Annotated in this window: 55 protein-coding genes, 1 tRNA gene and 1 pseudogene (2 of these 57 only partly in view); 34 read left to right on the plus strand and 23 right to left on the minus strand. The window is 67.3% G+C overall.

Annotation, left to right across the window (positions count from 1 at the left end):
• Together NS1_RS14650 and NS1_RS14655 are read left to right on the plus strand one after the other, a co-directional pair.
• Window positions 1-263, plus strand: the 3' end of a protein-coding gene (locus NS1_RS14650) for an Rv3169 family protein (RefSeq protein ID WP_062985070.1). It extends 853 nt beyond the left edge of the window; 263 of the gene's 1,116 nt are visible here — the last part of the coding sequence; the start codon falls outside the window, past its left edge; its stop codon occupies window positions 261-263.
• Window positions 263-1,291 carry a phosphotransferase family protein gene (locus tag NS1_RS14655; protein WP_062985072.1) on the plus strand — a complete coding sequence of 343 codons (1,029 nt, stop codon included), beginning with the start codon at window positions 263-265 and terminating at the stop codon, window positions 1,289-1,291. The genes NS1_RS14650 and NS1_RS14655 overlap by 1 nt, the downstream gene beginning before the upstream one ends.
• A 19-nt stretch (window positions 1,292-1,310) precedes the next feature.
• Here the strand turns inward: NS1_RS14655 and NS1_RS14660 are convergent, their stop codons facing one another.
• Window positions 1,311-2,369 carry an oxidoreductase gene (locus NS1_RS14660; RefSeq protein ID WP_373864339.1) on the minus strand — a complete coding sequence of 353 codons (1,059 nt, stop codon included), beginning with the start codon at window positions 2,367-2,369 and terminating at the stop codon, window positions 1,311-1,313.
• A gap of 161 nt (window positions 2,370-2,530) precedes the next feature.
• On the opposite strand from NS1_RS14660, the gene NS1_RS14665 reads away from it, so the two are divergent.
• From NS1_RS14665 to NS1_RS14680, 4 genes are all read left to right on the plus strand, one after another.
• The gene (locus NS1_RS14665) at window positions 2,531-3,118 is read left to right on the plus strand and encodes a TetR/AcrR family transcriptional regulator (RefSeq protein WP_062985329.1); all 588 of its coding nucleotides are present in this window, start codon (window positions 2,531-2,533) and stop codon (window positions 3,116-3,118) included.
• A gap of 89 nt (window positions 3,119-3,207) precedes the next feature.
• Window positions 3,208-4,221, plus strand: a complete 1,014-nt coding sequence (locus NS1_RS14670; protein WP_062985077.1) for a TIGR03617 family F420-dependent LLM class oxidoreductase — start codon at window positions 3,208-3,210, stop codon at window positions 4,219-4,221.
• Entirely contained in the window at window positions 4,218-5,027 is an 810-nt protein-coding gene (locus tag NS1_RS14675; protein ID WP_062985079.1) for an enoyl-CoA hydratase/isomerase family protein, read from the plus strand. Before NS1_RS14670 ends, NS1_RS14675 begins: the two co-directional genes overlap by 4 nt.
• Window positions 5,028-5,070: 43 nt before the next feature.
• A complete protein-coding gene (locus tag NS1_RS14680; protein WP_062985081.1) occupies window positions 5,071-7,320 on the plus strand; it encodes an acyl-CoA dehydrogenase family protein in 2,250 nt (749 codons plus the stop codon).
• Between the two features lie 16 nt (window positions 7,321-7,336).
• On the opposite strand, the gene NS1_RS14685 is transcribed toward NS1_RS14680, so the two are convergent.
• The gene (locus NS1_RS14685) at window positions 7,337-8,341 is read right to left on the minus strand and encodes an AraC family transcriptional regulator (RefSeq protein WP_062985083.1); all 1,005 of its coding nucleotides are present in this window, start codon (window positions 8,339-8,341) and stop codon (window positions 7,337-7,339) included.
• 106 nt (window positions 8,342-8,447) lie between these two features.
• On the opposite strand from NS1_RS14685, the gene NS1_RS14690 reads away from it, so the two are divergent.
• From NS1_RS14690 to NS1_RS14715, 7 genes are all read left to right on the plus strand, one after another.
• Window positions 8,448-9,419, plus strand: a complete 972-nt coding sequence (locus NS1_RS14690) for a quinone oxidoreductase family protein (RefSeq protein WP_062985085.1) — start codon at window positions 8,448-8,450, stop codon at window positions 9,417-9,419.
• 26 nt (window positions 9,420-9,445) lie between these two features.
• Window positions 9,446-10,312, plus strand: a complete 867-nt coding sequence (locus tag NS1_RS14695; protein ID WP_062985087.1) for a TauD/TfdA dioxygenase family protein — start codon at window positions 9,446-9,448, stop codon at window positions 10,310-10,312.
• 45 nt (window positions 10,313-10,357) lie between these two features.
• Window positions 10,358-11,410, plus strand: a complete 1,053-nt coding sequence (locus NS1_RS14700) for a beta-keto acid cleavage family enzyme (RefSeq protein WP_062985089.1) — start codon at window positions 10,358-10,360, stop codon at window positions 11,408-11,410.
• An 81-nt stretch (window positions 11,411-11,491) separates the two neighbouring features.
• The gene (locus NS1_RS14705; protein ID WP_062985331.1) at window positions 11,492-12,787 is read left to right on the plus strand and encodes an MFS transporter; all 1,296 of its coding nucleotides are present in this window, start codon (window positions 11,492-11,494) and stop codon (window positions 12,785-12,787) included.
• 27 nt (window positions 12,788-12,814) lie between these two features.
• A complete protein-coding gene (locus NS1_RS14710; RefSeq protein WP_084503735.1) occupies window positions 12,815-13,459 on the plus strand; it encodes an RBBP9/YdeN family alpha/beta hydrolase in 645 nt (214 codons plus the stop codon).
• Window positions 13,456-13,620: a hypothetical protein gene (locus tag NS1_RS40040; RefSeq protein WP_157125217.1), complete on the plus strand. Its 165-nt coding sequence runs from the start codon at window positions 13,456-13,458 to the stop codon at window positions 13,618-13,620. The genes NS1_RS14710 and NS1_RS40040 overlap by 4 nt, the downstream gene beginning before the upstream one ends.
• Before the next feature lie 218 nt (window positions 13,621-13,838).
• Window positions 13,839-14,780 (plus strand): SDR family oxidoreductase, encoded by a 942-nt coding sequence (locus NS1_RS14715; RefSeq protein ID WP_062985091.1) that lies wholly within the window; start codon window positions 13,839-13,841, stop codon window positions 14,778-14,780.
• A gap of 38 nt (window positions 14,781-14,818) precedes the next feature.
• On the opposite strand, the gene NS1_RS14720 is transcribed toward NS1_RS14715, so the two are convergent.
• From NS1_RS14720 to NS1_RS42630, 4 genes are all read right to left on the minus strand, one after another.
• The gene (locus NS1_RS14720; protein WP_062985092.1) at window positions 14,819-15,583 is read right to left on the minus strand and encodes a sulfotransferase family protein; all 765 of its coding nucleotides are present in this window, start codon (window positions 15,581-15,583) and stop codon (window positions 14,819-14,821) included.
• The gene (gene cysC, locus NS1_RS14725; RefSeq protein ID WP_062985093.1) at window positions 15,580-16,158 is read right to left on the minus strand and encodes an adenylyl-sulfate kinase; all 579 of its coding nucleotides are present in this window, start codon (window positions 16,156-16,158) and stop codon (window positions 15,580-15,582) included. The genes NS1_RS14720 and cysC overlap by 4 nt, the downstream gene beginning before the upstream one ends.
• Before the next feature lie 138 nt (window positions 16,159-16,296).
• Complete coding sequence (locus NS1_RS42625; protein WP_444980727.1) at window positions 16,297-16,461, minus strand: hypothetical protein; 165 nt, start codon at window positions 16,459-16,461, stop codon at window positions 16,297-16,299.
• A 12-nt stretch (window positions 16,462-16,473) separates the two neighbouring features.
• Entirely contained in the window at window positions 16,474-16,791 is a 318-nt protein-coding gene (locus tag NS1_RS42630; protein WP_444980728.1) for a GtrA domain-containing protein, read from the minus strand.
• Between the two features lie 164 nt (window positions 16,792-16,955).
• On the opposite strand from NS1_RS42630, the gene NS1_RS14735 reads away from it, so the two are divergent.
• Window positions 16,956-17,135 carry a hypothetical protein gene (locus NS1_RS14735; RefSeq protein ID WP_056821658.1) on the plus strand — a complete coding sequence of 60 codons (180 nt, stop codon included), beginning with the start codon at window positions 16,956-16,958 and terminating at the stop codon, window positions 17,133-17,135.
• A gap of 95 nt (window positions 17,136-17,230) precedes the next feature.
• Entirely contained in the window at window positions 17,231-17,692 is a 462-nt protein-coding gene (locus NS1_RS14740) for a DUF8821 family protein (RefSeq protein ID WP_062985094.1), read from the plus strand.
• A 115-nt stretch (window positions 17,693-17,807) separates the two neighbouring features.
• Here NS1_RS14740 and NS1_RS14745 read toward each other — a convergent pair whose 3' ends face one another.
• A complete protein-coding gene (locus NS1_RS14745) occupies window positions 17,808-18,293 on the minus strand; it encodes an NUDIX hydrolase (RefSeq protein WP_062985095.1) in 486 nt (161 codons plus the stop codon).
• A gap of 203 nt (window positions 18,294-18,496) precedes the next feature.
• On the opposite strand from NS1_RS14745, the gene NS1_RS14750 reads away from it, so the two are divergent.
• Window positions 18,497-19,114 carry a TetR/AcrR family transcriptional regulator gene (locus NS1_RS14750; RefSeq protein WP_169812779.1) on the plus strand — a complete coding sequence of 206 codons (618 nt, stop codon included), beginning with the start codon at window positions 18,497-18,499 and terminating at the stop codon, window positions 19,112-19,114.
• Between the two features lie 169 nt (window positions 19,115-19,283).
• Complete coding sequence (locus NS1_RS14755) at window positions 19,284-20,807, plus strand: cellulase family glycosylhydrolase (RefSeq protein WP_084503754.1); 1,524 nt, start codon at window positions 19,284-19,286, stop codon at window positions 20,805-20,807.
• Between the two features lie 50 nt (window positions 20,808-20,857).
• Here NS1_RS14755 and NS1_RS14760 read toward each other — a convergent pair whose 3' ends face one another.
• Window positions 20,858-21,484, minus strand: coding sequence for a TetR/AcrR family transcriptional regulator (locus NS1_RS14760; RefSeq protein ID WP_062985102.1), 627 nt, complete (start codon window positions 21,482-21,484; stop codon window positions 20,858-20,860).
• Window positions 21,485-21,519: 35 nt separating this feature from the next.
• On the opposite strand from NS1_RS14760, the gene NS1_RS14765 reads away from it, so the two are divergent.
• From NS1_RS14765 to NS1_RS14775, 3 genes are all read left to right on the plus strand, one after another.
• Window positions 21,520-22,965 carry a serine hydrolase domain-containing protein gene (locus NS1_RS14765; protein ID WP_084503737.1) on the plus strand — a complete coding sequence of 482 codons (1,446 nt, stop codon included), beginning with the start codon at window positions 21,520-21,522 and terminating at the stop codon, window positions 22,963-22,965.
• A gap of 415 nt (window positions 22,966-23,380) precedes the next feature.
• Window positions 23,381-23,917: a hypothetical protein gene (locus NS1_RS14770; protein ID WP_235569840.1), complete on the plus strand. Its 537-nt coding sequence runs from the start codon at window positions 23,381-23,383 to the stop codon at window positions 23,915-23,917.
• A gap of 145 nt (window positions 23,918-24,062) precedes the next feature.
• The gene (locus NS1_RS14775; protein WP_373864337.1) at window positions 24,063-25,628 is read left to right on the plus strand and encodes an MFS transporter; all 1,566 of its coding nucleotides are present in this window, start codon (window positions 24,063-24,065) and stop codon (window positions 25,626-25,628) included.
• 21 nt (window positions 25,629-25,649) lie between these two features.
• Here the strand turns inward: NS1_RS14775 and NS1_RS14780 are convergent, their stop codons facing one another.
• Window positions 25,650-26,096 carry a DUF7144 family membrane protein gene (locus NS1_RS14780; protein WP_056821646.1) on the minus strand — a complete coding sequence of 149 codons (447 nt, stop codon included), beginning with the start codon at window positions 26,094-26,096 and terminating at the stop codon, window positions 25,650-25,652.
• Between the two features lie 197 nt (window positions 26,097-26,293).
• On the minus strand, window positions 26,294-26,704 hold the full coding sequence (locus NS1_RS14785) for a DUF7144 family membrane protein (RefSeq protein WP_157125218.1): 411 nt from the start codon (window positions 26,702-26,704) through the stop codon (window positions 26,294-26,296).
• A gap of 208 nt (window positions 26,705-26,912) precedes the next feature.
• On the opposite strand from NS1_RS14785, the gene NS1_RS14790 reads away from it, so the two are divergent.
• The 4 genes and pseudogenes from NS1_RS14790 to NS1_RS14805 all read left to right on the plus strand — a co-directional run bounded on the left by NS1_RS14790 (window position 26,913) and on the right by NS1_RS14805 (window position 30,481).
• Window positions 26,913-27,422 (plus strand): DUF1269 domain-containing protein, encoded by a 510-nt coding sequence (locus tag NS1_RS14790; protein WP_062985111.1) that lies wholly within the window; start codon window positions 26,913-26,915, stop codon window positions 27,420-27,422.
• Window positions 27,423-27,630: 208 nt separating this feature from the next.
• Window positions 27,631-27,909: pseudogene (locus tag NS1_RS14795) on the plus strand (bile acid:sodium symporter family protein); the annotation flags it as partial.
• Window positions 27,910-28,057: 148 nt separating this feature from the next.
• Window positions 28,058-28,927 (plus strand): SGNH/GDSL hydrolase family protein, encoded by an 870-nt coding sequence (locus NS1_RS14800; RefSeq protein ID WP_062985117.1) that lies wholly within the window; start codon window positions 28,058-28,060, stop codon window positions 28,925-28,927.
• 141 nt (window positions 28,928-29,068) lie between these two features.
• On the plus strand, window positions 29,069-30,481 hold the full coding sequence (locus NS1_RS14805) for a PucR family transcriptional regulator (protein WP_157125219.1): 1,413 nt from the start codon (window positions 29,069-29,071) through the stop codon (window positions 30,479-30,481).
• Window positions 30,482-30,584: 103 nt separating this feature from the next.
• On the opposite strand, the gene NS1_RS14810 is transcribed toward NS1_RS14805, so the two are convergent.
• Window positions 30,585-30,666, minus strand: a tRNA-Leu gene (locus NS1_RS14810).
• Between the two features lie 373 nt (window positions 30,667-31,039).
• Here NS1_RS14810 and NS1_RS14815 point away from each other — a divergent pair.
• Window positions 31,040-40,366, plus strand: coding sequence for a type I polyketide synthase (locus NS1_RS14815; RefSeq protein ID WP_062985122.1), 9,327 nt, complete (start codon window positions 31,040-31,042; stop codon window positions 40,364-40,366).
• 11 nt (window positions 40,367-40,377) lie between these two features.
• Entirely contained in the window at window positions 40,378-40,806 is a 429-nt protein-coding gene (gene acpS, locus NS1_RS14820; protein WP_062985124.1) for a holo-ACP synthase AcpS, read from the plus strand.
• Window positions 40,807-40,819: 13 nt separating this feature from the next.
• Here acpS and NS1_RS14825 read toward each other — a convergent pair whose 3' ends face one another.
• Entirely contained in the window at window positions 40,820-41,440 is a 621-nt protein-coding gene (locus NS1_RS14825; RefSeq protein WP_082844012.1) for a TetR/AcrR family transcriptional regulator, read from the minus strand.
• 319 nt (window positions 41,441-41,759) lie between these two features.
• Between NS1_RS14825 and NS1_RS14830 the strand changes: the two genes are divergently transcribed.
• Window positions 41,760-42,941, plus strand: a complete 1,182-nt coding sequence (locus tag NS1_RS14830; protein ID WP_131817155.1) for a hypothetical protein — start codon at window positions 41,760-41,762, stop codon at window positions 42,939-42,941.
• A 48-nt stretch (window positions 42,942-42,989) separates the two neighbouring features.
• On the opposite strand, the gene NS1_RS14835 is transcribed toward NS1_RS14830, so the two are convergent.
• Together NS1_RS14835 and NS1_RS14840 are read right to left on the minus strand one after the other, a co-directional pair.
• Window positions 42,990-43,757 (minus strand): ABC transporter permease, encoded by a 768-nt coding sequence (locus NS1_RS14835; RefSeq protein WP_056821631.1) that lies wholly within the window; start codon window positions 43,755-43,757, stop codon window positions 42,990-42,992.
• Complete coding sequence (locus NS1_RS14840) at window positions 43,754-44,707, minus strand: ABC transporter ATP-binding protein (RefSeq protein ID WP_056821629.1); 954 nt, start codon at window positions 44,705-44,707, stop codon at window positions 43,754-43,756. Before NS1_RS14840 ends, NS1_RS14835 begins: the two co-directional genes overlap by 4 nt.
• A gap of 109 nt (window positions 44,708-44,816) precedes the next feature.
• On the opposite strand from NS1_RS14840, the gene NS1_RS14845 reads away from it, so the two are divergent.
• A complete protein-coding gene (locus tag NS1_RS14845) occupies window positions 44,817-45,542 on the plus strand; it encodes a TetR/AcrR family transcriptional regulator (RefSeq protein WP_062985126.1) in 726 nt (241 codons plus the stop codon).
• Here the strand turns inward: NS1_RS14845 and bcp are convergent, their stop codons facing one another.
• The gene (gene bcp / locus NS1_RS14850) at window positions 45,543-46,016 is read right to left on the minus strand and encodes a thioredoxin-dependent thiol peroxidase (protein WP_062985333.1); all 474 of its coding nucleotides are present in this window, start codon (window positions 46,014-46,016) and stop codon (window positions 45,543-45,545) included.
• 75 nt (window positions 46,017-46,091) lie between these two features.
• Here bcp and NS1_RS14855 point away from each other — a divergent pair, with 75 nt between their 5' ends.
• The gene (locus tag NS1_RS14855) at window positions 46,092-46,325 is read left to right on the plus strand and encodes a DUF3618 domain-containing protein (RefSeq protein ID WP_082844000.1); all 234 of its coding nucleotides are present in this window, start codon (window positions 46,092-46,094) and stop codon (window positions 46,323-46,325) included.
• 66 nt (window positions 46,326-46,391) lie between these two features.
• On the opposite strand, the gene NS1_RS14860 is transcribed toward NS1_RS14855, so the two are convergent.
• On the minus strand, window positions 46,392-46,688 hold the full coding sequence (locus tag NS1_RS14860; RefSeq protein ID WP_056821625.1) for an excalibur calcium-binding domain-containing protein: 297 nt from the start codon (window positions 46,686-46,688) through the stop codon (window positions 46,392-46,394).
• 134 nt (window positions 46,689-46,822) lie between these two features.
• Window positions 46,823-47,800 carry a pirin family protein gene (locus NS1_RS14865; RefSeq protein ID WP_062985128.1) on the minus strand — a complete coding sequence of 326 codons (978 nt, stop codon included), beginning with the start codon at window positions 47,798-47,800 and terminating at the stop codon, window positions 46,823-46,825.
• A gap of 71 nt (window positions 47,801-47,871) precedes the next feature.
• Between NS1_RS14865 and NS1_RS14870 the strand changes: the two genes are divergently transcribed.
• A complete protein-coding gene (locus NS1_RS14870; protein ID WP_056821620.1) occupies window positions 47,872-48,336 on the plus strand; it encodes a MarR family winged helix-turn-helix transcriptional regulator in 465 nt (154 codons plus the stop codon).
• A 64-nt stretch (window positions 48,337-48,400) separates the two neighbouring features.
• The gene (locus NS1_RS14875; RefSeq protein WP_062985130.1) at window positions 48,401-49,249 is read left to right on the plus strand and encodes a hypothetical protein; all 849 of its coding nucleotides are present in this window, start codon (window positions 48,401-48,403) and stop codon (window positions 49,247-49,249) included.
• 38 nt (window positions 49,250-49,287) lie between these two features.
• Here the strand turns inward: NS1_RS14875 and NS1_RS14880 are convergent, their stop codons facing one another.
• The 3 genes from NS1_RS14880 to NS1_RS14890 all read right to left on the minus strand — a co-directional run bounded on the left by NS1_RS14880 (window position 49,288) and on the right by NS1_RS14890 (window position 53,138).
• Window positions 49,288-50,928 (minus strand): SulP family inorganic anion transporter, encoded by a 1,641-nt coding sequence (locus NS1_RS14880; RefSeq protein ID WP_062985132.1) that lies wholly within the window; start codon window positions 50,926-50,928, stop codon window positions 49,288-49,290.
• Between the two features lie 2 nt (window positions 50,929-50,930).
• Window positions 50,931-52,754, minus strand: a complete 1,824-nt coding sequence (locus NS1_RS14885; protein WP_062985134.1) for a phosphoenolpyruvate carboxykinase (GTP) — start codon at window positions 52,752-52,754, stop codon at window positions 50,931-50,933.
• A gap of 87 nt (window positions 52,755-52,841) precedes the next feature.
• On the minus strand, window positions 52,842-53,138 hold the full coding sequence (locus NS1_RS14890) for an ArsR/SmtB family transcription factor (protein ID WP_056821611.1): 297 nt from the start codon (window positions 53,136-53,138) through the stop codon (window positions 52,842-52,844).
• 100 nt (window positions 53,139-53,238) lie between these two features.
• Between NS1_RS14890 and NS1_RS14895 the strand changes: the two genes are divergently transcribed.
• Both NS1_RS14895 and NS1_RS14900 read left to right on the plus strand, forming a co-directional pair.
• Complete coding sequence (locus tag NS1_RS14895; RefSeq protein ID WP_062985136.1) at window positions 53,239-54,042, plus strand: alpha/beta fold hydrolase; 804 nt, start codon at window positions 53,239-53,241, stop codon at window positions 54,040-54,042.
• A gap of 19 nt (window positions 54,043-54,061) precedes the next feature.
• Window positions 54,062-54,406, plus strand: coding sequence for a zinc ribbon domain-containing protein YjdM (locus NS1_RS14900; RefSeq protein ID WP_062985138.1), 345 nt, complete (start codon window positions 54,062-54,064; stop codon window positions 54,404-54,406).
• On the opposite strand, the gene NS1_RS14905 is transcribed toward NS1_RS14900, so the two are convergent.
• On the minus strand, window positions 54,403-55,290 hold the full coding sequence (locus NS1_RS14905) for a LysR family transcriptional regulator ArgP (RefSeq protein WP_062985139.1): 888 nt from the start codon (window positions 55,288-55,290) through the stop codon (window positions 54,403-54,405). The genes NS1_RS14900 and NS1_RS14905 overlap by 4 nt on opposite strands.
• Before the next feature lie 72 nt (window positions 55,291-55,362).
• Between NS1_RS14905 and NS1_RS14910 the strand changes: the two genes are divergently transcribed.
• The gene (locus NS1_RS14910; protein ID WP_255284535.1) at window positions 55,363-55,983 is read left to right on the plus strand and encodes a LysE/ArgO family amino acid transporter; all 621 of its coding nucleotides are present in this window, start codon (window positions 55,363-55,365) and stop codon (window positions 55,981-55,983) included.
• Between the two features lie 10 nt (window positions 55,984-55,993).
• On the opposite strand, the gene NS1_RS14915 is transcribed toward NS1_RS14910, so the two are convergent.
• Together NS1_RS14915 and NS1_RS14920 are read right to left on the minus strand one after the other, a co-directional pair.
• Entirely contained in the window at window positions 55,994-56,332 is a 339-nt protein-coding gene (locus tag NS1_RS14915) for a hypothetical protein (RefSeq protein ID WP_062985142.1), read from the minus strand.
• A gap of 117 nt (window positions 56,333-56,449) precedes the next feature.
• Window positions 56,450-56,592: the 3' end of a transglycosylase SLT domain-containing protein gene (locus NS1_RS14920; protein WP_062985144.1), read on the minus strand. Its footprint extends 490 nt past the window's final position; the window shows 143 of its 633 coding nt (coding positions 491-633); its start codon lies beyond the right edge, outside the window; its stop codon occupies window positions 56,450-56,452.

Below are 56,592 nucleotides of genomic sequence, written 5' to 3' on the forward strand. Positions count from 1 at the left end.
ACTCGGTCACCGCACTGCACGATTTCTGGCCGGGCCTGGCCGGATACGACATGTATCGCGGCTACGCGTCGGGGATCTGGAAGGGCGAGTCCTACAGCGACGGCTTCACCGTCGATCTCTCCGACACCGCCGAACTGCGCCCGGTCAGCATGCTCACCGAGACCTTCGTCAAGGTCGAGTCCAGTGACGGCAAGGTCGGCTACGGCCTGGTCGAGATGGTGTTCATGGGCCGCAATGCCCGGTACGGGTACGAGGGGTACTGATGACGACTCGCCCTACCGCAGAAGATCTACCGAACGCTGTCGTCCCCGTGCTGCGCAGTGGTTTTCCCGACGCCGAGTCCGCGCGGGTGACGAACTGGTCGGCCAGCCCGCGCGGTCTCGCCACCGAGACCTTCCTGTTCGACCTCGAACGCGCCGACGCCGAGCCGGTCTCGCTGGTGCTGCGTCGTCCGCCCGAGGTGGCGCTGTTTCCCGACTACGACCTGCTGCGTCAGGTCCTGGTCATGCGCCGTCTGGCCGAGACCTCGATCGCCGTTCCGGCGGTGCGCTGGCTCGACCGCGACGACGCGAAGCTCGGTAGTCCGTATTTCGTGATGGACCGCATCGACGGCTCGGCACCCGGTGACCTGCCCTCCTATCACTCGGCCGGTCTGTACTTCGACGCCGATCCCGCCGATCGCGCCAAGATGTGGTGGGGCTGCGTCGACACGATCGCCGAGATCCACCAACTCGACTGGCGCAACCTGAACTTGGACTTCCTGTCCTTCCCGAAGTTCGGCGCGGCACCGCTGGAGCAGATGATCGGTTACGTCGATTCGGCCTTGGCCTGGGCCACCACCACGCAGCCGCCCGCGCTGCGCCGGGCCGTCGAATGGTTGCGCGCCAACCTCTACGAACCCGAACACGTCACCCTCTGCTGGGGCGACGCCCGGATGTCGAACATCCTCTACGACACAGAGTTCCGCGTATCAGGCGTGCTCGACTGGGAGATCGCCTACATCGGCGACCACGAGGCGGACCTCGCCTGGATGTTGTTCCTGGACTGGGCGTGCTCGGAATTCCAGGGAACCGAACGACTCGCGGGTACTCCCACCCGCGAGGAGTCGATCGCCCGGTACGAGGAACGCAGCGGCATGAAGATCCGCAACCTGCGCTATAACGAGGTCCTGGCCGCGGTGCTGCTCAGTATTCCGTTGCTACGCATGGCCCATCGTCTGAACCTGCCGTCGGAGATCGACATCACCGCATTCTGCACACAGCGGGTCGAGCAGTTGCTCGGCGACGAATAGGACAGGTGCCGACGGCTGGTCAGGTGAGCTCGCGCTGGTGACGATCTGGGTCGAAGGTGGGCAGGGGAGCGCCGGTGCGCAGTATGCGGGCGATCGCGGGCTCGGCGAGATGCAGACGACCGATCGCGACCAGGTCGAATTCGGCGTCGGCCAGCCGTCGGTAGAGACCGTCGAGTGCGGCCGGTTCGGGAATGTCTCGCTCGTGCAAGGACGTGCTCAGTCCGACGCTGCCGACGGCCATGCTGTACGCGCCGGTCAGCTTCTTTGCCCAGCCCGCCAGGGTCAGTTCGCTCCCGGCGAAGGCCGGTCGGCCGAAATACCTGCTGCTGGCGTCGAATACATCGACGCCGGCGGCCCGCAGCGCGGTGAGGATCACGCCGAGTTCGTCGGGGTTCTCGGCGATCCGTGCGCCGTAGTCCTGCTGTTTGTGTTGGGAGAAGCGGTAGAAGATCGGCAGTCGCGGGCCTATTTCCCGGCGGATCGCGCGCACGACCTCGACCGGGAAGTTGACGCGTCTGCCCAGGTCGCCGCCCCAGTGGTCGGTGCGTTGATTGGTGGCCTCCCAGACGAACGCGTCGAGCAGATAGCCGTGGCCCGCGTGGATGGCGATGCCGTCGAAACCGACCGCGACCGCGTTGCGGGCCGAGCGCACGTAGGCGGCGATCACGTCCTCGATGTCGTGTTCGGTCATGGGGGCGGTCGGTGTGGTCACCGTCGACAGGTAGCGCTGCGAGTACGTCGTGCGCCCGACCGGACCCCACAGACCCGACGGGCGCAGGGGTGTGAGCGCCGGGTCCACGCGGGCCATCGCGCCCCACAGCGGACCGACGTGCCACAGCTGCGGCACGATCCTGCCGCCCGCTTCGTGCACGCCGTCGACCACGCGGCGCCACCCGGACAGGGCTGATTCGCCGTGTAGCCGAGGCACTTTCGTGCTGTCGACCGCCATCGGATGATCTATCGCGACGCCTTCGGTGATGATCAGGCCCGTGCCGCCTTCGGCACGCCTGCGGTAGTACGCGGCGACCTCCTCACCCGGTGTGCCGCCGGGGGAGTGCTGCCGGGTCATCGGCGACATGACGATGCGGTTCGGCAATGCCAACGGCCCGATGCGCAAGGGATCGAACAGGGCGTCGGCGGTGGTCATGCGCCCACGCTCCCAGCGTTGTCGGCCACGGGCAACCGGCAGGCCCGTTGAGCGGCATCTCGGTGAATTATGTAACAGGTTATTATGTAATGATGCCCTCGGAAACTTCGCCCCGCCCCGGCAGGCCCCGCGACGCCGACAAGGACCTCGCGGTACTCGTCGCCGCCAGGCAGTTGCTCGCCGAAGTCGGTTACCCGGCGGCGACGGTCGTCGCGATCGCCAAGCGTGCCGGGGTCAACACCCCCGCCATCTATCGCCGGTGGCCGACGCGTCAAGCGCTGCTCGAAGAGGCCATTCACGGCCCCGGTGGGCACGCGCTGCCCGAGCCGACCGGCGACCTCAGGGCCGATCTGGCGATCTGGGTGCGCATCTTCCTCGCGCGCGCCGAAAGCCCGGCTGCCCGCGCGGGAGTGCCCGGCCTGCTCGCCGATTCGCAGACCGAGGAAGCACGCGGCAGGTTGCTCGCGATCGGCGCTCCCGTGCGCAAGGCCTTCGCCGAGTTGCTCGATAGTGCGGTCGATGACGGTCGGATCGCACCCGGCGCCGATGCGGACCTGATCTTCGAGATCCTCTCGGGCGCCACGACATTCCACGCCCTGCTCCGTGGCGGCGAGGAGGGTGACGCCTTCGTCGCCCGACTGGCCGACGCGCTGTACGTCTTGGCGTCCACCGGGCGCTGAGACGGCCGATCGTCGTGACTCAGACCACATCTCAATAACGTTACATGCTAGTATGTAATTGTGAGTCGAGAGTCCCATGGAGCGTGCGAATGAAGGTCGACCTGCAATTGGGCGCGCGCCCGGAACGGGTGATCGCGCGATCCGCCGAGCTGATCGCCTGCGGGGTGGACGGCCTGTTCACCTTCGAAGGCGCCCATGACGTCTTTCTCCCGTTGACCCTGGCCGCCGCCGGTCCTGAACCGGTCGACCTGATGACCAACGTCGCCATCGCCCTCCCGCGCAGCCCGGTCCACCTGGCGCACACCGCCTACGACCTGCACCTGCTCAGCGGCGGCCGGTTCCGTCTCGGGCTCGGCTCGCAGACCCGCGCGCACATCGAAAAGCGTTACGGCGGTGAGTGGTCGCGCCCGGCCGCGCGCATGCGGGACATGGTGCTCGCGATCAAAGCCGTGCTCGGCTCCTGGCAGGAGGGCACCCCGCTGCGCTTCGAAGGCGAGTTCACCCGGCACACCCTGATGCCGCCGACGTTCGATCCGGGCCCGAATCCCTATGGGCTGCCGCAGATCTGCCTCGGCGCACTGGGCCCGATCATGACCAGGACGGCGGCCGAAGTGGCCGACGGGCTGCTGGTCATGCCGTTCAACAGCGCCCGGCATTTCACCGAACACACCCTGCCCGCCATCGAGGAGGGTCTCGACCGCGCCGGGCGCGAGGCCGCCGACCTGGATATCTATCCACAGGTGATCGTCGCGATGGGCCGCACGCCGAGCGAGCTGGCGGCCGCGGCCGTCGGCGCGCGCCGACTGCTCGGCTTCTACGGGTCGACGCCCGCGTACCGCCCGGTCCTCGACGCCGAGGGCTGGGGTGGGCTGCAACCTGAACTGAACGCGCTGTCCAAGCGCGGTGCCGTCGCGGCGATGACCGACCTCATCGATCAGACGATGCTCGACACCTTGGCTGTGCACGGGACGCCGGAGCAGTGCGCGGCGGCGATCATCGAGCGCTTCGGCGCCTACGCCGATCGGATCTGCTGCTATTTCCCGGGTTACGACGTGTCCGATGAGTACATCAAAGACTTGGTCACCGCATTGCAGGCGCCATGAGCGTGCGCGTCGAAATCGCCGACGGCGTCGCGGTGGTGACATTGGATCGGCCCGATCGCCGAAATGCCTTCACGGGCGCGATGGGTCGGGCGATCGGCACGGCGTACCGCGAATTGGATGCCGACGACGCGGTACGGGTCCTTGTCCTCACCGGCGCGCCCCCGGCCTTCTGCGCGGGCGCGGACATCGGTGGCGGCGACAGCACCTTCGACAAGCCCGACAGCGCAACGTTTTCCGCGTCCCCCGTCGACCCACCCGCCTTCGCTCTGCGCAAACCGGTGATCGCCGCGGTGAACGGGCACGCGATCGGCATCGGCCTGACCATCGCCATGCAGGCCGACATCCGCATCGTCGCCGAGGACGCGCGCTACGCCATTCCGCAAGTGCGGCTGGGTGTTCTGCCCGACGCGATGGCGCATTGGACAGTGGCCAAGGTCGCCGGAATGTCGGTCGCGGCCGACATCCTGCTGTCGGGTCGTACTTTCGACGGCAACGAAGCGGTTCGTCTCGGGCTCGCCTGCCGCTGTCTCCCCGCCACCGAAGTGCTGCCAGCGGCCCTCGCGATGGCGCGCGACATGGCGGCCGACGTCGCGCCGATGTCGGCGGCTCTCAGCAAAAGACTGTTGTGGGACACCGCGATCCACGGCTACGAACCCGCCCGGGTGGCCGAGTTGGAAACCGAACTGCACCTGCGGCTCATGGGCGGACCCGATGCTCGCGAAGGCATGCGGGCTCGCGTCGACCGGCGCGCTCCGGTCTGGTCGGCGCGGTTGTCGCGCGATTGGCACGACCTGCCGGAGTTCTGAGAACCCGGCCCCACATGTCGATTCACCATTCAGGAGTACACAGATGTCTCTAGCCGTAGACGCCGACCAGCACGCGCTGGCGCAATCGGTTGCCGCGTTCGCCCGCAAGATCGCTCCACTATCGCAGACGCGCGAACACCTGTCCGACTACGCCGCCGGGGTCATGCCGACCGGAGTATGGACTGCGTTGTGCGAGCCGGGGTTACACGCACTGCACCTCCCCGCCGCGTACGGCGGTGACGACTGCGGGCTCGACACCCTCGCGGTGGTGGTCGAGCAGTTGAGTGCTGCCCTGTTTCCCGGCCCCTACCTGTCGACAGTGACGGCGAGCGCGCTCGTGATGGCCGCTACCGACGCCGGTGCGCTGCTCGCGGACTTCGGGGCCGGCGTGACGGGCGCGGTCGTCACCGGGCCCGACCTGCGGGCGACCCGCGATGGCGAGGGCTGGGTCGTGTCGGGCGTGTCCGATCCGGCGCTCGGGCTGACCGGTGCCGAACGAGTTGTGGTGCGCGCCGCCGTCGACGGGGATCCCGAAGCGAGCCTGTGGTTCTGGCTCGGCCCCGCCGATCCGGCTACCCCGTCGTGTTCGGTGTCTTCGATCCGAATCACGCCCGGGGAGGCTGTCGACCTGACTCGATCACTGGCTCGCGCCGAATTCGATGCCTACCCGGTCGATGCGGGGCGGGTGCTCGATGGCATCGACCCCGCCGTCGCGGAGCTGTGGACGACCACCCTGGCGGCGGCGGAGGCGACCGGGATCTGTCGCTGGTGCCTGGACACCACCGTCGAATACATCCGGGTCCGACACCAATTCGGCCGCCCGATCGGCAGTTTCCAGGCCGTGCAGCATAAAGCGGCGCTCATGCTGGTCCGCGCCGAAGTGGCGAGCGCGGTGACCTGGGACGCCGCCCGCGCCGAGACCCAGCCGACCGAGCAGCGACTGCTCGCCGCCGCGAATGCGGCGCTGACCGTGCTGCCCGCCGCGATCGATCAGGCGGTGGACTGTGTCGGCCTGCTCGGCGGCATCGGATTCACCTGGGAGCACGACGCCCACCTGTACTGGCGTCGCGCGATCGCGCTGGCCGCTGTCGTCGGCGGCGAGGACGCGGCGGCCAGGGCGCTGGGGGAGCGTGCGCTGCTCGCCGAACGCGACTTCTCGTTCGTCGACGCCGACACACTGCCCGAACTGCGTGCCACGGTCGGCGGCGTGCTCGACGCGGTCGCCGCTCTCGCGGATGACGAAATCCCTTCCGAGGGTTGGTCACCCGCGCGCGGTGGTGCCCGCCGGGCGGTGCTCGCCGATGCCGGGCTGGTCGCCCCGCATTGGCCACGCCCGTACGGACTCGGCGCCGGACCCGCCGAACAAGCGGTGATCGCCGAGGAATTCGCGCGCCATGGGCTGGAGCGAACCGAACTCGGAATCGGCGCCTGGGTACTGCCGACGCTGATCGAACACGGCGACGACGAGCAGCGCGAACAGTTCGTCACCGCGACCATGCTCGGCGACATCATCTGGTGCCAGCTGTTCTCCGAACCCGGCGCAGGCTCCGATCTCGCCGGACTGTCCACCGCCGCGCGCAAAGTCGACGGCGGCTGGATCATCAACGGGCAGAAGGTATGGAACTCCCAAGCACAGGACGCGGATTGGGCCGTGTGCCTGGCGCGCACCGACACCGAAGTCCCTCGACACGCCGGCCTGACCTACTTCCTGATCCCGATGAACGCCGAGGGGGTCGAGGTCCGTCCGCTGCGCCAGGTCACCGGCATCTGGGAGTTCAACGAAGTCTTCCTCGACGAGGTCTTCGTCCCCGACAGCCAGGTTGTCGCGAAGCCCGGTGACGGCTGGCGGATCGCCGTCACCACGTTGTCGAACGAGCGGGTCGCCATGGGCTCGGCCACCTTCGGTCACGGCTCGAGCACCCTGGTCCGCCGCCTGCTCGAATCCGGCGACCACACCGGCACCCGCGACGACGCGGTCCGTGTCCTCGGCCGCAACACCGCGCTCGAGCTGTCCGTCGCCGCGCTGAACCTGCGCGACGTCGTGGCCAGGATGAACGACAGGACCGACGGCAACGGGTCCAGCAACAGCATCCGCAAAGTCTGGAACGCCATCGCCCAACGCGACGCCACCCGCGCTCTCGCCTCGATCCTCGGCCCACGCGCCGCCATCGGACACCCCGAGCAGCCCTACACCTTCGACTTCCTCGGCCTGCCCGCCATCCTCTTCGGCGGTGGCACCATCGAAATCCAGCTCAACATCATCGCTCGACGCGTGTTGCGTCTGCCGCAATAGGGGGCTACCGCGTCGGTCAGTGGCGCGCGGCCTCCTGCTGCCGCCACTGCCGGGGGCTCACCCCATACCTCGCGCTGAACCATCGCGAGAAGTTGCTCACCGAGGAGAAGCCGAGCAGATCGCCGACCTCGGTGAGGGAGTGACGGCGGTTGGCCACCATCCGTTCGGCCAGAGCGCCGCGGATGTCGTCGACCAACGCGGTGAATGTCGTGCCGTCCTGCGCGAGCTTGCGGTGCACCGTGCGCCGGTCGACCCCGAGGCTGCGAGCTACCTGCTCGACGGTGCAGCGGCCCGTCGGCAACAGCAATTCGACGAGTTCGCGGACTCGGTCGGTGACCGTGGCCTCCCGCGACGGTGCCATGGCGAGCAACTGCTGCGCGTAGGTACGTAGGAGCGGGTCGGCCATGGCGTTCTCGGCGTCGAGATCGCCGCTGTAGGTGAGGATTCCGTTGAAATCCTGATCGAACTCGACGTGCGGGCCGAACATCTTGTGATAGGTGGTCCGGTCACGCGGGGCGGGGTAGGAGAAGCACACCTGCGTCGGGCGCCAGGTCGGTCCGGCGAATCCGCGAAGCAGCCCGTACAGCACTCCGGTGGTGAGCTCGACGGCCTGCCGGACCGGGACCGCTCGGCCGACATCCACGTTCACCCGAATGGTGGCCATGCCGTTCGCCTCGATGACCTCGGTGTGCAGCGCCTCGTTGTACATGTGCTCGTGGCGCGACAGCAGCCGCAGCGCGCTGCGCACGTCCGGCTCCTCTCGGATGACCAAGCTCAGCGGGCCGAGATTGGAGAACCGCCGCAGCTGCGCCAACCGCAGGCCGAAGTCCTCCCTGCCTGATTCGACGGCCGAGCGTTCCAGCAGTTCGGCGACGGCCTCGGCGGGAATCCACCGGTCCTGCGTGCCGAAACCGGCCGGATCGAGTCCGCAGTCACGGATCAACCGCGCCGGTTCCAGGCCTAGTGACCCGGCCAGTTCGACGTAGTCGTTCAACGACGCGTACCGGGACAGCGGCTTCACCCAGTGCCTCCAAGTGTCCCGAGGGGAATAGTTTTCTGTCCCGACAGGATAAGCGTTGATGCGTGATCGAGCCTACTGTTATGTCCATCACATAGGAGGAGAAGCTGTGGCACACGCAATTCGATTCGCTGAAACCGGTGGTCCCGACGTGATGCGGTGGGAGTCCACCGAGGTCGGCGCGCCGGGGCCCGGCGAGGTCCGTATCCGGCACGAGGCGGTCGGGCTCAACTTCGCCGACACCTATTTCCGCACCGGTCTGTATCCGGCAGCGTTGCCGGCCGGACTCGGCGTGGAGGGGGCAGGCGTCATCGAGGCCGTCGGCCCCGGCGTCGGCTTCGCGGCCGGTGACCGCGTCACCTACACCGGCAGCCCGCTCGGCGCGTACAGCACCGAACGGATCATGCCCGCCGAGCACCTGATCGCGCTGCCCGATGGCATCGCGTTCGACACCGCGGCCGCGACCACCATGCGCGGACTGACCACCGCCTATCTGCTGCGCCGCATCCACCCGCTGCGCGCGGGCGCCACGGTGCTGCTGCACGCGGCGGCGGGCGGGGTCGGGCAGCTGTTCACCCAGTGGGCGAAGCTGCTCGGCGTCAGCGTGATCGGCACCGTCTCCAGCGAGGAGAAGGCCGCGGTCGCCCGGGCCAACGGTTGCGACCACGTGGTGATCTACACCAGGGAGGACGTCGCGACCCGGGTTCGTGAAATCACCGATGGCGCGGGCGTTCCCGTGGTCTACGACAGCATCGGCAAGACGACCTACCAGTCGTCGCTGGATTCTCTCGCCCGGCGCGGCCTGCTCGTGTGCTTCGGCACCGCCTCGGGACCCGTGCCGCCGATCGAGGCGATGCAGCTGGCGGTGAAAGGCTCGCTGTTCGTCACCCGGCCCGCGCTCGCCGACTACATCGCCGACCCGGCCGAACGCGCCGAACTCGCCGGCGAACTGCACGACCACCTCACCGCGGGCCGGCTGCGGGTCGAGATCAACCAGCGCTACGAACTCGCCGACGCCGTGCGGGCCCATCGCGACCTCGAAGCAGGCCGCAGCGTGGGCGCGTCGGTCTTCGCGATCTGACGCGTCCACCGGAAAGGAACAAGCCAATGACCGTTCGAACCGCGATGCGCGCGGCGCCGCTGACCGCGACCATCGGCGCCGAACTACACGGGGTGAACCTCGCCGAGGTCGCCGCCGACGACGCCCTGTTCGCCGAACTGCGCACCTTGCTGCTGCGCCACAAGGTGCTCTTCGTCCGAGATCAGGACATCACCCGTGCCGAACATGTCGCGCTCGCCGAACGTTTCGGCCCGCTCGAGGACCACCCGGCGCTCAGCAGCGATCCCGACCACCCCGGTCTGGTCCGCATCTACAAGGACCTCGACAGCGCGCCCGAGCACTACGAGAACGCCTATCACTGTGACGCCACCTGGCGGGTCAATCCGCCGATGGGAGCGGTCCTGCGCTGCGTGGAATCGCCGCCCGTCGGTGGCGACACCATCTGGGTGAACATGGTGGAGGCGTACAAGCGGCTGCCGCAGTCGGTGAAATCGCGGATCGCGCATCTGCGGGCGCGGCACAGTATCGAGGCGAGTTTCGGCGCCGCGCTCTCGGAGGAGAAACGACTCGCCCTGCACGAGCGTTTCCCCGATGCCGAACATCCGGTGGTGCGTATCCACCCGGACACCGGCGAGGACATTCTGTTCGTCAATTCCTTCACCACGCATCTGGTCAATTACCACACGCCGGAGAATGTTCGATTCGGCGCCGACTACGCGCCGGGTGCGAGTGAACTCCTCAATTACCTGATGCGCCAAGCGAGTATCCCCGAATACCAGGTGCGCTGGCGCTGGACCGAGAACAGCTTCGCGATCTGGGACAACCGGTGCACCCAGCACTACGCGGTGCAGGACTACTGGCCCGCCGTCCGCAAGATGGAGCGCGCCGGGATCGTCGGCGACCGTCCCTTCTGAATTTTCACTTTCGATTAGCCCCGCAATTCCGATCGGAGTACCCCCATGCATTTTCACGACGACGCACTGTTCCCCGAGAACCAGGAAAAGCTGGTCATTACCGTCGCGCCGTACGGCCCGGAATGGGAACTCGACGATTTCCGCGACGACCTGCCGCTCACCATGGACGAGCATGTCCAAGCCGCCGTCGACTGCTACGAAGCCGGCGCCACCGTGCTGCACATCCACGTGCGTGAACTCGACGGCAAGGGGTCCAAGCGCCTGTCGAAGTTCAACGAACTGCTCGCCCGCCTGCGCGAGGCGGTACCGGACATGATCCTGCAGGTCGGCGGCTCGATCTCCTTCTCGCCCGAAGGCGAAGGCGCCGACGCGAAGTGGCTCACCGACGACGCGCGCCACATGCTCGCCGAACTCGATCCCAAGCCCGACCAGGTCACCATCGCGATCAACACCAGCCAGATGAACATCGTCGAGTTGATGACCGAAGACGACATCGCGGGCACCTCCTTCGAACGGCCCGAGGTGTACGAGGCGTACCGGGAGATGTATGTCCCGGCGGGCCCGACCTGGGTTGCCGAGCATCTGAAGCGCTTGCAGGCCAACGGAATTCAGCCGCATTTCCAGCTGTCGAGCATTCCGCAGCTCGAGACCGTCGAACGGCTGATCCGCCGCGGCGTGTACACCGGCCCGCTCATGCTGACCTGGGTCGGCATCGGCGGCGGCTTCGACGGCCCGAACCCCTACAACATGATGGAGTTCATCCGCCGCACTCCCGACGGCGCGGTGCTCACCCTGGAGACGCTGATGCGCAGCGTGCTGCCGGTGAACACGATGGCCATCGCGATGGGTCTGCACGCGCGCTGCGGCAACGAGGACACCCTGTGGGGTCGTAAGGGCGAGAAGATGACCTCGGTCCAGCAGATCCAGCAGTTGGTCCGGATCGCGGGCGAACTCGGCCGCGAGGTGGCCACCGGTAAGGAAGCGCGCGAGATCTACAAGCTCGACGAGCGCTACGCCGACGCCGACGAGACGCTCGCCAAGATCGGGTTCGCCCCGAACCGCCAGCCGGGCCAGGTCGGCTTCACCCACCACGCCTGACCCTCGGCGGGGATCACCTTCCCCTGTCTCGACAACCCGGTGGACGTCAGCGACGACGTCCACCGGTTCGCAGGAGCACCCATGGACCACACCACGACCGTCGCGCCCCTCGCGTCGGCGCCGCGCCGTTCCTCGTCTGTCACCCGCAACTATCCGTGGCTGGTATTCGCCCTCGCCTTCGGTCTGCTACTGGCCGACTACATGTCCCGCCAAGTGCTGAGCGCGGTGTTCCCGTTCCTGAAAACCGAATGGACACTGTCGGATTCGCAGCTGGCCTCGCTCAGCAGCGTGGTGGCGCTGATGGTGGGTCTGCTGACGCTGCCGCTGTCGGTGCTGGCCGACCGGTGGGGTCGGGTCAGGAGCCTGGTGGTGATGGCGGTGGTGTGGAGCATCGCGACCCTGGTGTGCGCCCTGGCCGACAACTACCCGCAGATGCTCGTCGCCCGCTTCTTCGTCGGCGTCGGCGAGGCCGCCTACGGCAGCGTCGGGGTCGCGCTGGTGCTCAGCGTGTTCGCGGCCCGTCGGCACGCGGCTCTGAGCGGTGCGTTCATGGCCGGTGGCTCGTTCGGTTCGGTGCTCGGTGTCGCCGCGGGCGGTGTGATCGCCGTACACCTGGGGTGGCGGTGGTCGTTCGCTACCATGGCGGTCTTCGGTCTGGTGCTGGCCGTCGCGTTCCGTGCGGTGGTCACCGAGGAACGCAATGCCGCCCACGCCACCGAGCCCACACCCGAAATCGCCTTCCGCGCACCGATTTCGACGCTGTTCACCAATCCGGCCGTGCTGTGCGCCTACGTGGGCAGCGGATTGCAGATGTTCACCGCCGCGGTGCTGCTGTCGTGGATGCCCAGCTTCTTCAACCGCTACTACGGGCTGGCGCCCGACCGGGCCGCGGGTCTGGCGGCGGTGATCGTGACCCTCGTCGGCGCCGGCATGGTGGTGTGCGGTGTGATCACCGACCGGGTCGGCCGCGCCGACATGGCGCGCAAGTGGACGACCGCGATCGTGTTCTGCCTGATCTCACTCGTCACCCTCGGTCTCGGTTTCAGCATGAGTACCGGTGTGCCGCAACTGGTTCTGCTCGGTATCGGCGCGTTCTTCTCCGGCGGTTCGGCCGGTCCGACCGTGGCGATGGTCGCCAATCTCACCCACCCCTCGGTCCGCGCGTCGGCGTTCGGCACGCTCACTCTCGCCAACAGCCTGCTCGGGTTGGCACTTGGCCCGTTCGTCGTCGGTGTCCTCGCCGACCATCTCGGTCTGCAGAACGCGCTGCGGGTGACGCCGGTGGTGTCGGTCCTCGCGATCGTCGCCCTGTTGCTCGGTCGCCGGGTCTACCCGCTCGGGCTGCGCAAGCTCGCCACCGTGCACGCCTCGCACTGATTCTGTCGAAAAGGACTGCCGCACCTCATGAATGCTCTTCCCGAACCCACCGTCGTCATCGTTCCCGGCCTGCGCGATCACGTCGCCGACCACTGGCAGAGCCTGCTCGCCGACACGCTCTGGAAGGTGGCGATCGTGCCGCCGCTGGAACGTGACGGGCTGAGTCTGGCCGCACGGGTCGCCGCACTCGACGCGGTGCTCGCCGACATCGACGGACCCGTCGTCCTGGTCGCGCACAGCGCGGGCGTGATGATCACGGTCCACTGGGCGCAACAGTCCGACCGGCCGGTGCGCGGCGCACTGCTAGCCACGCCGCCCGATTTCGAAACTTCACTGCCGCAAGGCTATCCGACCGTCGACGAACTCACGGCCAACGGCTGGACGCCGATTCCGCGCAGGCGGTTACCCTTCCCCAGCATCGTGGCCGCGAGCAGCACCGACCCCTTGGCCACGGCTCGCCGCGTCGCAGGCATGGCCGAGGTGTGGGGGAGCAGACTGGTCGACCTCGGCGACGTCGGCCATCTGAATCCGGCGTCAGGCCACGGACCGTGGCCGCGTGCCCAGGAGTTGCTCGACGAACTGCTGGACGCGCCGCTATCTGTCCGGCGAACATGTGCGCCGAGCAGCAGCGAGGAACCCGTCACCGCGGCCCCACTCACGCGGGGCCGATGACCTTCTGGCCGCTGCGCTCAGCGGAGGTCGTCGGGGTGTGGTCCGGTGGCGAACGGGTTCGGCTCGTGCTGAGCGCAGGATGCCGACGAAGGGTCGCCCTCGTCCGCGACCTCATGGACTACGACGGGACCGGCTGGTTACTGGCGGCCGTAGAGATCTGAGCCGCTGGTCAGTGGAGCATCTCGGTGCTGACCACGGAGAGCAACTGCAATTTCTCGTAGCTCTCGGTACGATCACCAGAGATCTCCTTTGTGTGACTGGTTCGGTTCTACCGTCGGGGCTCGCGGGTATCCACTGATCGACAGTCCCTGGATGTCGCCTCTCGGCCGGACGATCGTGGATACCACCAGCCCAGCACACCGAGCACAGGAGAAGCGACATGCCACGTCGGCAACCCGACATCACTGTTCCCGACCTCACCGGACAACGCGCTGTGGTCACCGGAGCCAGCGATGGCATAGGCGTCGGGATCGCAGCGCGCCTGGCGGCCGCCGGGGCCGAAGTCGTTCTCCCGGTGCGCAGCCAGCGCAAGGGCGAGGCCGCGCTCGACACTATCCGGCAAGCGAGCCCCGAGGCGCAGGTCTCGCTGCGCGAACTCGACCTGTCCTCGTTGGATTGCGTTGCGGCGCTCGGCGAGACCCTGCGAGCGGAGGATCGCCCCATCCATCTGCTGATCAACAACGCGGGCGTGATGACCCCGCCGGATCGACAGGTCACCGCCGACGGGTTCGAATTGCAGTTCGGCACCAACCACCTCGGGCACTTCGCCCTGGTCGGGCACCTCTTGCCCCTGCTCCGCGCAGGGGGTGCGCGCGTCACCTCGCAGGTCAGCGTCGCGGCCAACCAGCACGGGATCAACTGGGACGACCTGAACTGGGAGCGCTCCTATAACGGCAGGCACGCCTACAGCCAGTCCAAGATCGCCTTCGGTCTGTTCGGGCTCGAACTCGGCCGACGCAGCCGAGCCAACGGCTGGGGCATCACCAGCAATCTGTCCCACCCGGGCGTCGCACCGACGAATCTGCTCGCCGCCCGGCCCGAGGTCGGGCGCGCGCAGGACACCACGGGGGTCAAACTCATCCGGTGGCTCTCGGCGCGAGGCATCCTCCTCGGCACCGTCGAGTCGGCGACGCTGCCCGCCCTCTACGCCGCCACCGCGCCCGACGCCGAGACCGAGCGCTTCTACGGACCCAGCGGACCCGGACACCTCGGCGGCCCTCCCGCCGAGCAGAAACTCTACGGTCGCCTACGCGGCCTCGACGACGCTCAGCGCATCTGGCAGATCTCCGAAGAACTCACCGGCGTCCGAATCTCGGTCTGACCAGGCCGAGGTCGACCCGTACGTCTGACCGGGCGCGTCTACCGACTAGCCGGATAGCCCCATTCTCGGCACGCCGACTTCAGCGCGTCCGGGACGTCCGGGTCGGTGGGCAGCGGGCGCGCCGGCTGGATGACGCCGGAGCGGATGGTCTCGCTCCAGTCGCCGATACCCCGGACATAGCTTCCGTGGTCGAATCGGCCGTAGTCCAGCATCGAGGGCTGCCACTCCACATCGAGGAAGCGGCACAACCCGCGCACGGTCTCCTCGGGGCGGTGGGTCAGGTCCTCGTAGCGAACCTCGTGGCCGTCGAGCGCCGCACGGGCCTCGTTCATCGCCGCGACGAATTCCAAAGTCCTTCGCACCGGGTCGATTTCACGACGATCCGCCCAGGCACGGCCCAAGGAGTCGGCGATCTGCGTCGGGTGGCGCAGGAGGAACACGTAGCGGGCATCGGGCCAGCACGCGGCGATCCGTCGCCAGGTCAGCACGCTGCTCGTCGTCTTGTTGACCATCCGGTCCTTACCGCTGCGTTCCAGTTCGTGGTGCAGGAGGCGGTCCCAGAGCAGATGTTCCAGCTCACGGATCGTCAGGCCGAGCGCGTCCAGCGAGATACTCGCGTAGCGCTCGGTGATGTCGTCGGCGGTCCACTCGATTTCCTGGACGGTCAGCAGATTCAGGTGCAGTTCGTGCGGGGCGTGGATGCGTGAATGGCTGTTCAGCACCGAACGCAGCAGGGTGGAACCGGATCGGGGCGCGGACAGGATGAAGATCGGCGCCGGCACGAGGCGGGTTGCCTGCTTCACGGTTGTCGGCTCGGTACAGGGGCGGCGAACAGACCTCGTCGGATCAGGAGTTCGAGCACGCGATCGGTGGACTCGGCGACCGTCTCGGCAGCGGTGTCTATCCGCAGCTGGGGGAGCAGCGGGTCCTCGTAGGCCGCATCGACCCCGGTGAGCTGGGTCAGCTCGCCCCGTGCCCGGCGCGCGTACAGCCCTTTGACATCGCGCTGCTCGCAGTCCGAGAGCGCGGTGGCGACGTGGACCTCGGCGAAGTCGAGGCCGGCGTCATCGTGGCGGGCCCGCATCAGCGCACGATCGGCGGCGTACGGAGCGATGGCCGCAACGAGAACGAGCACGCCGTGGCCGGCCAGCATCACCGCGAGGGTGGTGATCCTGCCGAGATTGCGCTTGCGGTCGTCGGGGGCCAGGCCGAGTTCGGGCCACAGCCGCCCGCGCATGTCATCGCCATCGAGTACTTCGACTGGATACCCGGCGTCCGCCACGCGGTGCCGGGTGGCGGTGGCGAGGGTGGTCTTTCCCGAACTGGGCAGCCCGGTCAGTAGAACTGTTCCGCCCGGTCCGCAGGGCCCGTCATTCATCAGACATTTCTGACAGGGCGAAATTATGCGGGGGTATCGATTGCGGTATCGACGCGTAAACGGCTGCTGCCCAAAGGAATTCGTCCTGGGACGATAACGGATACGGTGCCACTGATAACGAATCAGCGCAGCTCGAGCCTAATTTCCGAAGACGAAACTGCGCAGGACCAGGAATCGCAGCCCGCCCACCACGGCCATGACAGCGAGCACGGCGCCCGCCTGCGCGGTCTCGCCGAGGCCCGGCGCCAGGAAATCCAGTCCGGCCAACGCCGCCGTGCTGATGCCGAGGCCGAGCAGCGCCAACCCGCCGCCCTCCTACTGCGCGGTGAACCCGCCGACCCTGCTTCCCGCCCGGAAGGTGAGTTGCCGGTGCAATTCGTTGGCGATCACCGTGCTCACCATCGATCCGGCGACATTGGCGACCAGTGGGCCGCTGCCGTGCATGGTCAGGAACAGCAGCACATAGGCGATGTTGCTGGCCCCGCCGACCAGGGCGAAGCGGATCAGCTGGGCGAAGGTGTGATCGCCGCGCAGGTATCGCAGGACGAGATCGATGCGTGGCCGAGGACCTGTCCAACCGGTGTAGACGCTGGTGGGGAGCATTCCCGGACGGGTGATCTGCGGTGCGGTCATGTTCGTTCCGATCAAGCGTGCGGAGGTCGGCGGGGTGCCTGGCAACGCTTATGACTATACGTAGATGTATACGTATATACAAGAGGCGGCGACCCCTGCGTGCGTTTCCAGACCGCGTCGTAATCGGCATGGCACCCGCAGCGCGGTCGGCGGACACTGGAGTGATGGTTGACAGGGAGCAACGCACGCCCTTCTACGGAGTGGTGCTGATTCTGGTAGCGCTGGGAGCGGCGATGGCGGTCAGTTATTACGGGCCGACCTGGGTCCGTGTCACCGTCTACATCCTGGCGGTGATGGGTATCCTGGTCGGCGGCGTCATGACATTCCGGGACTACTCGCACTGACGCTGCGCTGCGATGCGCGCCTCGGTTCGGCGGGGCGCGAGGTTCGACGATGTCGATGCTGCCGGTGACGTGATGGACCCTCTGAGGAGTTCGCTGTGGCCTATACCGTGGATTTCGCAACCGTGTCGACCCAGGGTCTGGAGTCGTCGCCGGTCGTGGACGCGCTCGCCGGATTGCGGGCGAACGAGGCTCGGTACTTCAAGAACAAATACGATCACGTCTTCACGGTGGAGCCCGCGAGCGAGGCGACATCGGCCGTCGACTGGGTGAGCCGGATACTCGCGGACGAACGTGACATCGTGATCTCCTCTCGCCCGCTGGAGGCCACGGCTTTCCAGGTCGAGAACCTTCGGATCGCCTACGTCTTCTACGAGAGCGGTCTGTCGATCAATGTCATGTACTCGATCGACGACGCGAAGAAGCGGGCGGTCGGGTTCAAGCTCAGCGAGGGCATGGAAGTGCCCGCCGAGCTCGACTCGTTCAAGTTCGCGCGGCAGAAGTCGAAGCTCGCGGGCACCATTCGCGGCTCCTACTTCGTCATCAAGCACGAGTACTGACTGACGAAACGGACGCCTCCCGGGAGCAGCTCGAGGAACTGCGCGCGAAGGTGCAGTCCAGTTCCCCGGTGGGGCACACGTTGCGCAACGCGGTGCCGCTCGACGTGACCCTCGTCTAGGTGTACTGACCCGGGTTGCTCGGCCGAGTCACGTTTCCGTCGGCCGGCTTGGTTCGCCACAGCTCGATCCCGATGTCCACCAGATCGACTCGGTCGAGGTGGGCGACATCGTCGAGCGGGTGCCAGGCGGCGAGGTCGGTCGAGCCATTGGTTTCGTGGCGGAGTTCCCCGGTGGTGATCCGACCTTCGTACACGATCCGTAGGCCGTGGAAGTCCGCGAATTCACCTCCGGCGCGCGGATATCGATGGTTGACCGAGTCGATACCCAGAAGCTCGACGACCTCGACGAGGTATCCGGTCTCCTCGTCGACCTCTCGAACAGCGGTGGCGATCGGATCCTCGCCGTGGTGCATTCCACCGCCCGGCAACGTCCACTGTTTGGCGCCGTCGGGCGACACCCACCTGGCGAGCAGCAACTCGACGACACCGGCGACTTCTCGCACGCAGATGGCGTAGGCGGCGACCCGCAACTCTCTGCTCACTCCGAGAGGCTACTTCGTCCTGGTTCGCGGAGGTCGCGAATCCGGCGACGGCGAAACACGCGGTGGCAGCCGACTTCTCGGAGGCCGTGGCTACGGGGCGATCTGTGGCTCCTTGCTCATCAACCGAGATCGCAGGCCGGTGGGAGGTGGACGTAGTGTGTTGGTCGCGTCCTGCCCTGTCGAGTCCGATGGAGAGATCAACGTTGCCGAGACTCACTCGCGCCGAAAGCGTGCAACGGACCCGTGCCGCGCTACTGAGCGCGGCCGAGGATGTGTTCGCGGACAAGGGATTCGCCGATGCCGCGCTGGACGACATCGCCGAACGCGCCGGATTCTCCCGCGGCGCGGTGTACGCGAACTTCGCTAACAAGACCGATCTGTTCCTGGCGCTGCTCGACAACTGGCTACAACGCGAAATCGACAACGGTACAAGGCTGACCGACTCCGGCAACACCCCGCAGCAGGATATCGATCCACTCGACGGGCAGGGCGGAAACCGGTTCGCCGACCGGAAGCGGTTCCTTCTGCTGATCGAGTTCCGGCTCTACGCTCTGCGTCATCCCGAGGTGGCCGATCGCCTGCGCGACTACGACCGAGCCACGATGGACTGGTTCGGCTCCACCGTGGAACGGGTCGCCGAGGCGTCCGGAATTCGGCTGCCCGCGCCCACCGAACAGATCGCGCTCCTCGTGCTCGCCTTGGAACACGGCATCGCCACCCTCGCCCACACCGACCCCGAGCGGATCCCGCACGACTCGTTCCTCGATGCGTTGACCCTGCTCAACCGCTCTCTCACCGCGATGGCCGCCGCCGAAAGCTGACGTCGCCCACCGGCATATCGAGCCCGCTTCGGCCTGCGGCTCGGGTCATCGTCGGGTCTTGACAACTCGGACCGACCTCCCCAAACTCATCAGCGATACGCGAGTGTATTCGGATGCCTTGGTGCATATATGCATGTCTCGCACTCGTCGACCATGAGGAGTCGTGCAGATGCGCACAGACCCGGCAACCATCGATCGCGGCAGGTCCCGTAGCGCTCGGTTGCTGCGTCGGCTCGGGCTCGTCTTGTTCGTGTTTCTGTTGCTCTCGACCGAGGCGCGCGTTGTCACCGCGGCTCCCATGGGCGCCGTGCCCCAACTCCGTCGCGACGGACGGTGGCTGGTCGATCACTACGGTCGGGTCGTCATCGTGCACGGGGTCAACCTGGTCTGGAAGCAGGCGCCGTATGTGCCGCCCGACACCGCCGAAGGCTTCACCGCGGCCGACGCCGCCTGGCTGGCCGAGCACGGTTTCAACGGCGCGCGGATCGGAACCCTGTGGGCGGGAGTCACTCCCACTGCGCCAGGAGTGGTCGACAACGACTACCTGGACAGCTGGGACCGCGTCGTCGGACAACTGGCCGCGAACCGAATCTGGACACAGTTCGACTTCCACCAGGACCAGTGGCACGAAATCTACGGTGGTGAAGGCGTACCGCAGTGGGCGGTGCGACGGCCGGCTGCGTTCGGGCCCTTTCCGGTGACGACAGCCGAATTCCCCTGGGGTTACTGGTTGCCCGAGCAATCCGCGCTCTGGGACGACTTCTGGGCCAACCGCAACGGACTGCTCGACGGCTGGGCTCAGGCGTGGCAGGCGGTGGCCCAACGCTGGCGAGATCAGCCCTACTCCATGGGATATGACCTGCTGAACGAGCCGTGGGCCGGATCCGAGTTCGCCGAGTGCGCGATCACCGGATGCGCCCAGCACTACCGCACCGAACTACAACCGGCGATGGACCGCGTCCGCGCCGCGATCAGGCAGGTCGATCCGTCCGGCATCGTCTGGTACGAACCCCAGCAGCTCGCGGGCGGACGTGATGTCGCGACCTTCTTCGAGCCGATCGCCGACGATCCACAGATCGGCTACTCCTGGCACAACTATTGCCCCCAGATCTTCCTGCAATCGCAAGGTCTGCCCGGCACCGACGCCGAAGGCTGCCTCGCCTACAGCGGTCAGGCGCAAGAACGCGCCCTGCATCAGGCCGACCGCATGGGCGCGGTAGGACTGATGACCGAATTCGGTGCGACAGACAATATCCGGGCACTCGCCATCGACACCGCCGCCGCCGACCAGGCACTGACCGGCTGGATGCACTGGGCCTACAAACACTGGAACGACCCCACCACCGCCGACACCGCCCAGGGCCTGTTCACCGCGGACGGTGAGCTCTCCTCGACCAAGCCCGACAAGCTACGCACCCTGGTCCGCACCTATCCCCAAGCCACCGCGGGCATTCCGCGCTCGCTGTCCTTCGACGCGGCAACCGGAGAATTCCACTACGCCTACGACCCCGCCCTGATGCGAGCCCCGACCGAGATCTTCATCAGCCCCCTGCACTACCCGAACGGACCGGAGATCACCGTCGAGGGCGGACACGCGAGCACAGTCGGCCCGGACCATCTGGTGCGCATCGAGTCCGACACCACGACGCCGATCTCGGTGACGATCCGCGATCGGGGCCAAGGCCCGCGCTGAGCCGACCAGCCGTCTCCTGGGACGTATGCGGGCGGCCGTTCTCGGCGGCCCTAGTCGAAGTGGCCGCAGCGGCCGGTGAAGACGGTCGAAATCACCGGTCGCAGAACGGTATCCAGCACAGCGGGGTCGGAGGCGGCTGATTCGATCGACAGAATGTCGCCCAGTCCGCGGGTGGCGGAGGTGATCATCGTTGCGGCGGCGGCGCTGTCGACCTCGGCGTTCACCTCGCCGCATTCCTTGCCGTTCCGGATGGCGGTGGCGATCCTGCCGTGCAGTTCGTGATGGGCTCGCTGCGCGATCCGGGCCAGCTCCGGATTGTTCAGTGAAAGGGTCCACAGGCTGCGATCGACCCGGAACTCCACCTTTCGTTCGGCGTCGAGTGGCAGTAGTTCGGCCAAGCCTGCCAGCAGCATCGCCGAAATCGGCTGCCCGGCCGCTTCGCCGGCGCTGATGTGTTGCGCGACCCGGTCGGCGCTGCGACGCAGGCAGTCCTCGTACGAGAATCGCAGCAGCTCGTCCTTGTTGGCGAAGTAGTGCTGGATCAACCCGACCGAGATCCCCGCGTCGGCCGCCACTTTGCTGAACGTCACCCGAGACAGCCCCTCCTCGGCCAGCAGCCGCTGGAAGGCGTGCGTCATCAGCGTGCGTCGTTGGTCGTGATCGGCAACTCGAGGCATGGACAACAATATACTCATATGGTTATCGTTCCAATATGACGATATTGGAACGATGGCCGGTGCTGCTGCTCTCGATGCTGGTGCTCATCGGTTGCGCGCCCGCTCCGGATGCGGTCGTGGGCGGTTCCGGTCCGAGCTCTGATTCGGACGAGTTCGTGCGCGAGCGGATGGCCGCGCTGCGGATTCCCGGGGCCGCGTACGCGGTGGTCGACCGGGCGGGGATACGGCATGCCGGAACTTTCGGCACCGATGGCTCGGGCGCGCAGGTCACCCGGGGGACCGCGTTCCTGTGGGGTTCTGTGGCCAAGCCGGTGACAGCGCGTTTGGTTTCGACGATGGTGGCGGCAGGGGAGTTGCGCCTCGACGAACCGGTGACCACCTATCTGCCGTCGTTCCGAACCGGCGATGCTGCGCTATCGGCGCGAATCACCGTGCGGCACTTGCTGAACCAGACAAGCGGCTTGCCGACGTCGACAACCTATACCGATCGAACCGACGCGCACCTCAGACCGGGTGACGTGGTCACCGAGCTCGCCCACGAGTCGCTGACCGCTGAACCCGGTGTCGCACATCGCTATTCGAGTACAAATTATCTGTTGCTCGGTGCCGTGGTCGAGTCGGTCACCGGTCGACCTTTCACGGAGGTGCTCGCCGAGCGCGTGCTCGAACCACTCGGTATGCGCACCGCTGTCACGTCCGCGGAACAGGCGACCGCCGTGGTTCCCGACGGGCATCGCTTCGTCTTCGGCAGGCCGGTGCCGTTCGCCACGCCGTTCGACCCGGCCGGGGTGGCCTATGGCTATCTCGGCGGCACACTCGACGATCTCGCCGCTTTCGCACGGGCGAGTCTGGGTGACGGCACCGTGCTGGACGAGGTGGTGCCCACCGGTGACGGGAGGAGCTATGGCCTCGGCTGGCGTCACTGGACCGTCGACGGCACCGACATCCCGATGGTCTGGCATGGCGGTGCCGCGCCCGGCTATGCGGCCCACGTCATCTTGCTGCCGGACCACGCCGTCGTCGTCACCGCGAACGCCTATGGAAAGTTCCAGGAGGCCGCACTGCTCGATATCGGGTTCGGGATCGCGGCGCGCACGCTCGGGCATGAGTCTGCGGTGGCCCCGGTCGAACGCTCCTACCAGGCGATTCTCATCGGCCTCGGCGCATCGGTGGCCATCGGCATCGCCGCGGTGGTTCGCGGTATCCAGCTGCTCGTCCACCCGAAAGCGGTGTCGCGACAGCGGGCGGCCGCGAACTTCACCCTCTGGCTGCTCGTGATCGGTGGGGCCCTGGCGGGTCTCGGCATCGCACTGCCGACCGCCGCGGGGGTCGAACTGACCCAACTCGTTCTGTGGGCTCCGGATATCGCAGGCTTGGTGTTCACGATCCTTGCGATCGGCGCACTGGTGCTGCCGCTGCGACTTGCTGTCGCATTGTCGTCTGCCGGGCTGATCGGCCCCACACAGAACAGTCCCCGGTAGTCTCCATCGAAACCATGAGCTCAGTCGTCGCTGATACTCCGGTATTCGATTGGCTTGCCGGGGGCTTAGCCAGATCCTGAAAACGACGTCACTACGGTCGGCAAACGTCTCCGTCGGCAGTGTGGCTCATTTCCGGTGTTCCGGTATCCCTCCAGTCTTCTCCTGATTCGCTCGATGTCAATACCTCGGCACTACTGAATACGGCCGAAATTATCGGCGCAAAGGAGACCGTCCATCGCATTGTGCGGATCGTCGCTTCGGAGGACAGTAGATGTGTCCGGTGGCGCCCACCGGGGCGCCACCCTTCCTGAAAGTAGGAGGTGGCCCCGTGTACGCACGTTCCAGCACATTTGCGGCCCAGCGGTCGTCGATCGACCGCGGAATCGCATACCTCCATAACACGATGATGCCGAATATGCCCGACCTCCACGGGTGGGTGGGTATGTCGCTGATGGTGGACAGGGCGACAGGCCGATGCATCGCCACCACCGCGTGGGAATCCGAGACCGCGATGCACGACAGCAGTATGCGCATCCGATCACTGCGTGATGGTCTGGCCGAGGCATTGAACGGCTCGGTCGACAGTATCGAGGAATGGGAAGTCGCGGTCATGCACCGCGATCACCTGGCCGGCGCGAGTGCCTGCACCCGCTGCACCTGGATCCAGGTCGATCCGGCCGGAGTCGACTTGGCGATCCAGACGTTCAAGTCCGGTCTGCTGCCGGAGCTGGAGAAGATCGAAGGATTCCGCAGCGCCAGCCTGTTCGTCGACCGGGCAACCGGGCGAGGAGTGGGATCGACCGTCTGGTCGAGCCGAGAGGAATTGGACAACAGTCGCCCCCACGTGGATCGACTGCGGGACGCGGCGACCCGCGTGATGAGAGCCGAAGTTCTCGAGGTGGCCGAGTTCAGACTCGGCTTCGCGCACCTGCGAGTTCCCGAGCTGGTGTAGACCGCCAGACATCCGGCCGGGCAGCGGCAACTCCCGGCCGGCCTTCGGGCACTGGATCCGAATCCGATCGACTCGGCGGCCGTGGTCGATTTTCAGGAGTACGTCACGACTGCCGGGACGGCGGGCTTCGATGAGCGATGGATCGATGAACAACGATTCGGCTGGGCAGGCGCACACTCAACGTCTACTGGCGGCGCTGCTGGCGATGGCGATGTTCGTGCTCGTCGTCGATACATCGCTGATGAACGTGTCGATCTCGGCGGTGGTTCACGATCTCGACACCACTGTCAGCGGGGTCCAAGCGGCGATCGCATTGGAAGCGCTGGTTTCGGCCGCGTTCATCCTGATCGGCGGCAAAGTAGGCGATCTGATCGGACGCAAGCGGGCCTACGCGCTCGGTCTGATCGGCTATGCGGTGGGGGCGTCGGCGATGGCGTTCGCGCAGAGCCTGGTCGCGATCGTCATCTTCTGGGCCGTGCTCGGCGGGATCGGTGCGTCGCTGCTGTTGCCCGCCATGCAATCGCTGATCCACGGCAACTTCGAAGGCGCTGCGCAGAAGAAGGTCTATGCCCTCGTCGGCGCGGCGGCTGCGATCGCGGCTGCGATCGGCCCACTGCTCGGAGGCTTCATCACCACCTACCTGTCGTGGCGCGTCGGGTTCGTGTTGGAGGTCGTCGTTATCGCGATCGTGCTGTCCGGGATGGGAATCGTCCGCGATGTGTCCTATACCGGCCCACGTGGCGTCGACATGGTCGGGGCGGTGCTGTCGGTTCTCGGCATGGGCGGGATCGTGCTGGGAATCCTGGTGTGGCAGGAGGGCGGCGAATCGGTCGGTGTGCTCCTGGCTGTCGGTGCGATCGCGCTGGCCGGGCTCGCCTATTGGCTGGTCCGGCGTAAGCGCGCGGAAAAGCCGACATTGCTCGACCCGGACTTGTTCCGATCCAAGATCTTCCGGCTGGGCATCTCGGGGCAGATGCTCCAGCAGATCGCCCTCGGCGGCACGATGATCGCCCTGCCGATCTACTTGCAGATGGTGCTCGAGTACAACGCGATGCAAGCCGGCCTGTCCATCGCACCCCTGTCGTTGAGCATGTTCGCCGTTGCGGTGCTCACCGGCAGATACGCGGGCGATCGGCCGGCGCGCAACATCATCCGGTGGGGATTCGTGCTCCTCACGATCGGGATTGTGGTGCTCATCCCGATCGTTCCACGAGCGGAATTCGGCTGGGGGCTCATAATCCCGCTCATCATCGCGGGCTCGGGGTTGGGTCTGCTGGTGTCTCAGCTCAACAACTACACATTGGCCCCCATCGAGGAGGAGCGGATCAGCGAAGCCGCAGGCGTCAATTCGGCGGCCGGGTCGTTCGGGTTGTCCTTCGGGCTGGCGTTCGCCGGTGCCATCATGCTGGCGACCTTGTCGATCACCTTCACGAGCATGGCGGAATCGAGCACGGTGCTCCCGCAGGCACAGCAGCAACAGGTGGCGCAGGCACTGGAGGACGACGCCGAGGTCATGAGCAATACCCAACTCGATCAACTGCTCGTCGACGAACCTCCGGAGATCCGTGACGAGATCATTCGCATCAACACCGACGCTCGGCCCTTCGCTCTGCAAGTGGCACTGCTGGTTCCGCTCTTGGCCGGTCTCATCGGGTTGTTCAACTCGTTCCGTATGAGGCGCGTTCCGGAAGGACTGCCGACGCCATCCTGATTCAGGTCGCGATATCGGCCGTCACGGCCGACGATGATCCCGAACTGGCTGCCAGGCGGTGACAGCCCAGATGACCACTACGCTCAGCCCGATGATCAAGAGGGACCACGCGGGATAGTAGGGCAGGGACAAGAAGTTCGCGATCATCACCAGCGCCGCGATACCCACTGCCGAGTATCGGGCCCACGCGGCGCCAGTCATCAAACCGATCGAGCAAATGATCGCGATCACACCGAGGACGACATGGATCCATCCCCACGTGGTCGCGTCGAATTCGTAGACGTAGCTGATACCGGCGACATAGAACTCGTCTTCGGCGATCGCGGCGATTCCCTCGAGGATGGAGGCGGCCGCCGTGAGGAACAGCATGATCGCGGCCAGGATGGCGATCCCCGCGGCGGCGGCTTGCCGCTCGAAGGGCTCTTCCTCGGGAACGGGACGATTGACGGAAGAATTGCGCTCGGTCATAGCAATCCCCTTGCTGCAGCGAACTTCGGACATGGGCAATCGCGCGCTCTAGTAAGGGCGGCGCCTGACTAACGGGTGATGCTCGCGATCGGAGTCGATCGCCCACTATCCGTCGATCTCGAGACGCAGCGAGTTTATCGGACACATTCCCGTCGATGCCGCGATGTTTCAGGTTCGCAACCGTCCCGGGTCATCAATCAGACTGTGCGCGGATTCCACGTCGTGACGGCCCAGATGACCACCACATCGAGCACGATGATCAGGATCGACCACGCCGGGTAGTAGGGCAGCCACAGAAAATTCGCGATGAGCGACAGCGACGCGATGACGACCGCGACAATCCGCGCCCAGGTGGCGCCGCTCATCAGGCCCACCGCGCTCAGCGCGAGGATGATTCCGCCGACGATGTGGATCCAGCCCCATGTCGTGGTGTCGAATTCATAGAGGTAGTCGATGCCGACGACGAACAGGTCGTCCTCGGCCACTGCTGCGATGCCCTGCAGAACGGACAACACGCCGACGACCAGAAGCAGAATCGCGGCGCCGATAGAAGTGCCCGCGGCGAAACCCTGCTGGACCGGATGCTCGGTTTCCGATACGTGAGCCATCATGAATCCTTCCGTAGAGGACCGACGTCCAACGTTTCTCACCGGGAGCCGCGACGGCCTCACCCGAAACGGATGAACCGGATCGCCATCGACCGGTCCGACGACTGATTTCGCGATCTCATCCCTTGCGGGTGACGACCGGTCGGCATCGGCGGGGAAGCCTTGCTTTGTGGTCGACCGACCGCGTACGCCGGAAACGGAGGATCCTATGGCAAAGACAGACGACGAAACATTCATCTATCTCGCGACCTATCCGAACGAGGCCGCCGCTCGCGCGGACTACCAGGTCGTCAAGGATCTGCACAGCGAAGGTTTGGTCGGCTCCTACGACGCGGCCGTGGTCACCAAAGACGCCAAGGGCAAGGTGCACGAGAACAAGGACGAGACAGCCACCCGCCACGGTGCCTGGGGAGGTATCGCGGCAGGCGCGGTGCTCGGTGTGATCTTCCCGCCCGCGATCCTCGCATCGGCAGCTGCCGGCGGCGTCATCGGGGCCGTCGGCGGGCACCTTGCCAAGGGCATATCGCGGTCGAAGGTCAAAGAACTCGGCGACTTCATCGATCCCGGCCAGGCGGGCCTCGTCGTCATCGGGGAGCTCAAGGTCAAAGAAGCAATCGAGAAAGCTGTGACCAGGGCAGAGAAGGAAGTCGCCGAAGAGCTCGGTGTCGCGCCCGCGGATATCGATCGGGTGCTGCAGGAGGCTGTGAAGGGGCTGTAGCTACCGGGTCGGTCGCCGCGCGACCGCCCAGGCGGCGTTCACTCGGGCGTCGATGTCGCGGTCGACCCTGCCCCTGGATAACGCGGAGTCGACCGACGGCATCGTCGTGCGCGAGCTGTGATTGCGACCTACGCCACACTCGTGTCATAGTTGCCAGCGTTGAGACGAAGTCGTCTCAACGCGCAGGACGTAGATCGAAAGAAATCACATGAGCAATTCACCATTGATCACCACCGGTCTGCCGATCGCGCTGGCGATCATCATGTTCGGCCTCGGGTTGACGTTGACCGTCCCGGATTTCCGGCGAGTGGCACGCAACCCGAAGGCGGTGGCTGTCGCGCTCGTCCTGCAGATCCTGATCCTGCCCCTGCTCGCCTTCGGACTAATCACCGCTTTCGACCTCGACCCCCTGCTCGCGGTGGGGGTGATGTTGCTGGCCGCCTCGCCAGGGGGGACCACAGCGACTCTGTTCAGCCACCTCTTCCGGATCACCAAGTGGCCCACGCGAACCAGCACCCCAGAGCCATTGCCCGTCCGCTAGGGCCGCCCAGCGATTTCGCGATTGTGGCCCCCAGAGATTCTGTCGAGCGCATGCCCGAGCAGTCTCAGGAAAATGTAAAGGAAGTCGATTCTCGATGATGAGAAAGCTGATCACTCGTCCGCTCTGCCGCGCCGCCGTCGGCGCGGCCGTACTCGCGCTGATCGCCGTGCCCACTGCGGGTGCTCAGCCGTCACCGGCGAGTGGGGCCCGCTACGTCGCCTTGGGCGATTCGGGTGCGGCGACTACGGGTGTGCTGAACATCGACCCGACGGCACCGCTGCTGTGCGCGCGCTCGACAGCGAACGCTCCGGCCCTGATCGCCGACGCACTGGGGATCAGCTACGAGGATCGGACCTGCAGCTCGGCGAAGATCCGCGACCTGGCCGGGCGCCAATCGGGGGTCGTCCCGCCGCAGTTCGAGGCGCTCGGCCCCGACACCGAAATCGTCACACTGCATCTCGGCGCCAACGACGCCGAGATGACCAAGTTCATCGGCAGCTGCCACGCCGCCGCGGTCACCGGAGGTTGCGCAACGGCGGCCGATCCTGCCTGGGACGTTGCCATCGATGCCATCGCCCCCACCTACACTTCCGCGCTGGACGAGATCAGCCGCCGCGCGCCGAAGGCCAAGATCTTCGTCGACGGTTGGCCCACCTACTTCGACCCGGGAACTTGCTCGGCGATGGTGGGGCTGCGCGCTGACGACGCGGCCTACATCCAGTCGAAGTTCGATCGCCTCAACGCCGTGGTCAGTCGCGGGGCCACCGCCCACGGCGCGATCTACATCGACACACGCCAGGCTTCGACAGGTCACGGGATGTGCTCGGCAGCCGATGCCCGCTGGTTCGATCCAGTGGTCGGCGGAGACACGATGCTGCCCTACCACCCGACCCTGGTCGGGCACCGGGGAGTTGCCGAACTGATCGTGGCCTCCATCCGGTCCTCCGACGCCGTCCCCCGCTGACAACCTGCCCGCCGCAGAAGCGTTGCTACCACGGTTTCGGTAGGCACGGGCGAGCAACGACAGGATTCGAGCAGTGCATAGTCCGAACCAGATTGCTGCTTTCCCTGAGCCCCCGAGCCCCCCGGCTCGTCGGGGAACTCCGTGAGTGGATCGAGCCCTGAACAGTCGAGTGATCTCGACGAGCTGGGTGTGTTGTTGACCGACTATGTGACCGGTATCGACGAGCTGGTTGATCGGCTGGTTGCCCAGCTGCGCGTGCAGGTGCCGGAGTACGCGGTCTTGGCATCGTCCGACATCGCCTCCTTCACGGCGCCCATCATCCGCTCGGTCTTGGAGCACGTGTCGGCGACTTTCACCGCGCCCGCCGCCTGCAGCATCAGCGCGGTGGGCGAGCTGGCCCGCCGACGGATGCGCCAGGGCTTCCCGCTGGAAACCCTTACTCGCAGCATCCAACTCGTCGCTCGGTTCGTGCTCGCGGCCCTCGACGAGGAAGCCTCTCGACGCGGGCTGCCGCCAAGGGTGGTGCTCCGGGCCCACGACGTGGGATGGGAGTTCGCCAACGACGCCGCCGGAGTCATCGCCGAAATCCAGCACGACATGATCGCGGAGGGCCCACGCCGGAACGCCGGACAGCGCGTGCAGTTCCTCCGCGCCCTGTTGGGTGGACATCTGTCCGCCCGACGTCTGGCCACCGATGCCAGTGTGTTCGGGATCGACCTGACAGTGCACTATCAACCGTTGCGCGCGCGACCGGATGAGGTCGATGACCTGCCTGCGCTGATGGCGGTAGTGGCTCGCACGAGCGCTACCCGCGAGCAGCGACCGGTCCTCGCGGTCGCCGAGGGGGAGTTGTTCGGGGTGGTGCCGCGGCCGCCGGTGGTCGGCGATCGGTGGTTGGTCGCCCTCGCCGAACCCGCACCGCTCACCGCCATGGCTAGCTCTTTCGACGAGGCCACCACGACTCTGCGACTGGCCCAGGTATTCGGTCGCAGGGGAGTGGTGACACTCGCCGATCTCGGGCCGTATCCGCTGGCGATGCTGGGGACCGGCGATGTCGAAAGGCTCGAGCGCCGACACTGCACAGTGCTCGACGACGGACGGGCCGGGCGCCGCGACATGGAAGACACCGTCTGGGCTTTCCTCGAACACGACAGGAACACCGACGCGACCGCCGCCGCGCTGATCGTCCATCGCAACACGGTGCGCTATCGGCTTTCGCGGTTCCAGGAACTGACGCACCTCGATCTCGCACAGACCCACGACCTGATGACGGTGTGGTGGGTGCTGGCCCATCGACGCCTTCGACGCTCGTCACCGATTGTTCGGCATGCCGATGACGCGCTAGCGGTGTCGGCGCCGACATGGCCGCGGTCTGGGTGGTCGACCTACACCACCCCGGCCGATCTCGACCGGATCGAGGAGAAGCCGCTCGGCGAACGCGGTCGGCGACACGTCCGGAATCTCCGACTACAGCTATCCCGTGGACACGGTTTTTGTTGGCTGATCGGGGAATGGCGATCCTCGCCGAAAATGTGGCAGAACTGCCATCTGTGAAACATGCTCGCGCAGGTCACGGTCTTACGCGGGTGCTCTCCTGAGCGTGCGAGTGCACTCGAACACGCGGAAGCCCTGATCTGGCCCGAAGGCCAGGAATCTGTGCGCGAGAGGGGACTTGAACCCCTACGTCCGTGGACACCAGAACCTAAATCTGGCGCGTCTGCCAATTTCGCCACTCGCGCTTGGATGTGTACGACCGTCCAAACTCTACCGGGCGAATCCGGCTGTGCGAAGCGTAGGGGCGGCGTGGCGTACTCGTGGGTAACACGACCTGGGGTTATAACGATTCGGTAAACCTCAATGTGAGGGGCACTCATGTTTGAGAACCCGAGTAACAGGCCGGACCTGCGCGTTCAAACATGAGGCCGCGTCATGTTTCGCAAGATTCTGGTACGGACGTACGGAAATACTGGGCAGTAGCTCGCTACCGGGCCAGAAACGTGAGGCTTTCCTCATGATTTTGTGCGATCGTGGCTCTCAACAGGCCCAAGGGGCTGCCGGATACGTGTGCGTGCCGTCGGTGGGCGACACGCCAGGAGAAGGAAGTCGAGCGTCTTGACGATCAACGAGAGCACCGAAATCGGCACGGAAGCGACCACGAAAGCGAATGGTCGCGGCCAGGCCAGGGGTGTCCGCGCGGCGCTGCTGGAGCAGCTGCGCACCGGAGCGGGATACGCGTTGGCGTTCGGCGGACAGGGTGCACAGTGGCTGCGCGAGCTCGAGGAGATCGGGCGCGACAGCGCGCTGGAGCCCGAGCTGGCCGCGCTGGTGAATGACGCTGCCGCGCTGATCGAGCCGGTTGCGACGCAGTTGCTGGTGGTGCGCCCCGGTGGATTCGACCCGATGGGCTGGGTGCTCGAGAGCGAGCTCGACGAGCCGGAGGAGCCCTCCTCGGCGCCCGCGGACTCGGTGCTGCGGTCGGTGCCCGTTTCCATGCCGGGTGTGCTGCTGACCCAGCTCGCCGCGACCAGGGCGTTGCGGTTGCAGGGTCTCGACCCGGCCGAGCACGCGCCGGTCGCGATCGTCGGACACTCGCAGGGGCTGTTCGCCGCCACCGCGGTCGAAGCGGGCGGCACGCGTGACGCGGAGCTGCTGGCCATCTCGCAGCTCGTGGGTGCGGCCGCCGGGCTCGTCGCGCGCAGGCGTGGACTGATGCCGGTGGGCGAGCGCTCGCCGATGGTGGCCGTGTCGAATGTGGATCCGGAGCAGCTGCGGGCAATCGTCGCCGAGGTCGCCGAGGGAGTCGATCCCGCGATCGCCGCGGTGGTGTCGATCCGCAACGGACGCAGGCGCGTCGTGATCTCGGGTGCGCCCGCGCAGATCGATCGGGTGCGCATTCGTTGCGCGCAGCTGCACGACGAGCAGATCCGTGAGCGCGAGAGCAAGGCCCGCGGTGGCGCGGTATTCGCGCCCGTGTTCGAAGACATCTCCGTCGACGTCGCCTTCCACCACCCGGCGCTGGCCGAGACCGTCGAACTGGTCGCCGGTTGGGCCCGCCAGTGCGAGATCGACGCCGACCTCGCCGCCGCGCTGACCCAGCAGGTGCTCGTCGACCCGATCGACTGGGTCGCCACCGTCGATGCCGTGGTCGAAGCGGGCGCGCAGTGGATCCTCGACCTCGGCCCCGGCGACCTGCTCTCGCGGGTGACCGGCGGTTCGCTCAAGGGCACCGGTGTCGGCGTGATCGCCGCCGCCACCCGCGCCGGTCAGCGCAGCCTGCTCACCCCGGGCGCCGCGCCGGAGCCGTCGACACCGTGGTCGGCGTTCGCGCCGAAGCCGGTGCGTCTGCCCAACGGGCGCATCGTTGTCGAGACCGCGTTCACCAAGCTCACCGGCCGTTCGCCGATCCTCCTCGCGGGCATGACCCCGACGACCGTCGACGCGAAAATCGTCGCGGCCGCGGCCAACGCGGGCCACTGGGCCGAGCTGGCCGGTGGCGGACAGGTCACCGAGCAGATCTTCGCCGACCGGGTCACCGAGTTGCGTCAGCTGCTGCAGCCGGGTCGCGCCGTGCAGTTCAACTCGCTGTTCCTCGACCCCTACCTGTGGAAGCTGCAGCTGGGCGGTAAGCGCTTGGTGCAGAAGGCGCGGGCGGCGGGTGCGCCGATCGACGGCGTGATCGTCACCGCGGGCATCCCCGAACTCGACGAGGCCGTGGCGCTGATCGGTGAGCTGTCCGAGGCGGGCATCAGCCACGTCGCGTTCAAGCCGGGCACCGTCGCCCAGATCAAGGCCGTTCTGCGCATCGCCGACGCCGTTCCGGACTACCCGGTGATCATGCACATCGAAGGCGGCAAGGCCGGCGGGCACCACTCCTGGGAAGACCTCGACGACCTGCTGCTGGCCACCTACGCCGAGCTGCGCGGCCACGCCAACGTGGTGATCTGCGTCGGCGGCGGCATCGGCACTCCCGAACGCGCCACCGACTACCTCACCGGCGCCTGGTCCACCGGCCACGGCTACCCGCTCATGCCCCTGGACGGCGTGCTGGTCGGCACCGCGGCCATGGCTACCCTCGAGGCGACCACCGCCCCCGCGGTGAAGCAGCTGCTCGTCGATACCCCCGGCACCCCCGACTGGGTCGGTGCGGGCACCGCCAGTGGTGGAATGGCCTCCGGGCGCAGCCAACTGGGCGCCGATATCCATGAGATCGACAATGCCGCCTCGCGGACCGGCCGCCTGCTCGACGAGGTCGCGGGCGATGCCGACGCCGTGGCGAGCCGTCGCGCCGAAATCATCGCGGCGCTCGACGCCACCGCCAAGCCCTACTTCGGCGATGTCGCCACCATGACCTACCAGCAGTGGCTGGAACGCTATGTCTCCCTGGCCGTGACGAGCGAGGTGCCGATCTCGTTCGATTGCGGCAGCGATATCGGTGAAGCGATCCGCGACGCCACCCGCTCGGACTGGCTCGACATCAGCTGGCGCGACCGGTTCGCGGAGATGATGCGCCGCACCGAGTCCCGGCTCAACCCGGCCGACAGCGGTGAGATCGAAACCCTGTTCGCCGACGACGAAGCCTTCGAGCACCCGGTGCAGGCGCTGTGCGCGCTGCAGAAGCAGTACCCGACGATCGCCGACACCGTGCTGCACCCGGCCGACGTGCCGTTCTTCGTCTCGCTGTGCAAGACGCCGGGCAAGCCGGTGAACTTCGTGCCCGTCGTCGACGCCGATGTGCGTCGCTGGTGGCGTTCGGATTCGCTGTGGCAGGCCCACGATCCGCGTTATTCGGCCGATCAGGTGTGCGTCATCCCCGGCACCGTCGCCGTCGCCGGTATCACCCGCGTGGACGAGCCCGTCGGTGAGCTGCTCGACCGCTTCGAACAGGACACCGCGTACAGCCTGGTCAGGGCCGGTGTCGTCCCCGAGCCGGTGGACGCGCGCCGCGTCGCCGGTGTGGTGGCGGGACCGATCGACACCGTGCTCGCCGCCCCCGACGTGCAGTGGGCCGGTCGCACCACCGTCAACCCGGTGCATCGCCTCGGTGACATCTCGGAGTGGATCGTCGAGCAGGGGAGTGCGGTGCATCGCGGCACCGGCGCCACCCTGACCGAAACCACCGGTCCCGAAGCCGAATTCGGCTACGTGGAGCTGACGGTGCCGCTGGTCCGTGATTCCGTGCGGATCCGCATCACCGTGCCCGCGAGCGTGTATTCCGGTGGCGCGCCGGTGATCACCGACGCCGATGCCGAGACCGCGATGTCGGCCCTGCTCGGCGTCGCCGCCGGGAAGTCGCTGCCCGAGGTGAAAGCCGGTGTGGCGCACCTCAACCTGGCATGGATGCCGGATCTGATCGCCGACCACGCCGGTGTCACGGGCTCGGGCCTGCCCGACACCCTCAGCACTCTCGGCCGTACCGCCCCCGATGTGCTCGTCGGCGCCTGCTGGCCCGCGGTCTTCGCGGTGCTCGGCGCGGCCCGTACCCCGGCCGGCGGCTCCGTCATCGAGGGCATGCTCGACCTGGTCCACCTGGATCACCAGATCGACCTGCTGAGCGAATTGCCCTCGGAGACGAGCATTCTTGTCGTCCGTGCCGAAGGCGGCGCGGTGGTCGATACCGACATGGGCCGGGTGGTCGAGGTCGAGGTGAACATCGGCCTGATCCTGGATCAGGGACTCGACGCCACCCCGCTGGCCCGGCTCGTCGAACGCTTCGCCATCCGTGGCCGCAACGGCGCGGGCGAGCTCACCGATCCGCCGCGCGCGGCCGGTGCGGTCTCCGACGACGCCACCGATACCCCGCGTCGCCGTCGCCGCGACGTGAGCATGGCCGCCCCGCGCGCCATGCACGCGTTCGCCGCGGTCTCCGGCGACCACAACCCGATCCACACCTCCGACGCCGCCGCCAAGCTGGCCGGTCTGGGCAGCCCGATCGTGCACGGCATGTGGCTCTCGGCCGCCGCCCAGCACGCGGTGGTCGCGGTGGATCCCGAAAGCTCCGTTCCCGCACGCACTCTCACGGCATGGACCACCCGGTTCCTCGGCATGGTGCGCCCCGGCGCGACCGTGGACGTGCGGGTGGAGCGGATCGCGGTGGACGCGGGCGCCGAGATCGTCGAGGTCTCCTGCCGCGTCGACGGTGACCTGGTCATGACCGCGACCGGGCGCACCGCCGCCCCGAAGACCGTGTACGCCTTCCCGGGCCAGGGCATCCAGCGCAAGGGGATGGGCCTGGACGCGCTGACCCGCTCGAAGGCGGCCAAGCGGGTATGGGAGCGTGCCGACGCGCACACCCGCGACGCCCTCGGTTTCTCGATCCTGGCGGTGGTGCGCGACAACCCGACCTACCTCAAGGCGCGCGGTGTCGAACACCGGCACCCGGACGGCGTGCTGCACCTGACCCAGTTCACCCAGGTCGCGATGGCCACCCTCGGCGTCGCCCAGGTCGCCGAGCTGCGGGAATCGGGCGCGTTCGTCGAAGGCGCGATGCTGGCCGGTCACTCGGTCGGTGAGTACAACGCTCTCGCCGCCGTCGCCGGTGTGCTGCCGCTGGAAGCCGTGCTCGAGGTCGTGTTCCAGCGTGGCTCGGCCATGCACGAACTGGTGCCGCGTGACGCGCAGGGCCGCAGCGACTACCGGATGGCCGCCATCCGCCCGTCGCAGATCGGACTGCCCGACCCCGAGGTGATCGACTTCGTCACCGGGATCGGCGCCGAGACCGGCGAGTTCCTCGAGGTGGTGAACCTCAACCTGCGCGGCTCCCAGTACGCCATCGCGGGCACGGTCGCCGGGCTCGAGGCCCTCGAAACCGAGATCGACCGCCGCCGTGCCGAATTCGGCGGCAAGCGGGCCTTCATCCTGGTGCCCGGCATCGACGTGCCGTTCCACTCCTCGGTGCTGCGCGACGGTGTGCCGGAGTTCCGGCACAAGCTCGAGCAGCTGCTGCCCGCCGAGGTGCACCCGGAGGTTCTGGTCGGACGCTACATTCCGAACCTGGTGCCCCGTCCGTTCTCCCTGGACCGCGCCTTCCTCACCGAGATCGCCGAACTCGTGCCGTCGGAGCCCCTCGTGGCCGTCCTGGCCGACTTCGACAGCTGGGCCACGCGCGATGCAGAGCTGTGCCGCGTAGTGCTGATCGAGTTGCTGGCCTGGCAGTTCGCCAGCCCGGTGCGCTGGATCGAGACCCAGGACCTGCTGTTCACTGACACCGCCCACGGTGGTCTCGGCGTGGAACGGTTCGTCGAGATCGGTCTCGGCGCCACCCCGACCGTGGCGAACCTGGCCTCGCAGACGCTGAAGCTGCCAGGGTTCGGTGGGGTGACCGTGGAGGTCGTCAACGTCGAACGTGACGCGACGGTCGTCTACTCGACCGACACCGATCCGGCCCCGGTCGACGACATCGACGACGCCCCGGTCGAAACTGCGGCCGCGCCGACCGCTGCCGCGGCTCCCGTCGCCGCTGCTCCGGTAGCGACCGGCGGCCCGCGCCCCGACGACATCACCTTCAGCGCCGCCGACGCCACCCGCGTGCTCATCGCGCTGTGGACCAAGCTGCGGATGGGCCAGATCGGCCCGGTCGACACCATCGAGGGCCTCTGCGACGGTGTCTCCTCGCGGCGTAACCAGCTGCTCGTCGACCTCGGCGCCGAACTCTCCCTCGGTGCCATCGACGGCGCCGCCGACGCCGATATGGGCGCACTGGCCGCCACCGTCGAACGTCTTGCCCGCACCTACAAGCCCTTCGGCACCGTGCTCACCGATGCCATCGGCGACCACTTGCGCAAGGTCTTCGGCCCCTCCGGCAAGCGGCCCGCCGCCATCGCCGACCGGGTCAAGAAGGTCTGGGAACTCGGCGACGGCTGGGCCAGCCACGTCACCGCCGAGGTCTCCCTCGGCACCCGCGAAGGCGCGAGCGTGCGCGGCGGTGACCTCGGCGGTCTCGCCGGCGGCGCGCTCAGCGATGCGGCTTCGGTCGACGCCGCCATCGACGCCGCAGTGCAGGCTGTGGCCGCACGGCGCGGTGTCGCGGTCTCGATGCCCTCGGCGGGTGGCGCTACCGGCGGCACCGTCGACGCTGCCGCGCTCGGCGAGTTCACCGAGCAGATCACCGGACGCGACGGCGTGCTCGCCACCGCGGCCAGGGTCGTGCTCGAACAGCTCGGCCTCAGCGAGAAGATCAGCGCACCCGAGGCGACTCCCGATACGCTCGCCGACCTCGTCTCGGCCGAATTGGGTTCGGACTGGCCGCGTCTGGTTGCTCCCGCGTTCGACGCTCGCAAGGCCGTGCTCATCGACGACCGCTGGGCCACTGCTCGGGAAGACCTCGCGAAGATGTGGCTCGGCGACGATGCCGCCACCGCGGAGCAGTCGATCGACGGTTTCGTCGGAGCCGGTGAAGCTGTTGCCGCCCAGGCGAGCTGGTGGCGTCAGCGGGCCATGCACGAGGCCCGTTCGGTGCTGGCCGGGGTGTACGCGCAGATCGCGAAGGCCGCGCTCGACACCACCGAGCCGGGTCTGTGGTCCGACGACCTCGCCGTGATCACCGGCGCCAGTAAGGGTTCCATCGCGGCAGCCGTCACCGGCAAGCTCCTCTCCGGCGGCGCGACCGTGGTGGTCACCACCTCCGGCCTCAACGACGAACGGCTGCGGTTCTACCGCTCGCTCTACCGCGACAACGCCCGCCACGGTGCGGCGCTGTGGGTGGTCCCGGCCAATATGGCCTCCTACCAGGACCTCGACGCGCTGATCGAGTGGGTCGGTACCGAGCAGGTCGACAACGCGGGTGGCGCCAAGATCAAGGTCAAGGACGCCATGACCCCGACGGTGCTGCTGCCGTTCGCGGCACCGCGCGTCGCCGGCGACCTCGCCGACGCGGGCGCCCGCGCCGAAATGGAGATGCGGGTCCTGCTCTGGTCGGTGGAACGGCTGATCGGCGGCCTGTCCGCCCTCAACGCCGACCACGACGTCGACGCGAAACTGCATGTGGTGCTGCCGGGTTCGCCCAACCGCGGCCTCTTCGGCGGCGACGGCGCCTACGGCGAGGCCAAGGCCGCGCTCGACGCGGTCGTGACCAAGTGGAAGGCCGAGAAGTCCTGGGCCACACGGGTGACGCTGGTGCACGCGCTGATCGGCTGGGTGCGCGGCACCGGGCTGATGGGTCACAACGACCCCATGGTCGAGGCCGTGGAGAAGGCGGGCGTACAGACCTGGTCGACCACCGAGATGGCCGACGAACTGCTCAAGTGGTGCACCTCGCGTGCCCGTCAGGTGACGCTCACCGGCCCGCAGCAGATCGACCTCACCGGTGGTCTGGCGCGCGCCAAGCTCGACCTGCCCGCGCTCGCCAAGCAGGCGCAGGAGGCCGCGGCCGAGCAGATCGAGGAAGCCGCCACCGCCGCGACCATCGCCGCGCTGCCCGCACCGCCCACCCTGAGTTCGGCTCTGCCCGTGCCTGATTGGGCTCCGGTCACCGCGGAACTGAGCGACATGGTCGTCATCGTCGGCGCCGGTGAACTCGGCCCGTACGGCTCCTCGCGCACCCGCTTCGAGATGGAGGTCGAAGACCAGCTCTCGGCCGCCGGCGTGCTCGAACTGGCCTGGACCACCGGTCTGATCCGCTGGGAGAACGAGCCGAAGCCCGGCTGGTACGACACCGAATCCGGTGACTTCGTACCCGAGGCCGAAGTCGCGGAGCGCTACCACGACACCGTCGTCGAACGCTGCGGTGTGCGCCGCTACGAAGACGACGGCGCCATGCTCGACAACGCGGCCCCGCTGCTCACCTCGGTGTTCCTCGATCAGGACCTGACGTTCACGGTCGCAGGCGAAGCCGAGGCACGGGCGTTCGCCACCGCCGATCCCGAGCACACGGTGATCAGCCCGGTCGAGGGCTCGGGCGACTGGACCGTCACCCGTCAGGCGGGCACCGAGATCCGCGTGCCGCGCAAGGCCAAGCTCTCCCGCGTGGTCGGCGGCCAGATCCCGACCGGCTGGGACCCCACCATCTGGGGCGTCTCGGCCGACATGGCCGCCTCGATCGACCGGGTCGCGCTGTGGAACATCGTCTGCACCGTCGACGCGTTCGTCGGCGCGGGCTTCAGCCCCGACGAGCTGATGAGCTGGGTGCACCCGAGCCTGGTGGCCAACACCCAGGGCACCGGCATGGGTGGCATGTCCTCGATGCGCTCGCTCTACGTCGACAACCTGCTCGGCGAACCGCGCCCGAACGACATCCTCCAAGAAGCACTGCCCAACGTCGCCCTGGCGCACGTGGTGCAGTCCTACGTGGGCAGCTACGGCGCCATGGTGCACCCGGTCGCGGCGTGCGCCACGGCGGCGGTCTCGGTCGAGGAAGGCGTCGACAAGATCCGGCTCGGCAAGGCCGAGGTCGTGGTCGCCGGTGGTTTCGACGACCTGGGTATCGAAGGCATCGTCGGCTTCGGTGACATGTCGGCCACCGCCGACTCGGCGAGTATGCGCGCCAAGGGAATCAGCGACCGCTACTTCTCCCGTGCCAACGATCGCCGTCGCGGCGGGTTCGTGGAATCGCAGGGTGGCGGCACCGTGCTGCTGGCCCGCGGTGACGTGGCCGTGGAGATGGGTCTGCCGGTGCTCGGCGTCGTCGCCTTCGCCCAGTCCTTCGCCGACGGCGTGCACACCTCCATCCCGGCGCCGGGTCTCGGTGCGCTGGGTGCGGGGCGTGGCGGCAGCGAGTCGCGACTGGCGGCCGAACTGCGCAAGCTCGGCGTGACCCCCGACGACATCGCGGTGATCTCCAAGCACGACACCTCCACCGCGGCCAACGACCCCAACGAGTCGGAGCTGCACGAGCGGCTCGCCGGCGCGCTGGGTCGTACCAGCGGCGCACCGCTGTTCGTGGTCTCGCAGAAGAGCCTCACCGGCCATGCCAAGGGCGGCGCGGCGGCATTCCAGCTCATCGGCCTGTGCCAGGTGCTGGAGAACGGTGTGGTGCCGCCGAACCGCAGCCTGGATTGCGTCGACGAGAAGATGGCAGGCTACCCGCACCTGGTGTGGGCCCGCGAGCCACTGCGGTTCGGCGAGAAGTTCGCGCTCAAGGCGGGTCTGGTGACCTCGCTCGGCTTCGGTCACGTGTCCGGTCTGCTCGCGGTGGTCCATCCGCAGGCGTTCCTGGCCGCGATCGACCCGGCCGCGCGGGCGGAGTACCAGGAGCGGGCGCAGACGCGTCAGCTCGCGGGTAGGCAGCGCTTCGCCGAGGCCATGTGCGGCGGGTCGGCACTGTACGAGAAGCCGGCCGATCGTCGTCTCGGCGCCGACGGCACGCCGGCCAAGCAGATCCGTCAGCTCGAGGCCGACATGCTGCTCTCGCCGCAGGCCCGTCTCGACAGCGACGGCGTCTACAGCGCGAACGGATGGGGCTGCGGCACCGGGCAAATCACCCCGCAGTCGACCGAAGCGCCGTAGGCTGCCGCTTCGTGACGATTCTCGGTATCGGTTTGGACTTGGTGACCATCTCCGAGTTCTCCGAACAGCTGCAACGGCCCGGGTCGACCATGATCAGGGAGACATTCACCGCTGGTGAACGTCGCTACTGCCAGAGCAAGCAAACCGACCCGGCCCGCAGCTTCGCCGCACGCTGGGCCGCGAAGGAGGCGGTGCTCAAAGCCTGGGCATCGTCTCGCTTCGCCCGCAGCCCACAGATCGGCGACAATCCGTACCCGCTCATCGAAGTCGTCAACGACGCCTGGGGCAGGCCCAGCATCAAACTCCACGGCCTGGCCGCGGAATTCCTGCCCCGGGTGCGGGTACACCTGTCCCTGACCCACGACGGCGACACCGCCGCGGCAATGGTGGTGCTGGAGGACCCGGGCGAGTTGGCCGATTTGATCGAAGGCCGAAACTAGAAGTCGCGAACCGTCATTTCTCTTCGGCGGTTCGCGATTCTTTTTCCGCGACAAGCAGATACGCCACCATCAGGCGCTTGAGTTCGGCGACGGCATCGGTGTTCGATTGATCTTCCTGCACCGAGAAATTCAGCATCGAATACACGACGTGCACCAGCACTTCGGCCATCATCGTGCGCCGGGCGCGCGGTGTTCGCGGCGTCAGCGGCCGCAGCATCTGCGAGACGACCGCGGCGAATTCCTTCTCGTGCAGCGCGCCCGTAGCCCGGGTGGAGGGGGTCGACTGCATCGCCAACCACACCTCGCGCCGCGACGGGTCGGTGGTCCACAGGTTCGCCATGTGGTCGACGAACTGGTTCATGTGCCGCAGCCAGTCCAGCGAGGGCACTTCACCGTGGAAGTCGGCCAGCTCGCGAGAAACCGCAACCAGGTCTTGTCGATTGAGTTCGCAGACGATCACGTACTTGTTGGCGAAGAACTGGTACAGGGTGCCGATCGGCACCTCGGCGCGCTGCGCGACCTCTTCACAGGTGAACGATTCGAACCCCACCTCGACCAGCAGCTCGCGCGAAGACGCCAGCAGCGCGTCGAATTTGCGCTTGCTGCGCTCCTGCGTCGGCCGCTTGCGCGGCATCAACTCTTGCGGGTCGTCCTGCAATTCCAGCGCAGGGTCCGGACGGCTCTGCGGTGACCGGGCCTGCGCGTGTACTTCCACCCATCCAGGCTAGCGGTATCCGCACATCCGCGACACGCCTCTACCGACAGCGTGTCAACAACTGGCAGAAATCCCGACCCATCCATGCCCTGACCGGTGACGAATCATCAGATAAGTGTGCGTCTATCTGCACGCTTGTTCGCGGCTAGCCAGCTCACGCCGCACCAGACCTACCGCGAAGTGACGGACCCCGCGTGGTCTCGTCCCGCACCGTTTCGCACAGGGGAAGGCAAGACTTGTGGCAACAGGATCTGTGGTAACCCTCGGCGTCAGCACCGAGCGTGGAGCCGTGCACGCGGTCGCGTTCGCCGAATCGGGCGTCACTCTCACGGATCGGATGCTGCTGCGGCGCACCGTCCGTGCCGGTGGTGATGGTAAGGCCGAAGTAGCGGCGGCGGTGCACACCGCACTCGACGCGATCGCGGCCGAACTCGACGACGAGCACGAGATCGCCGGGGTGGCAGTGAGTTACCGCGACGCGAACGAGCGGCGCGCGATCGTCACCCGTCTGGCGGAGACCGAATGGCGCACCGCCTCGCTGGTTTCGGCGAAGTCGGCGCATCTGTTCGTCGCGGGCGCGATGACCTGGCTGGACGAGTTCGACAATCTGCTCATCGTCGAGGCCGTGCCCGGGTACCAGGCGATGACACTGGTCGACCCGGGTCGCCATCGCGTGCTCGCCGCCTACTCGCAGACCGGCGCGCCGACGCCCGACGCCCTGCGCGCGGGCGTATCGGCAGCGTGGGATCAGTTCGAGGCGGCGTCGGTGAAGCCCGGCGCGGTGGTGCTGGTCGGTTCGTCGTCGGACGCGCCCGCGGTGCGCGACGCGGTCGCCGGGTTCGGTGTGCCGGTGCTGCCCTGTCGGTTGGCGCCGTTCGCGCCCGCCGCCGGTGCCGCGCTGGTCGCGCTCGGTGACACGGTCGTGGTGCCGATATCCACCGGCTCGCGCTCCAAGCGGGGGACGGCGATGGTCGCGGCGGCGGCGAGTGTGCTGGCCGGCGGGCTCGTCGCGGGTGGTTCGTATGCGGTGATCAACAGCGGTCGGCCGGTGGTCGACAACACCGCCGTGTCGTCGGAGCCCGGCGCCGCGTCGGCGCCGGTTATTCCGCAAGCCCCCCAGACACACGAGGCCGCCTCGGTCGAGACCGGGGGTGTGACGGAAGAGTCGACCACCTCGCCGTACGAGACGGTGTCGCCGAATCCGCAACTGGTGAACCCGGGCGAATTCCCCCTCGACTACCCGACCCAGCTGTACGGAGACGCGCCACAGGAGGATCCGCTGCCGCTCGAGCCTGTCGCGCCGGTGGTGCCGCAGATTCCCGCCGCGGCCCCGACCCTGCCGGGAACGGGCATTCCGCTCAGCATGCAGCCTGCGCAGGCTGTCACGCCGGAAGGTCCGCGCACGGCATCCGCCGACTGACCGTCTCCACACTGAAGGGGCAGCGCACGCGCTGCCCCTTCAGTGGTTTCAGACGCTGGTACGACGCCGGAACAGGATTCCCGCCGCGAGGTACCCGACCAGCGCGATTCCCGCGCACCACAGCACCGCGAGCAGCCCGCTGTTGCCGATCGGCGTGCCCATCAGCAACCCGCGCGTCGTCTCGATCACCGGCGTCACCGGCTGATTCTCCGCGAACCGGTGCAGCCATACCGGCATCGACGAGGTCGGTACGAAAGCAGAGCTCACGTACGGCAGGAACATGAACACGAAGGTGAAACCGTTGGCCGCCTCCGGGTTTCGCGCGAGCAGGCCCAGCGCGGCGGCCAACCACGACAGTGCGAACACGAACATCGCGAGCACTCCGAAGACGCCGAGCCAGCGCAGCGGATCGGTGGTCGGCCGGAAGCCGAGCGCCACCGCCACCCCGACGACGATCGCCGAGGTGATCAGGTTGCGGATCACGCTCTCGGCGACGTGCCCGGTGAGTACCGCCGAGCGGGCGATGGCCATGGTGCGGAACCGGTCGATGATGCCCTCGGCCACGTCCGTCGACAGCGCGACCGCGGTGGTCGACGCGCCGAAACCCGCGCACAGCAGGATGATTCCGGGCACCACGTAGTCGATGTAGTCGCCCGCTCCCACGTCCATCGCGCCGCCGAACACGTAGACGAACATCAGCAGGATCATCACCGGCAGGGCGATCGTCATGATCATCGTGTCAGGGCTGCGCAGGGTGTGGCGGATATTGCGATCCAGCATGGTGGCCGAATCCTGGAGCGTGCGGGTGGTGCTCATGCGGCTACCTCGGTTCGTCCGGTCAGTGCGAAGAAGACATCATCGAGGTCGGGGGTGTGCACGGTGAGCTGGTCGATCGCGATGTCGAGTTCGGCGAATCGGTCGAGAAGCTGTTTGATCTCGGTGGCGCTGCCGTCCGAGGGCACCTGCAGGGTCAGCTGTTCGGGATCGGCATGTCCACCGGAGTCGCTGTCGAGCGCGCGGGCGGCGGCGTCGAGTAGTGCGCGATCGGCGAAGCGGAATCGGATGTGTCCGCCCGGCACCAGGCGTTTGAGTTCCTCGGGAGTGCCGTCGGCGACGATGCGGCCGCCGTCGAGCACGGCGATCCGGTCGGCGAGCTGATCGGCTTCCTCCAGGTACTGCGTGGTGAGCAGGATGGTCGTCCCCTCGGCGGCCAATTCCTTGATGGCAGTCCACAGGTCGCGTCGGCTGCGTGGGTCGAGGCCGGTGGTCGGCTCGTCCAGGAAGACGATGCGCGGCTTGCCCATCAAGCTCATCGCGAGGTCGAGCCTGCGACGCATGCCGCCGGAGTAGGAGGCGACCGGCTTGTCGGCGGCGTCGACCAGGTCGAAACGCTCGAGGAGTTCGGTACCGCGACGCAGCGTCTCGGCCTTGCCCAGGTGCAGCAACCGGCCGGTGAGCCGCAGGTTCTCGGTGCCGGTGAGTACCCCGTCGACGGAGGCGTTCTGGCCGGTGACGCCGATCAGTCGCCGGATCGTATCGGGGGCTTGTCGCAGATCGTGCTCGAAGACCTCGACATCGCCGCGATCGGGCAGGCTCAGGGTCGCCAGGATGCGGACCAGCGTGGTCTTGCCCGCGCCGTTGGGGCCGAGAAGGGCGAAGACGGTGCCCGCGCTGATGTCGAGGTCGAGGTCGTCCAGGACTACGTGGGCGCCGAAGGCTTTGCGTAGGTGCCGGATCGAGAGGGCGGGCGGTCGTTCGGGTGCCATGAGTTCTCTCCGATCGAAAACTGTTTATGCGGTATACTCAGTTTATAGGCTAAACAGTTCTTGAGCGCAAGAGGAGGCGAGCTAGAGTCGAGGCGAGCAAAGGAGGCAGATGACGACGTCCGGCGACACGGCGCTCCCGAGATCGGTCGAGCTGATGTGGGGCCTCGGGCAACCCGGCGGCCGCGGCCCCAAACGGGCACTGACCCTCGATCAGATCCTCGACGCCGCCACCGAAGTGGCTGATGCGGAGGGGTTCGCGGCGTTGTCGATGAACCGGGTCGCCAAGCAGCTCGGCTACACCGCGATGTCGCTGTACCGGTATGTCGACAGCAAGAACACGCTGGTCGACCTGCTGATGGACCGGGTCGTCGGGGTGCCGCCCGTGATCGCGCCGCAGACGCCGTGGCGGTCAGGGCTCGAGCAGTGGGCGCGGGCCGAGTTCGCGCGGCTGGGTCGTCATCCCTGGTGGATGGACATTCCACTGAGTCGCCCGCCGATGGGCCCGAACAATATGGCGTGGCTCGAAACGGCGTTGGGGGTGCTCGCCGAAGCGGCGGTGCCGGATCCGGTCAAGCTGCAACTGGTGATGAACGTGTCGATGTTCGTGGTGGGAAAACGGCGGTTCCTGCGGGACCTGGAGGAGGAAGAGGGCGGAGACTTTCCCTCGGTGATGACCCGGGTCCTCGACCCGCAGCGCTTCCCTTGGGTGTCGGCCGCCCTGTCCGCCGCCGCGTTCGATGATGGCGATATCGAGTGGGAGCAGGCCGATTTCGAATTCGGCCTGGCCCGGTTGCTCGACGGTTACGAGGTGTTCATCGCCACTTTCGGCGACTGACTACACCGACAGATCGCGGCGCAACTTAGCGACGTGGCCGGTGGCGCGGACGTTGTACTGGGCGAGTTCGATCGTGCCCTTCTCGTCGACCAGGAAGGTCGAGCGGATCACGCCCGTCACGGTCTTGCCGTACATCATCTTCTCACCGAAAGCGCCCCATTCTTTGAGCACCTCGCGCTCGGGATCCGACAGCAGCGGGAAGGTCAGGCCCTCGTTGTCGCGGAATTTCGCCAGCTTGGCGGGCTTGTCGGGCGAGATCCCGATGACCTCGAGGCCCGCGCCACCGAGGTCGGCCAGGCTGTCGCGGAAGTCGCACGCCTGCTTGGTGCAGCCGGGGGTGCTGGCGGCCGGGTAGAAATAGACGATCACCTTGCGGCCGAGGTAGTCCGACAGCGATACGTCGTTGCCGTCGGCGTCGGGCAGCGTGAACTCGGGGGCGGTGTCTCCGGGGGAGAGGCGATGGTTGTCGGTCACCACCGCACGGTAACCGACCGGGTCGGCGAGGCGCATGGATAGACTCGGTGACGAGCAGCAGACATTTACCTGGAGGTGACGGTGGCCAAGGACGACACCGACCGGATAGAACGCGAGATCGAGATCGCGCGTACCCGGTTGGCGACCACGCTCGACGAACTGGCGGTGCGCGCGGATCCGCAACGGATCGCGGACGACACCAAGAATATGGTGGTCGCCAAGTTGAACGAGCCGAAGGTCAAATACACGCTGATCGGAGCGGGCGCCCTCGTGGCCGGCCTGGTCCTGATCAAGATCTTCCGCAGCTGAATCAGCTGGCCGGACAACAAAAAACACCCGATGTGCCAACGAGTCACATCGGGTGTTTTTGTGTTTCTACTGCGTGGGGCAGGCCAGGCCGTCGCCGTCCGGGTCGAGGTGCGGGGAGTAGCCCGCCTCGCCGCGGAACAACGGCGCGCGGCCGGCGGCCATCGCATCGTCGCAGCTGCGGAACGCGCCACCGGCCGAGCCGGACTGGACCAGGTTGGCCGAGCCGGTCGCTCCGAGAATGGAGTCGAAGCTGGACGAACCGGTGCCCGCTGAGCCCGCGAACGGGTTGGCATGGGCGACCGGTGCGGCGATCAGGGCGAGCCCTGCGGCGGCAAGGCTGACGGTGAGCCGACTAACGTTCATGAATTCCTCTATGTCTGCTGCGGTTCGGGAGTGGTGACGGCCACGATGTGGCCGGTAGCCCCGTCCACCTTTGTGACGGGGCGACCGATTGTCAACCGCACGCGACCCGAGGATTCGCCGCGAGTAGCGGTCGGTTATTCACCCAGTCTGCGCCCGGTCAGGTGTTCGGCCGGGATAGTGCCCATGCGACCCGCGTTGAAATCCTCCATCGCCTCGATGATTTCCTGGCGAGTGTTCATCACGAACGGCCCGTATTGAATCACCGGTTCGCGCAAGGGAGTTCCGCCGAGTAGCAGGACCTCGAGATCGCCGGTGGTGCTGTGCTGGGTGAGATCGGCGGTCAGGGTGAGGGCGTCGCCCTTGCCGAAGGCCACCAGTTGCCCGGCGCTGATCGGCCTGCGATCGACGCCGACCGTGCCGCTGCCCGACAGCACGTAGGCCATCGCGGTGAAGTCCTTGGGCCACGGCGTTTCCAGCTGGGCGCCGGGCACGAGCGAGGCGTGGGCGTAGGCGATCGGGGTGTAGGTCGACCCGGGGCCGGCGAAACCGGCGACCTCACCGGCGATGACGCGCACGAGCGCACCGCCGTCGTGCGAGCTCACCAGGGTCAGTTCGCTCGCGCGCAGATCCTGGTAGCGCGGGGTGGCGAACTTGTTCGCCCGCGGCAGGTTCACCCACAGCTGGATTCCGTGGAAAGTGCCGCCGGAGATCACGAGCTTCTCCTCGGGCAGTTCGTCGTGCAGCATGCCGGAGCCCGCGGTCATCCACTGTGTGTCGCCCTCGCCGATGACACCGCCACCACCTTGGGAATCGTGGTGGACCATGGTGCCGTCGAGCATGTACGTAACGGTCTCGAAGCCGCGGTGCGGATGCCATGGCGCGCCCTTGGCGGCGTACGGCTCATAGGCCACCGGGCCCATCTGGTCGAGCAGGATGAACGGGTCGGCCGAGCGCAGATCAACGCTGGGGAACGGCCGGGTCACCTCGAACCCGGCGCCTTCCTGCTGGCGCGCGGCGGTGACGATCTGGCGAACCGGACGCTGGGTCTCGGTGACATCGGGGCGGGGCAGCCGGGGCAGCACCATGATGTCGTCGACGGTGATAGCTGGCATGGGGTGCCTCCTGGGAGCTTCTCGAGTCAGTTGGTTTCCATGTCAACCAACATGGCCCTAGAATCATTCCCGTGCCCCGATGGTTGTCCGAAGAAGAGCAGAAGACCTGGCGGTCCTACATCCTCATGCGTCAGCGTCTCGACGCCGTCCTAGCCGCGGGCCTGGGCGAACACGGACTATCGATGGCCGACTACGAGCTGTTGGTGCCGCTGTCGGCGGCGCCCGGCGGATGCCTGCGAGCCAAGGACCTGGCCGCCGAGGTCTGCTGGGACAAGTCCAGGTTGTCCAAGCAACTGGCCCGGATGGCCACCCGTGGACTCGTCGATCGAGTACCCGCCGAGGACGACGCGCGCGGAATCGTGGTGTCGCTGACCGAGGCCGGACACAAGATCTTGCGCGAGGCCGCGCCCGAGCACGTCGAACTGGTGCGGGAGTTGTTCATCGACCGGATGACCGACGCGGAAAGCACGGCGGTCCGCTCGCTGGCCGAGAAGGTGATAGCGGCCGGCGAGGCCCGAAACGATTCAGCCGGTTAACGATTCGTGCCCACACCCCGATGCGTTGTAGACAGGGCTCGAACTTCGCACAGGGGTGGGTGGCATGAAGGCAGCCGGGTTCATCGTTTCAGTGGGCATGCTGTGCGCAGTGTCGGTCGCGGGATGCTCGACGGACAGCGGCACCGCGCAACCGGCGACGACCACCGCTCGCGGTGGCTCGTGGGGTTCCGGCACACCCGTCACCGAACTGCCCGGCGCCGGCGGTCCGACGATCGCGCCGGATCAGCCGCCACCGGTCATCATCGCCCCGACGACGCCGGGCCCTCGCCCGACCGGTTCGGGCGCACCGAGCAGCGCGCCTGCCTCCACCGTGCCCCGACCGCCGGTCGCGACCGATGTCGTCTCGCTGGTCGCCGTCGATGCCGCAGGTCAACCGGCCAACGGCTTCGCCCTGACCAGTCCGACCCCGGTCGGCACTCTCGACTGCTCCTACAAGTCGCCGAGTCGTTCGGCGACCACCGCGGGGATCTACGAATGCGGTGCTTCCGCCGACTCGGCCAATGTGTGCTGGGCGGCTCCCGACAGGGCCTCGCTGCTGTGCGCGAATGACCCGTGGCAGCGCGGGCTGCGCCTGTATACCGTCAATCCGCCGGTCGCCGACATCGGCAAAACCGCGTCGCCCGAGCCGTGGGCGCTCGAACTCGCCGACGGCCGCCACTGCCGCATCCGCGTCGGCGGCGCCTGGGGTGGCCGCTCCGACGGTCTGGTCGGTGCCTACTCCTGCGACGGCGGGAACGACGTGGTCCTGCAGCCGTCCACCGCCCGCACGGCCATCGACACATCGACCAGTACCTGGTTGGTCGAGGTCGGTCCGCTGGGCTCCGGCGCACCCGACTTCCCGGCCCCCGCGACTGTCGCTGTTCGCATCGCTTACTTCGCTGCAGCGGGCTGAGTTGCCGACCGGGTCAGTTGCAGATGGGCGCCCATCGCCTAGCTGATCGGTCGTCGGGTGGTCGGGATGAACTGGCGGGAGTACGCGATAGCGGCGCCGGTGTCGGTGAATATGGTGTCCTTGCCGCCGGCCGGGAGGGCGCCGATGGTGGACAGGTGATGGAGATGGTCGGCGCGTAGACCGGACAGCAGAACGGTGATGTGGCGGTGTTCCAGTTTGCGAATGGCGTCTTTGAGCACCAGCGCGCCGGTGGTGTCGAGGGCGGTGATGCGGGACATGCGCAGGATCACGACCTTGACGTCGGCGACGTCGGTCAGTTCGAGGAGAAAGCGGTGGGCGGCGGCGAAGAACAGTGGGCCGTCGATGCGGTAGGCGACTATGTGGTCGCGCAGCAGATCGTGTTCTTCGCCTAGGTGGTCGCTCTCGTCGAGGGGGACCTGGTCGAGAGTGGCTTCGCGGGCGATGGCGCGGACCGCGAGGACGAGGGCGAAGCCGATGCCGATCACCACGGCGGTCACCAGGTCGAAGGCGATGGTGACGACAAAGGTCAGTGCCATGACGACGGCGTCGCCGCGCGAGGCACGTGCGATCGCGGCCAATGACGCGGCCTCGACCATGCGCACCGTGGTCGCGAGGAGTACACCGGCCAGTGCCGCGATCGGAATATCGGAGACCAGCCCGGACGCGAAATAGACGATGCCGGCCAGGACCACGGCGTGGGTGAGGGCGGCGAGTCGAGTGCGCGCGCCCGAGCGGACGTTCACCGCGGTTCTGGCGATCGCGCCGGTCGCCGGCACACCACCGAACATCGGCGCCGCGATATTGGCCAATCCCTGCCCCAACAATTCGCGGTCGGGGTCGTTGCGGGTACCGACCGCCATCGCGTCCGCGGCGGTGGCCGACAGCAGGGATTCGAGGGCAGCCAGCGCGGCGACGGCGAGGGCGGGCAACAGCAGAGTAGTCACTTCGTCGAGGTGGAGAAACGACAGCGACGGCGCGGGTAGCCCGGCCGGAATCGCGCCGACTCGCGCCAGATCGAGCCCGGCAACGCTCGCGACTACCGTCGCCAGCACCACGGTGACGAGCGCGAACGGCAGCTTCGGCAGGAAACGTCCGCCGACCAGGATCACCGCGGCTACCACGAGCGCTGTCACGAGCGCGGTCCAGTGCGGCTCGTCGGCGAATCGGCACACCGCGTCGAACGCCGACTGCCAGACCTTCTCGCCTTCGGCTCCGGACACCCCCAGCGCGCCCGGAAATTGTTGCAGGGCAATCACTACCGCGATCCCTGCGGTGAACCCTTCGATCACCGGGGCGGGCATGAACCGCACCGCTCGGCCGACGCCGGCAAACGCCAGCCCGACCAGCATGATTCCGGCCATCAACCCGACGGTCAGCACCCCGGACGCGCCGTGTTCGGCCACGATCGGCACGAGCACCACCGTCATTGCGCCGGTCGGTCCCGACACCTGGAAACGCGAGCCACCGAACACCGCGGCCAGCGCGCCCGCCACGATCGCCGTCGCCAGGCCTGCGGCGGCACCGAGCCCGGAACTGATGCCGAATCCCAGCGCCAAGGGCAACGCCACCAGCGCCACGACCAGCCCCGACATCAGATCCGTGCCCGGCGCCCGGAAAGCGGGCGTCCACTCCGACCACGCCGGCAGCAGCGACCGCATGGTCAGCGGTTACCGAGCAGGCGCAACTTCAGCGCGGCGAGCTGCTCGCGCAGCTCCTCCGGTAGCCGGTTGCCGCCGATGCGGGCGAACCATTCGTCGATGGACCGGATTTCGGTGACCCACTCCGCGGTGTCGACGGCCAGCGCCTGTTCGACCAGTGCGCGGTCGGCATCGTCGAGGCCGGTCAGGTCGATGGCGTCGGCAGTAGGGACGTAGCCGACCGGCGTCCACTCGGCGTCGGCGGTGCCATCGAGGCGTTGCAGCGCCCACTTCAGCACGCGTACGTTATCGCCGAAGCCGGGCCACAGGAACGTGCCATCGGCACCGCGGCGGAACCAGTTGACCTGGAAGATCTTCGGCAGCTTCGTGGCATCGGCCTGTTCGCCAAGCTTCAACCAGTGCGCGAAGTAGTCGCCGACGTGGTAGCCGAGGAACGGCAGCATCGCCATCGGATCGCGACGCACCACGCCGACCGCACCCGCGGCCGCGGCGGTGGTCTCCGAGGACAGCACCGAGGCGGTGAACACGCCGTGCGCCCAGTCGAAAGTCTCGGTCACCAGTGGCACCGTGCTCGCCCGTCGGCCACCGAAGAAGATCGCCGAGATCGGTACGCCGGTTGGATCGTTCCACTCCGGCGCGACCGAGGGGCACTGCTCGATCGGTGTGCAGTACCGCGAATTCGGGTGTGCGGCAGGGGTTCCTGACGCCGGCGTCCAGTCGTTGCCGCGCCAGTCGGTGAGGTGGGCGGGTGGCTCTTTCGTGAGGCCCTCCCACCACACATCACCGTTGTCGGTGAAAGCGGTGTTGGTGAAGATCGAGTTGCCTCGGTCGATGGTGGCGATCGCGTTGGGGTTGGTGCGCTCGCCGGTTCCGGGCGCGACACCGAAGAACCCGGCCTCCGGGTTCACCGCGTAGAGCCTGCCGTCGGCGCCGAAACGCATCCAGGCGATGTCGTCACCGATGGTCTCGGCCTGCCAGCCGGGTAGCGCGGGCTCGAGCATCGCCAGGTTGGTCTTGCCGCACGAGGACGGGAACGCGGCCGCCACGTAGTGCGTCTTGCCCTTCGGCGAGGTGAGTTTGAGGATGAGCATGTGCTCGGCCAGCCAGCCCTCGTCGCGCCCGACGACCGAGGCGATCCGCAGCGCGAAGCACTTCTTGCCGAGCAAGGCATTGCCGCCGTAGCCCGAGCCGTAGCTCCAGATCGTGCGTGACTCGGGGAAGTGCGCGATGTACTTGGTGTGGTCGCACGGCCACGTCACGTCGGTCTGGCCGACGCTCAGCGGTGCGCCGACCGAATGCAGGCAGCGCACGAATTCGGTGTCGCCGGTGAGTTTTTCCCATACGGGTGCACCGGAACGGGTCATGATCTGCATCGACACCGCCACATACGGCGAATCGGTGATCTGTACACCGAAGCTGGGCTCAGCGGAATCGAGCGGGCCCATGCAGAACGCGATCACGTACATCGTGCGGCCCGCCATCGCGCCGCGGTAGTGCTCGGTGAGCACGGTGCGCATATCGACCGGGTCGACCCAGTTGTTGGTCGGGCCCGCGTCCGTGGGGTCCTCGGAGCAGATGAACGTGCGGTCTTCGACCCTGGCGACGTCGTCGGGGTCGGAGACACACCAGAAGGAGTTCGGTTTGCCGGTGAGCCGGACGAAAGTGCCCTTCTCGACGAGCTCGTCGGTGAGGCGATCCCATTCCGCGGGTGACCCGTCGCACCAGACGACGCGGTCGGGGGCGGTGAGTTCCGCGATCTCGTCGACCCAGGCCAGGATGGCCGGGTGGTCGGTGGAAAGCGTCGTCGGCGCGGAGTTCGCGGTCACGGGTGTTCTCCTTCTTGACTTGCTAGGTATCCAATTTAGAAATTATGCAATCAAACGGCGTGGGAAGCATGATGCTGTTCGGTTGGATCAGGCGGGGTCCAGTAGCTCGGCTTGTCCGGCGACGACGCCGGTCAGGATCGCGCGAGCTACGATCAGCAGCTCTTTCACTCGTGGCGAGGTGAGTTCGTAGGTCACAGACAGGCCCTCTCGCCGGGCCGTCACCAGCCCCGCTCGACGCAGGATGGCCAGCTGCTGAGACAGGTTCGCCGCCTCGACGCCGACTTCGGGGAGCATCTCCGATACCGCGTATTCGCGTTCGCTGAGCAGCTCCAGAACCCGGATACGAATCGGGTGGCCGAGGGTTTTGAAGAAGTCGGCCTTCATCTGGTACAGCGGTCTGCTCAATCCTGGCACCGTCGCGAACTCCGTCCTGTTGTGGCGGTATGGTGTTGCTTACTTTAGCAAACAGGCTAACAGGAGAAATATGCCCCTCGCCTCGCTCAACGGCATCCAGCTCAACTACGACGTCACCGGATCAGGCCCGTTGGTCCTGCTCGTGATGGGTAGTGGGAGTCCTGGTCGTGTCTGGCGCACCTATCAGGTGCCCGCGCTCGTCAAGGCGGGGTTCACCGTCGCTACCGTCGACAATCGGGGGATCGCGCCGTCGTCGGAGTCGGCGTCCGGGATCACCATGCCGCAGTTGGTCGGGGATACCGCCGCGCTGATCGAGCACCTCGGGGCACCGGCGCATGTGGTCGGCACCTCGATGGGGTCGCGGATCGTCGCCGAACTCGCGCTGGCTCGGCCGGAACTGCTCCGCAAGGCGGTGATGTTCGCCGCTGCCGCGCGTCCGAATCCGGTGACGAGCACGCTCAGCAAGGGCGAGCAGGCATTGTTCGACAAGGGGATTCAGTTGCCGCCGGAGTACGCGGCCGCGGTGAAGGCGATGCAGAACCTGTCGCCGCACACCCTGGCCGATCCGGCCAAGGCGCAGGAATGGCTCGACATCTTCGAATTCACTTCGGGGAAGGGGACTCCCGGTACTCGGGCGCAGGCGGGAATGGACCGATCGCAGGATCGGCGGACGGCCTATCGGGGGATCTCGGTGCCGAGCTTGGTGGTCGGGTTCGCCGATGATCAGATGGTGCCGACGCGGTTCTGCCAGGAGGTCGCCGAGGCGATCCCGGCGGCTGTCTACACCGAGATCGAACGCTGTGGGCACTACGGGTATCTCGAGCGGCCCGATGAGGTCAATCGGGTTCTGATCGAATTCCTTTCCGCTGCTTAATCATTCACAAGGACCTGTCATGAGCGATGCGCCGAACTGCCCAGCCTGCGACTACGAGTACACCTATGAGATGAACGGGTCGTGGGTATGCCCCGACTGCGCCAACACGTGGGGCATGAGTGCCGTTCCGGATCTCGAGCAGGCGCCGGAGATCCGTGACACCGTCGGCAATGTGCTGGCCGACGGCGACACGGTGACGGTGGTGAAGAGTCTCAAGGTGAAGGGCAGCCCGACCGGGATCAAGGCGGGGACCAAGGTGCGCAATATCCGCCTGGTGCAGGGCGTCGGCGATCACGACATCGACTGCAAGGTGGACGGGATCGGCCCGATGCAGTTGAAATCCAGCGTGGTGAAGAAGGTTTAGCGCAGCGCCGCCGCAGCCGCCGTGGCGATCGCGGTGGCGACGGCGGTGAGGGCGGGGGAGTGGAGTTTCCACTGCTGCCAGTACAGCGGGACGTCGATGTGGGCGTCTCCGTCGATGTTCACCAAAGTTCCCGCGGTGCGGTCTTTCTCGATTTGCAGGTCGGGCAGCATGCCCCAGCCGAGGCCGAGCCGCACCGCATCGGCGAACGCGCTCGACGACGGCACGTAATGACCCGGCGGATCGACCTGGCGACGGGTGCGTCGGCGGAGCTGGCGGAATTGGAGATCGTCTTTGCGATCGAAGTGCACGACAGGCGCGTGGGTATACGCGGCGGAGGTCGGGCCGTCGGGGAACCAGGTGCGGACGAACCGCGGTGTCGCCGTGGGGCGGTAGCGCATCGCCCCCAGCGGGGTCACCGTGCAGCCCTGTACCGGCGTCGCGGTCGCGGTGATCGCGGCCGTCACCGTGCCGTCGCGCAGCAACCGGGTGGTGTGTTCCTCGTCTTCGCGGTGCAGGTCGAAGGTAATCCCGGCGGGCACGCCGGCGAGCGCGGGCATCACCCATGATTCGAGGGAGTCGGCGTTGACGGCGATCGGGATGCGGATCGGCCGGTCGGCGGGGCGATCGGCATCGCCGAGTTCGCGCGCGGTGTCGCCTGCGAGCAACTCCACCTGTCGGGCCAGGCGTAGCACCGCGAGCCCGGATTCGTTGGGGCGCACCGGTTTCGAGCGTTGCACCAGCACGCGTCCCGCCGATTCCTCCAATGCCTTGATCCGCTGGCTGATGGCCGACGGGGTGAGGTTGAGCCGACGCGCGGCCGCGTCGAACGTGCCCTCTGTGAGGACGGCGTCGAGGGCGCGCAACTGGTCCAGCTGAAGATCCACCTAAGTAACTCTAATGGTTGTGAAGAATCATTAGCTGGACTGAAAATTGACGGCCTCTTAACGTCGAGAGCTGTGACGGCATCATCGGCGGCGTTGGCCGCCCTCTCCGGATTGGGCTTCGGGCTCTCGCTCATCGTGGCCATCGGCGCGCAGAACACGTTCGTGCTGCGCCAGGGGGTGCGTGGACAGCACGTGTTGCCGGTGATCGCGGTGTGCGCCGTGTCCGACATCGTGTTGATCGGCGCGGGCGTGGCCGGGTTCGGGACGGTCGTCGAGTCGTTTCCGGTGGTGTTGACCGTGGCCCGGTACGCGGGGGCGGCCTTTCTGGTCGGCTACGCGCTGCTGGCGGCCCGGCGCGCCCTCGGTTCGTCGACTCTGATCGCCGAAGCGGCGGGCGCCTCGGTGGCCGTTGGCGCGTCCGTGCTCACCTGCCTGGCGCTGACCTGGCTCAATCCGCACGTGTATCTCGACACGCTGGTCCTGCTCGGTTCCTTCGCCAGCACCTATGCGACGCCCGACCGCTGGTTCCTGGCCGCGGGGGCCATGCTCGCCAGTGTCCTGTGGTTCGGCGCGCTCGGCTATGGTGCTCGCCGGCTCGGTCCGCTGTTCGCGCGCCCGTGCGCGTGGCGAGTCCTGGATTCGCTGATCGCCCTGGTCATGCTCGCGCTGGCCATCGGGCTGCTGCTCGCCTGAGGGGCGAGCGCTAGGACTCCCACGGCTTCACCGGTGGCTTGACCCACAGCAGTTTCTCGTCGGCGTGGGTGCGCACCGCGGCGGCGTGCTCGGGGTTGCGAGCCGCCCAGGCGTCCTTCTGGTCGAGCAAGTCGGCGACCACCTGCCAGGTCTCGCCGGTGCTCGGCGGGTTGGTGTCGGCGGCGCGGGCCAGCTTGCGCAGGGTTGCCGTGGGCAGGGTGAGCAGTTCGGCGCTGCGGATATCGCGTGACCAGGCGTAGGCGGCCATGCGGCGGGCCTTGGCGACGCGGCTGGCGGTAGCCGCGTCGGAATGCGCGTGATCGGGTGCCTGATCGGCGCTGTCTGGCACGACGGTGATTCTACGACGAAACGCCCGCGCTCCGGTCGGCGATGACCGGGGCGCGGGCGTTCACCCGTCAGGCAGTTCAGCAGGCGCTGTCGACGTCGAGCGCCTGGTGACAGTGGATCAGTACGCGCTGTTGACGTTGTCCATCGAGCCGTAGCGGTTGGCCGCGTAGTTGCAGGCCGCGACGATGTTGGACACCGGGTTCCAGACGTCGAAGGGGGTGCCATCGACGTGGAAGGAGGCGAAGGTGGGGTCGATCACCT

Source organism: Nocardia salmonicida NBRC 13393 (assembly GCF_001613085.1).
Classification (GTDB): Bacteria; Actinomycetota; Actinomycetes; order Mycobacteriales; family Mycobacteriaceae; genus Nocardia; species Nocardia salmonicida.

What these genes read in the sequence shown, in the direction of transcription:
- NS1_RS14655 (WP_062985072.1), top strand. Translation starts at nt 263, where the DNA reads ATGACGACTCGCCCTACCGCAGAAGATCTACCGAACGCTGTCGTCCCC.
- NS1_RS14660 (WP_373864339.1), bottom strand. Translation starts at nt 2,369, where the DNA reads ATGTCGCCGATGACCCGGCAGCACTCCCCCGGCGGCACACCGGGTGAG.
- NS1_RS14665 (WP_062985329.1), top strand. Translation starts at nt 2,531, where the DNA reads ATGCCCTCGGAAACTTCGCCCCGCCCCGGCAGGCCCCGCGACGCCGAC.
- NS1_RS14670 (WP_062985077.1), top strand. Translation starts at nt 3,208, where the DNA reads ATGAAGGTCGACCTGCAATTGGGCGCGCGCCCGGAACGGGTGATCGCG.
- NS1_RS14675 (WP_062985079.1), top strand. Translation starts at nt 4,218, where the DNA reads ATGAGCGTGCGCGTCGAAATCGCCGACGGCGTCGCGGTGGTGACATTG.
- NS1_RS14680 (WP_062985081.1), top strand. Translation starts at nt 5,071, where the DNA reads ATGTCTCTAGCCGTAGACGCCGACCAGCACGCGCTGGCGCAATCGGTT.
- NS1_RS14695 (WP_062985087.1), top strand. Translation starts at nt 9,446, where the DNA reads ATGACCGTTCGAACCGCGATGCGCGCGGCGCCGCTGACCGCGACCATC.
- NS1_RS14700 (WP_062985089.1), top strand. Translation starts at nt 10,358, where the DNA reads ATGCATTTTCACGACGACGCACTGTTCCCCGAGAACCAGGAAAAGCTG.
- NS1_RS14705 (WP_062985331.1), top strand. Translation starts at nt 11,492, where the DNA reads ATGGACCACACCACGACCGTCGCGCCCCTCGCGTCGGCGCCGCGCCGT.
- NS1_RS14710 (WP_084503735.1), top strand. Translation starts at nt 12,815, where the DNA reads ATGAATGCTCTTCCCGAACCCACCGTCGTCATCGTTCCCGGCCTGCGC.
- NS1_RS40040 (WP_157125217.1), top strand. Translation starts at nt 13,456, where the DNA reads ATGACCTTCTGGCCGCTGCGCTCAGCGGAGGTCGTCGGGGTGTGGTCC.
- NS1_RS14715 (WP_062985091.1), top strand. Translation starts at nt 13,839, where the DNA reads ATGCCACGTCGGCAACCCGACATCACTGTTCCCGACCTCACCGGACAA.
- cysC (WP_062985093.1), bottom strand. Translation starts at nt 16,158, where the DNA reads ATGAATGACGGGCCCTGCGGACCGGGCGGAACAGTTCTACTGACCGGG.
- NS1_RS42630 (WP_444980728.1), bottom strand. Translation starts at nt 16,791, where the DNA reads ATGACCGCACCGCAGATCACCCGTCCGGGAATGCTCCCCACCAGCGTC.
- NS1_RS14735 (WP_056821658.1), top strand. Translation starts at nt 16,956, where the DNA reads ATGGTTGACAGGGAGCAACGCACGCCCTTCTACGGAGTGGTGCTGATT.
- NS1_RS14755 (WP_084503754.1), top strand. Translation starts at nt 19,284, where the DNA reads ATGCGCACAGACCCGGCAACCATCGATCGCGGCAGGTCCCGTAGCGCT.
- NS1_RS14760 (WP_062985102.1), bottom strand. Translation starts at nt 21,484, where the DNA reads ATGCCTCGAGTTGCCGATCACGACCAACGACGCACGCTGATGACGCAC.
- NS1_RS14765 (WP_084503737.1), top strand. Translation starts at nt 21,520, where the DNA reads ATGACGATATTGGAACGATGGCCGGTGCTGCTGCTCTCGATGCTGGTG.
- NS1_RS14770 (WP_235569840.1), top strand. Translation starts at nt 23,381, where the DNA reads ATGCCCGACCTCCACGGGTGGGTGGGTATGTCGCTGATGGTGGACAGG.
- NS1_RS14775 (WP_373864337.1), top strand. Translation starts at nt 24,063, where the DNA reads ATGAACAACGATTCGGCTGGGCAGGCGCACACTCAACGTCTACTGGCG.
- NS1_RS14780 (WP_056821646.1), bottom strand. Translation starts at nt 26,096, where the DNA reads ATGACCGAGCGCAATTCTTCCGTCAATCGTCCCGTTCCCGAGGAAGAG.
- NS1_RS14785 (WP_157125218.1), bottom strand. Translation starts at nt 26,704, where the DNA reads ATGGCTCACGTATCGGAAACCGAGCATCCGGTCCAGCAGGGTTTCGCC.
- NS1_RS14790 (WP_062985111.1), top strand. Translation starts at nt 26,913, where the DNA reads ATGGCAAAGACAGACGACGAAACATTCATCTATCTCGCGACCTATCCG.
- NS1_RS14800 (WP_062985117.1), top strand. Translation starts at nt 28,058, where the DNA reads ATGATGAGAAAGCTGATCACTCGTCCGCTCTGCCGCGCCGCCGTCGGC.
- NS1_RS14825 (WP_082844012.1), bottom strand. Translation starts at nt 41,440, where the DNA reads ATGCCGCGCAAGCGGCCGACGCAGGAGCGCAGCAAGCGCAAATTCGAC.
- NS1_RS14835 (WP_056821631.1), bottom strand. Translation starts at nt 43,757, where the DNA reads ATGAGCACCACCCGCACGCTCCAGGATTCGGCCACCATGCTGGATCGC.
- NS1_RS14840 (WP_056821629.1), bottom strand. Translation starts at nt 44,707, where the DNA reads ATGGCACCCGAACGACCGCCCGCCCTCTCGATCCGGCACCTACGCAAA.
- NS1_RS14845 (WP_062985126.1), top strand. Translation starts at nt 44,817, where the DNA reads ATGACGACGTCCGGCGACACGGCGCTCCCGAGATCGGTCGAGCTGATG.
- NS1_RS14860 (WP_056821625.1), bottom strand. Translation starts at nt 46,688, where the DNA reads ATGAACGTTAGTCGGCTCACCGTCAGCCTTGCCGCCGCAGGGCTCGCC.
- NS1_RS14865 (WP_062985128.1), bottom strand. Translation starts at nt 47,800, where the DNA reads ATGCCAGCTATCACCGTCGACGACATCATGGTGCTGCCCCGGCTGCCC.
- NS1_RS14875 (WP_062985130.1), top strand. Translation starts at nt 48,401, where the DNA reads ATGAAGGCAGCCGGGTTCATCGTTTCAGTGGGCATGCTGTGCGCAGTG.
- NS1_RS14880 (WP_062985132.1), bottom strand. Translation starts at nt 50,928, where the DNA reads ATGCGGTCGCTGCTGCCGGCGTGGTCGGAGTGGACGCCCGCTTTCCGG.
- NS1_RS14890 (WP_056821611.1), bottom strand. Translation starts at nt 53,138, where the DNA reads ATGAAGGCCGACTTCTTCAAAACCCTCGGCCACCCGATTCGTATCCGG.
- NS1_RS14895 (WP_062985136.1), top strand. Translation starts at nt 53,239, where the DNA reads ATGCCCCTCGCCTCGCTCAACGGCATCCAGCTCAACTACGACGTCACC.
- NS1_RS14900 (WP_062985138.1), top strand. Translation starts at nt 54,062, where the DNA reads ATGAGCGATGCGCCGAACTGCCCAGCCTGCGACTACGAGTACACCTAT.